At 55.9% G+C, this 56840-nt stretch carries 54 protein-coding genes and 1 riboswitch (1 of these 55 only partly in view); of the genes, 33 read left to right on the top strand and 21 right to left on the bottom strand.

Features of this window, described 5'->3' with window-relative positions:
- Positions 1–1171, top strand: partial view of a methionine synthase gene (gene metH, locus AFL22_RS09175; protein ID WP_050679844.1) — the 3' end only. Its footprint begins 2513 nt before the window's first position; only the last 1171 of its 3684 coding nucleotides appear in the window; its start codon lies beyond the left edge, outside the window; its stop codon occupies positions 1169–1171.
- A gap of 286 nt (positions 1172–1457) precedes the next feature.
- Here the strand turns inward: metH and AFL22_RS09170 are convergent, their stop codons facing one another.
- The 5 genes from AFL22_RS09170 to pgi form a co-directional block, all read right to left on the bottom strand.
- Positions 1458–3548 carry a YjbH domain-containing protein gene (locus AFL22_RS09170; protein WP_052271208.1) on the bottom strand — a complete coding sequence of 697 codons (2091 nt, stop codon included), beginning with the start codon at positions 3546–3548 and terminating at the stop codon, positions 1458–1460.
- The gene (locus AFL22_RS09165; RefSeq protein ID WP_010252675.1) at positions 3548–4291 is read right to left on the bottom strand and encodes a capsule biosynthesis GfcC family protein; all 744 of its coding nucleotides are present in this window, start codon (positions 4289–4291) and stop codon (positions 3548–3550) included. Before AFL22_RS09165 ends, AFL22_RS09170 begins: the two co-directional genes overlap by 1 nt.
- Positions 4288–4935: a YjbF family lipoprotein gene (locus tag AFL22_RS09160; RefSeq protein WP_052271207.1), complete on the bottom strand. Its 648-nt coding sequence runs from the start codon at positions 4933–4935 to the stop codon at positions 4288–4290. The genes AFL22_RS09165 and AFL22_RS09160 overlap by 4 nt, the downstream gene beginning before the upstream one ends.
- A gap of 197 nt (positions 4936–5132) precedes the next feature.
- On the bottom strand, positions 5133–5381 hold the full coding sequence (gene yjbE, locus AFL22_RS09155; protein ID WP_010252668.1) for an exopolysaccharide production protein YjbE: 249 nt from the start codon (positions 5379–5381) through the stop codon (positions 5133–5135).
- 565 nt (positions 5382–5946) lie between these two features.
- Positions 5947–7593 carry a glucose-6-phosphate isomerase gene (pgi, locus tag AFL22_RS09150; RefSeq protein WP_022625205.1) on the bottom strand — a complete coding sequence of 549 codons (1647 nt, stop codon included), beginning with the start codon at positions 7591–7593 and terminating at the stop codon, positions 5947–5949.
- Between the two features lie 391 nt (positions 7594–7984).
- Positions 7985–8177, top strand: a riboswitch (Lysine riboswitch).
- Positions 8178–8290: 113 nt separating this feature from the next.
- Here pgi and lysC point away from each other — a divergent pair.
- From lysC to panS, 3 genes are all read left to right on the top strand, one after another.
- Entirely contained in the window at positions 8291–9643 is a 1353-nt protein-coding gene (gene lysC / locus AFL22_RS09145) for a lysine-sensitive aspartokinase 3 (RefSeq protein ID WP_022625207.1), read from the top strand.
- Between the two features lie 237 nt (positions 9644–9880).
- The gene (gene aqpZ, locus AFL22_RS09140; RefSeq protein ID WP_327203918.1) at positions 9881–10576 is read left to right on the top strand and encodes an aquaporin Z; all 696 of its coding nucleotides are present in this window, start codon (positions 9881–9883) and stop codon (positions 10574–10576) included.
- A gap of 183 nt (positions 10577–10759) precedes the next feature.
- Positions 10760–11677 carry a ketopantoate/pantoate/pantothenate transporter PanS gene (gene panS / locus AFL22_RS09135; protein WP_010252655.1) on the top strand — a complete coding sequence of 306 codons (918 nt, stop codon included), beginning with the start codon at positions 10760–10762 and terminating at the stop codon, positions 11675–11677.
- A 95-nt stretch (positions 11678–11772) separates the two neighbouring features.
- Here panS and AFL22_RS09130 read toward each other — a convergent pair whose 3' ends face one another.
- From AFL22_RS09130 to AFL22_RS09105, 6 genes are all read right to left on the bottom strand, one after another.
- Entirely contained in the window at positions 11773–13398 is a 1626-nt protein-coding gene (locus tag AFL22_RS09130) for a Na/Pi cotransporter family protein (RefSeq protein ID WP_010672204.1), read from the bottom strand.
- A 108-nt stretch (positions 13399–13506) separates the two neighbouring features.
- Positions 13507–14499, bottom strand: coding sequence for an ABC transporter ATP-binding protein (locus AFL22_RS09125; RefSeq protein ID WP_010252646.1), 993 nt, complete (start codon positions 14497–14499; stop codon positions 13507–13509).
- 2 nt (positions 14500–14501) lie between these two features.
- Positions 14502–15287: an ABC transporter permease gene (locus AFL22_RS09120; RefSeq protein WP_052271206.1), complete on the bottom strand. Its 786-nt coding sequence runs from the start codon at positions 15285–15287 to the stop codon at positions 14502–14504.
- 11 nt (positions 15288–15298) lie between these two features.
- The gene (locus AFL22_RS09115; RefSeq protein WP_010252254.1) at positions 15299–16144 is read right to left on the bottom strand and encodes an ABC transporter permease subunit; all 846 of its coding nucleotides are present in this window, start codon (positions 16142–16144) and stop codon (positions 15299–15301) included.
- A complete protein-coding gene (locus tag AFL22_RS09110) occupies positions 16141–16953 on the bottom strand; it encodes an alkaline phosphatase family protein (RefSeq protein ID WP_022625211.1) in 813 nt (270 codons plus the stop codon). The genes AFL22_RS09115 and AFL22_RS09110 overlap by 4 nt, the downstream gene beginning before the upstream one ends.
- Before the next feature lie 20 nt (positions 16954–16973).
- Entirely contained in the window at positions 16974–18035 is a 1062-nt protein-coding gene (locus AFL22_RS09105; protein WP_052271205.1) for an extracellular solute-binding protein, read from the bottom strand.
- Between the two features lie 206 nt (positions 18036–18241).
- Here AFL22_RS09105 and AFL22_RS09100 point away from each other — a divergent pair, with 206 nt between their 5' ends.
- The 4 genes from AFL22_RS09100 (at position 18242) to ubiA (ending at position 20925) form a co-directional block, all read left to right on the top strand.
- On the top strand, positions 18242–18949 hold the full coding sequence (locus tag AFL22_RS09100) for a UTRA domain-containing protein (RefSeq protein WP_033780411.1): 708 nt from the start codon (positions 18242–18244) through the stop codon (positions 18947–18949).
- Between the two features lie 71 nt (positions 18950–19020).
- The gene (gene psiE / locus AFL22_RS09095; RefSeq protein ID WP_010252246.1) at positions 19021–19431 is read left to right on the top strand and encodes a phosphate-starvation-inducible protein PsiE; all 411 of its coding nucleotides are present in this window, start codon (positions 19021–19023) and stop codon (positions 19429–19431) included.
- Between the two features lie 86 nt (positions 19432–19517).
- Positions 19518–20030, top strand: a complete 513-nt coding sequence (gene ubiC, locus AFL22_RS09090; RefSeq protein ID WP_010252243.1) for a chorismate lyase — start codon at positions 19518–19520, stop codon at positions 20028–20030.
- Positions 20031–20040: 10 nt separating this feature from the next.
- Positions 20041–20925, top strand: coding sequence for a 4-hydroxybenzoate octaprenyltransferase (gene ubiA, locus AFL22_RS09085; RefSeq protein WP_022625214.1), 885 nt, complete (start codon positions 20041–20043; stop codon positions 20923–20925).
- A 63-nt stretch (positions 20926–20988) separates the two neighbouring features.
- Here the strand turns inward: ubiA and plsB are convergent, their stop codons facing one another.
- On the bottom strand, positions 20989–23412 hold the full coding sequence (plsB, locus tag AFL22_RS09080) for a glycerol-3-phosphate 1-O-acyltransferase PlsB (RefSeq protein WP_031591803.1): 2424 nt from the start codon (positions 23410–23412) through the stop codon (positions 20989–20991).
- 128 nt (positions 23413–23540) lie between these two features.
- On the opposite strand from plsB, the gene AFL22_RS09075 reads away from it, so the two are divergent.
- From AFL22_RS09075 to AFL22_RS09060, 4 genes are all read left to right on the top strand, one after another.
- Entirely contained in the window at positions 23541–23909 is a 369-nt protein-coding gene (locus tag AFL22_RS09075; RefSeq protein WP_010252234.1) for a diacylglycerol kinase, read from the top strand.
- Positions 23910–24014: 105 nt separating this feature from the next.
- A complete protein-coding gene (gene lexA / locus AFL22_RS09070) occupies positions 24015–24629 on the top strand; it encodes a transcriptional repressor LexA (protein ID WP_010252231.1) in 615 nt (204 codons plus the stop codon).
- Between the two features lie 100 nt (positions 24630–24729).
- On the top strand, positions 24730–26052 hold the full coding sequence (gene dinF, locus AFL22_RS09065) for an MATE family efflux transporter DinF (RefSeq protein ID WP_052271204.1): 1323 nt from the start codon (positions 24730–24732) through the stop codon (positions 26050–26052).
- A 167-nt stretch (positions 26053–26219) separates the two neighbouring features.
- Entirely contained in the window at positions 26220–26432 is a 213-nt protein-coding gene (locus AFL22_RS09060; protein ID WP_033770834.1) for a CsbD family protein, read from the top strand.
- A gap of 73 nt (positions 26433–26505) precedes the next feature.
- On the opposite strand, the gene zur is transcribed toward AFL22_RS09060, so the two are convergent.
- Positions 26506–27027 (bottom strand): zinc uptake transcriptional repressor Zur, encoded by a 522-nt coding sequence (zur, locus tag AFL22_RS09055; protein ID WP_010252202.1) that lies wholly within the window; start codon positions 27025–27027, stop codon positions 26506–26508.
- A 450-nt stretch (positions 27028–27477) separates the two neighbouring features.
- Here zur and AFL22_RS09050 point away from each other — a divergent pair, with 450 nt between their 5' ends.
- The 3 genes from AFL22_RS09050 (at position 27478) to pspG (ending at position 30274) form a co-directional block, all read left to right on the top strand.
- Positions 27478–28728: a conjugal transfer protein TraF gene (locus AFL22_RS09050; protein WP_052271203.1), complete on the top strand. Its 1251-nt coding sequence runs from the start codon at positions 27478–27480 to the stop codon at positions 28726–28728.
- A gap of 107 nt (positions 28729–28835) precedes the next feature.
- The gene (dusA, locus tag AFL22_RS09045; protein WP_033770835.1) at positions 28836–29828 is read left to right on the top strand and encodes a tRNA dihydrouridine(20/20a) synthase DusA; all 993 of its coding nucleotides are present in this window, start codon (positions 28836–28838) and stop codon (positions 29826–29828) included.
- Between the two features lie 179 nt (positions 29829–30007).
- Positions 30008–30274 (top strand): envelope stress response protein PspG, encoded by a 267-nt coding sequence (gene pspG / locus AFL22_RS09040; protein ID WP_010252199.1) that lies wholly within the window; start codon positions 30008–30010, stop codon positions 30272–30274.
- A gap of 210 nt (positions 30275–30484) precedes the next feature.
- Here the strand turns inward: pspG and AFL22_RS09035 are convergent, their stop codons facing one another.
- The gene (locus AFL22_RS09035) at positions 30485–31468 is read right to left on the bottom strand and encodes a quinone oxidoreductase (protein WP_052271202.1); all 984 of its coding nucleotides are present in this window, start codon (positions 31466–31468) and stop codon (positions 30485–30487) included.
- 96 nt (positions 31469–31564) lie between these two features.
- Here AFL22_RS09035 and dnaB point away from each other — a divergent pair, with 96 nt between their 5' ends.
- The 6 genes from dnaB to AFL22_RS09005 all read left to right on the top strand — a co-directional run bounded on the left by dnaB (position 31565) and on the right by AFL22_RS09005 (position 36533).
- Complete coding sequence (dnaB, locus tag AFL22_RS09030) at positions 31565–32971, top strand: replicative DNA helicase (protein ID WP_010252197.1); 1407 nt, start codon at positions 31565–31567, stop codon at positions 32969–32971.
- Positions 32972–33100: 129 nt separating this feature from the next.
- On the top strand, positions 33101–33580 hold the full coding sequence (locus AFL22_RS09025; protein ID WP_010252196.1) for an Lrp/AsnC family transcriptional regulator: 480 nt from the start codon (positions 33101–33103) through the stop codon (positions 33578–33580).
- A 240-nt stretch (positions 33581–33820) separates the two neighbouring features.
- Complete coding sequence (locus AFL22_RS09020; RefSeq protein WP_003855751.1) at positions 33821–34435, top strand: YitT family protein; 615 nt, start codon at positions 33821–33823, stop codon at positions 34433–34435.
- Positions 34436–34475: 40 nt separating this feature from the next.
- The gene (locus AFL22_RS09015) at positions 34476–35669 is read left to right on the top strand and encodes an amino acid aminotransferase (RefSeq protein WP_031292798.1); all 1194 of its coding nucleotides are present in this window, start codon (positions 34476–34478) and stop codon (positions 35667–35669) included.
- Between the two features lie 121 nt (positions 35670–35790).
- Entirely contained in the window at positions 35791–36210 is a 420-nt protein-coding gene (locus tag AFL22_RS09010; RefSeq protein ID WP_010252188.1) for a secondary thiamine-phosphate synthase enzyme YjbQ, read from the top strand.
- A complete protein-coding gene (locus AFL22_RS09005; protein WP_010252186.1) occupies positions 36210–36533 on the top strand; it encodes an MmcQ/YjbR family DNA-binding protein in 324 nt (107 codons plus the stop codon). The genes AFL22_RS09010 and AFL22_RS09005 overlap by 1 nt, the downstream gene beginning before the upstream one ends.
- Positions 36534–36585: 52 nt before the next feature.
- Here the strand turns inward: AFL22_RS09005 and AFL22_RS09000 are convergent, their stop codons facing one another.
- Both AFL22_RS09000 and uvrA read right to left on the bottom strand, forming a co-directional pair.
- Complete coding sequence (locus AFL22_RS09000; protein WP_010252184.1) at positions 36586–37650, bottom strand: NAD(P)-dependent alcohol dehydrogenase; 1065 nt, start codon at positions 37648–37650, stop codon at positions 36586–36588.
- A gap of 233 nt (positions 37651–37883) precedes the next feature.
- On the bottom strand, positions 37884–40712 hold the full coding sequence (gene uvrA, locus AFL22_RS08995) for an excinuclease ABC subunit UvrA (protein WP_052271201.1): 2829 nt from the start codon (positions 40710–40712) through the stop codon (positions 37884–37886).
- Between the two features lie 224 nt (positions 40713–40936).
- On the opposite strand from uvrA, the gene ssb1 reads away from it, so the two are divergent.
- Positions 40937–41500, top strand: a complete 564-nt coding sequence (gene ssb1, locus AFL22_RS08990; RefSeq protein WP_010252180.1) for a single-stranded DNA-binding protein SSB1 — start codon at positions 40937–40939, stop codon at positions 41498–41500.
- Positions 41501–41571: 71 nt separating this feature from the next.
- On the opposite strand, the gene AFL22_RS08985 is transcribed toward ssb1, so the two are convergent.
- Positions 41572–42093, bottom strand: a complete 522-nt coding sequence (locus tag AFL22_RS08985) for an isochorismatase family protein (protein WP_052271218.1) — start codon at positions 42091–42093, stop codon at positions 41572–41574.
- Between the two features lie 120 nt (positions 42094–42213).
- On the opposite strand from AFL22_RS08985, the gene AFL22_RS08980 reads away from it, so the two are divergent.
- Complete coding sequence (locus tag AFL22_RS08980) at positions 42214–43041, top strand: AraC family transcriptional regulator (RefSeq protein ID WP_010252176.1); 828 nt, start codon at positions 42214–42216, stop codon at positions 43039–43041.
- 77 nt (positions 43042–43118) lie between these two features.
- Positions 43119–44078: a DMT family transporter gene (locus AFL22_RS08975; RefSeq protein WP_033770841.1), complete on the top strand. Its 960-nt coding sequence runs from the start codon at positions 43119–43121 to the stop codon at positions 44076–44078.
- Positions 44079–45002: 924 nt separating this feature from the next.
- Here the strand turns inward: AFL22_RS08975 and AFL22_RS08970 are convergent.
- Positions 45003–45398 carry a transposase gene (locus tag AFL22_RS08970; RefSeq protein ID WP_003855733.1) on the bottom strand — a complete coding sequence of 132 codons (396 nt, stop codon included), beginning with the start codon at positions 45396–45398 and terminating at the stop codon, positions 45003–45005.
- 525 nt (positions 45399–45923) lie between these two features.
- Here AFL22_RS08970 and AFL22_RS08965 point away from each other — a divergent pair.
- Together AFL22_RS08965 and AFL22_RS08960 are read left to right on the top strand one after the other, a co-directional pair.
- Complete coding sequence (locus AFL22_RS08965) at positions 45924–47180, top strand: oligosaccharide flippase family protein (RefSeq protein ID WP_031591774.1); 1257 nt, start codon at positions 45924–45926, stop codon at positions 47178–47180.
- Between the two features lie 8 nt (positions 47181–47188).
- Positions 47189–48139, top strand: a complete 951-nt coding sequence (locus AFL22_RS08960) for an ATP-grasp fold amidoligase family protein (RefSeq protein WP_010252168.1) — start codon at positions 47189–47191, stop codon at positions 48137–48139.
- Positions 48140–48193: 54 nt separating this feature from the next.
- Here the strand turns inward: AFL22_RS08960 and AFL22_RS08955 are convergent, their stop codons facing one another.
- Both AFL22_RS08955 and soxS read right to left on the bottom strand, forming a co-directional pair.
- Positions 48194–48475: a YjcB family protein gene (locus AFL22_RS08955; RefSeq protein WP_010252166.1), complete on the bottom strand. Its 282-nt coding sequence runs from the start codon at positions 48473–48475 to the stop codon at positions 48194–48196.
- A gap of 254 nt (positions 48476–48729) precedes the next feature.
- A complete protein-coding gene (soxS, locus tag AFL22_RS08950; protein WP_010252163.1) occupies positions 48730–49155 on the bottom strand; it encodes a superoxide response transcriptional regulator SoxS in 426 nt (141 codons plus the stop codon).
- Positions 49156–49255: 100 nt separating this feature from the next.
- On the opposite strand from soxS, the gene soxR reads away from it, so the two are divergent.
- From soxR to AFL22_RS08930, 4 genes are all read left to right on the top strand, one after another.
- The gene (soxR, locus tag AFL22_RS08945; protein WP_052271200.1) at positions 49256–49741 is read left to right on the top strand and encodes a redox-sensitive transcriptional activator SoxR; all 486 of its coding nucleotides are present in this window, start codon (positions 49256–49258) and stop codon (positions 49739–49741) included.
- 39 nt (positions 49742–49780) lie between these two features.
- Entirely contained in the window at positions 49781–50446 is a 666-nt protein-coding gene (locus tag AFL22_RS08940) for a glutathione S-transferase (RefSeq protein WP_052271199.1), read from the top strand.
- A gap of 357 nt (positions 50447–50803) precedes the next feature.
- Positions 50804–52153, top strand: coding sequence for an NCS2 family permease (locus tag AFL22_RS08935; protein WP_022625223.1), 1350 nt, complete (start codon positions 50804–50806; stop codon positions 52151–52153).
- A 145-nt stretch (positions 52154–52298) separates the two neighbouring features.
- The gene (locus AFL22_RS08930) at positions 52299–53948 is read left to right on the top strand and encodes a Na+/H+ antiporter (protein ID WP_010252155.1); all 1650 of its coding nucleotides are present in this window, start codon (positions 52299–52301) and stop codon (positions 53946–53948) included.
- Between the two features lie 44 nt (positions 53949–53992).
- On the opposite strand, the gene AFL22_RS08925 is transcribed toward AFL22_RS08930, so the two are convergent.
- Positions 53993–54895: a LysR family transcriptional regulator gene (locus AFL22_RS08925; RefSeq protein ID WP_010252153.1), complete on the bottom strand. Its 903-nt coding sequence runs from the start codon at positions 54893–54895 to the stop codon at positions 53993–53995.
- 103 nt (positions 54896–54998) lie between these two features.
- Between AFL22_RS08925 and AFL22_RS08920 the strand changes: the two genes are divergently transcribed.
- The 3 genes from AFL22_RS08920 to AFL22_RS08910 all read left to right on the top strand — a co-directional run bounded on the left by AFL22_RS08920 (position 54999) and on the right by AFL22_RS08910 (position 56794).
- Positions 54999–55424, top strand: coding sequence for a CidA/LrgA family protein (locus AFL22_RS08920; protein WP_010672051.1), 426 nt, complete (start codon positions 54999–55001; stop codon positions 55422–55424).
- On the top strand, positions 55417–56112 hold the full coding sequence (locus AFL22_RS08915) for an LrgB family protein (RefSeq protein WP_010252149.1): 696 nt from the start codon (positions 55417–55419) through the stop codon (positions 56110–56112). Before AFL22_RS08920 ends, AFL22_RS08915 begins: the two co-directional genes overlap by 8 nt.
- Positions 56113–56248: 136 nt before the next feature.
- The gene (locus AFL22_RS08910) at positions 56249–56794 is read left to right on the top strand and encodes a YfaZ family outer membrane protein (protein WP_010252147.1); all 546 of its coding nucleotides are present in this window, start codon (positions 56249–56251) and stop codon (positions 56792–56794) included.
- Positions 56795–56840: the final 46 nt, after the last annotated feature.

Below are 56840 nucleotides of genomic sequence, written 5' to 3'. Positions count from 1 at the left end.
GAAGGCGCATACCGCTGTCAAAATTGAGCAGCATTACAGTGGCCCGACGGTCTACGTGCAGAACGCCTCACGCACCGTTGGCGTGGTGTCGTCGCTGCTTTCCGCCACGTTAAAAGAGGATTTCGTCGCCCGAACCCGCAAAGAGTACGAGACCGTGCGCATTCAGCATGCACGCAAAAAGCCGCGCACACCGCCGGTCTCGCTGCAGGCGGCGCGCGATAACGCCACCTCAATTGATTGGGAGAGTTACACGCCACCCGTGCCGCATCGTCCCGGGGTCAGTCAGGTGGAGGCCAGCATTGAAACGCTGCGCAACTACATCGACTGGACGCCGTTCTTTATGACCTGGTCGCTGGCGGGCAAATATCCCCGCATCATGGAGGATGAGGTGGTGGGTGAAGAGGCGCAGCGTCTGTTTGCCGATGCCAATGCGATGCTCGACAGATTAAGCCAGCAGTCGCTGCTGAAGCCACGTGGCGTGGTCGGTATTTTTCCGGCTAACCGTGTCGGCGATGATATTCATCTCTACAGTGATGAGCGGCGTGATGAGATTTTGTGTGTGAGTCATCACTTACGCCAGCAGACCGAAAAAACCGACTTCGCCAACTACTGTCTGGCGGATTTTGTGGCCCCGAAATCGAGCGGCAAAGCGGATTATCTCGGGGCCTTTGCGGTGACCGGCGGGCTGGAAGAGGATGCGCTGGCGGAGGCGTACGATCGTCAGCATGACGACTACAACAAGATCATGGTGAAAGCGCTGGCTGACCGTCTGGCGGAAGCCTTTGCCGAATACCTGCACGAGCGGGTACGTAAGGTGATCTGGGGCTTCGCGCCTAACGAAAATCTCAGCAATGAAGAGCTGATTCGGGAAAATTATCAGGGGATACGTCCGGCGCCAGGCTATCCGGCCTGCCCGGAGCACACTGAGAAAGCTGCCATCTGGCGTCTGCTGGCGGTGGAAGAACAGACCGGCATGAAGCTCACCGAATCCTTTGCCATGTGGCCGGGCGCGTCAGTCTCTGGCTGGTACTTCAGTCATCCTGACAGCCGCTATTTCGCCGTGGCGCAGATCCAGCGTGACCAGGTGGAAGATTATGCGGCACGCAAAGGGATGTCGGTCATGGAAGTGGAGCGCTGGCTGGCGCCGAATCTCGGCTACGACGCGGACTAAATAAAAAAGCGGCCTGAGGGCCGCTTCAGACTGCTGACAAATCCAGCTCCGGTTAAATCTGGCAGCAATGAAGAAACTCAACGCGCAGGGAACCCGGTCAGAGGAGGAAAGCGTCCCGCGGCAGGGACGGCGCGGGCCGAGCGGCCAGGGATGGCATTAGCGCCTTTCCGATCTGACCGGGTTCCCTGAGCTGGCGTGATCTCATTGCTATGCTTTGTTTCAGGTGTATGCTCCCTGAGCCTGCTTTCTGTTAACCGCATGAAACGGCCCTGAGGCCGCCATCTGCTTAGTTAAAGCGCGCGTCGCGATCGGACGTCAGATCATACAGCTGGTACTTGCGACCCAGCATCTGACCGCCATCACGCGTCAGCGGCACCCAGTTCACCTGCGCGCGACCGCGTGTTGGCGTCACAGTGAACAGATCCATTGGGATGGAGATATAGAAGCCTTTGGTGAAGTCGCCTTCGCCATACTCTTCAGACGAGACGTTGGTTTTGGTGGCATAGACACCCACCATCACGCCGCTGTCGAAGCGCTTCGACACATCGACCGTCACGCCTTTATCTTTCGCCAGATACTGACCGACGCTGGTTTTCACCAATACATCCTGCATGAACCATGGACGCCAGTAACCCGTCAGGTTGCCGGTTGAGGCTTTATAGCGATTGAACTGCATCATGTTGTCCCAGTCACGCTGACGGACATAGTTGGCATCGACGCCCACCGCCCAGTTCGCATCGACCGGACGATAGAGCAGCTCGCCGCCCACGCCGCCATACATCGTCTCCAGGTATCCGCCGTAAACCTGACCATAGAAGCCGTTACCGAGGTGGCCCATATAGTTCGCCTGCAGATCGTTGACGTAGACGTTGTTCTCAACGTAGTCGCGGATATGGGTACGCACGCGCGGCAGTGAAGAGTCCGCCGGTGCGCCGTTGTAGTTGAACTTGTCGTAGTTGTTGGCGAGGTTACCAAACAGACTACCGCCCACCAGCAGGTGATCCGTCAGCCAGTAATCAGCGCTGGCCATCACGCCGACCTGATACATATAGAAGCTTTCCGGGCCGCCCACCGACTGATTCAGCACCGGCGACAGACTGTAGTTCAGGCGATCCTGACGGATAAACATCCCCTGCTCAGTGGTACCCGGATCGACCGGTTCTTTGCGGGTCTGTTGCAGTGGCTGCTCATGGCCCAGCGGATAGCCTTCCAGATTGTTACGCAGGCTGGCGACCTGCGTCTCAGTCGTCACCTGTGGCATGTTAAAGCGCGACTCGGTGACATTGATGGTGTCGATGCCGTCAGGCAGGTGGTTCATGATGATGCGGTTCGCACGATCCACCCCTTCACGGGTATCGCGATACTTCGTCTGCTCGCCTGACACATAGATCGTGTGACCCTGAGTCTGAATACGCGGACCATCAAGACCGGCATTGTATTTCAGATCGGTCAGCTGAGTGCCCACCACCGTCGGCTCCAGCAACTTAGGTTGCGGCTGCGGATTGTAGGAAGGCTTCTCGCTGTCGATGTGCGCCTGACGCAGATCGTTGAAGTTGGTGCGAATGGTGACACCAAACATAAAGGTGTTACCGCGTTCGTAGCTGGCGTTGATGTCAGCCCAGTCGGTTACGCGATAAATCGCGCCGACGTTGAGCTTGCTGCGCTGCTCAAGGCGGCCAGCAAAGTCATTCTGGTAGTCGTTGCCCTCATACTCCATTTTAAGGCGCAGCGGCTGCCAGAGCGTCTGATACTCCACGCCGCCAAACAGCGCCGTCGGACCGTGGAACATCTGCGAGCCGTTGATTGAACCCGCTTCGCCCACCTGCGGACGCTGGCAATAGCTGTCGCTGTATGAGCAGAAGGGGTTCTTCACGGTGCCGCTATTGCCGAGATAGCCCCAGCCAAGCCCCAGGGTAAAGTCGAACGGTCCCCATGCTTTGGTCGCCACCAGGTATTCGCTGTCGAACAGACCGGTACCGCCCAGATCGCGGGTTCCCACCGCCACTTCCGGCAGCCAGAAGCCCTCCTGCCACAGACGGAGTTTCAGGTCGAAGGCTTTATCTTTATAGCTCTGCGTGCCGCTGAATTCTGAGACCGCACTGTACTGACGGGTGCGCACGTCGGTATACCGCACAGTGGTCTCCAGCCAGGGAAAGAGCTGCAGTGACGCGGAGTAGTATCGGTACTGATCGTTGTCGCGCGCGTTGAGGCTGAACTCGCCCTCTTTGGCCATGCGCGCCGTCGGCACCTGCATCAGACCCACGCCGCCGAAATCGGATTGTGAAGGGCCCACCGGCTCGGGCCAGGTGTCAGCCTGCGCCTGACAGGCTGCCGCCACGGAAACAGCCAACAGGCTGAAGAGATAACGTTTTTTCATCAGTCTGGTATCCGGTGAGTCAGTACGGAAAGGATGCGTTCATTAAGGTCTTCATAGCTGCCTGGCAGGCTCCATGACGAAAAGCCGAGCCAGATAATGCTGCCTGGCTCCACTTCCGCGTGGCGATGATTCCAGTAGGCAACCGGCACCTGCTGTGTGGCGCCTGAAGGTGCAATCACGGTGACAAAATTGCGTTCTGCCCCGGAGAGTGCGTCATGACCATCCAGATAGTCGCGTACTGATTTACCCGGCTGCCAGCTCACTTTGCCTGCGCCGCTCAGCGCGCCGAGCAGCAGTACAGAATCTGAGGGGGCCTGCAGATAGAGGTCATAGCTGCCTTCCAGCCGACGGTTGTCAGCCGGATGCAGACGGATCCAGTCCGGGTCGAGCGACGTGAACTGGCGACCTGCCACTTTGATGGCGCTCAGCTGGCGGATCACTTCATCAATGGCCGCCGCCCGATCGCCGCTGCTGTCGGCACGCCAGGCACGTAACGCGCCCAGCGTCTGTTGATAGTGCTGCTGTGCCACTGCGCTGGCGCCGCGCTCGGCAATAAAGGTCGCACGCCAGTCAGTGTTGACCTGCAGTGGAGGCAGAGTCACCAGCTGGGAGAGATCCGCGACCTGGCTCAGCTCAGCCTGACCGCCGTTGTGCGGTGCATGAACGATAACCTGCGCAGTTGCCTGCGCTTCTGCGGCGCTGAACAGGCTCAGCCCGGCCAGCAAAAAAGTGATTTTTTTCATGATTTCGCCGGCTTCAGAATAGTGATATCTACAGGGGAGGCGTCTGCCGCCAGCATCTGATGGGCCTGCACCACATCGCCGCTGCTGTTATCGATCCAGAAGGTGTTTTCCCACTCGCGGTTACTGCTGTCGATGCTCACCTGCTCATGCCAGACGCGGCACGGAATGCGGTTGCCCGCCACGGTCAGGACTTCGTCGGTGCCGCGCTGGAAGGTTGAACGCACAGTCGCGCCGCGAACCTTGCCCTGTTCGGTCCACTGCACGATGCGGGTCCAGCCTGCACCGTTGCTGATATGCAGGCTGTCAGCGAGCGGATCCTGTTGCAGATTGCTGACGCTCAGCAGGTTATCCGGCAAGCCCAGGGTTTTAACCAGGCGGCCATGCTGTGTCACCAGCATCGCCTGATCCTGTGTCACCCATTTCTGCTGACCTTTCTCGTTGTAGCCGAGCACTACAAAAATGCGCGGACCTTCATTCAGGCGAGCATAGAGACTGGCATAGGGAAGATTGTTGACCTGTTGATCGGTAACGGTCACGTCGTCCGGACCGTTAACCGCAAGCAGCAGAGTCTGTTCAAGACCTTTTTGCGTTTGTGTACAGGCCTGCAGCAGCAGGCAAGCGAGCAGCAGAGGAAGTTGGCGCACTGTGTGTCCCTGATAAGTCATGCCAAAGTAAAAAATAACCACACAGGCGTGTGGTTATGTTTAAAGGTGCTCTGCCCGTCCCGTTCCGGCTGCAGAAATACAGGTTACGTGGCTCAGCGTCCTCACTCACCGAAGTCAGTGGTTCAGCCTCTGCCCGTTTGCTGCAGATCAGCAATCAGACGGGGGTCGGGCATCCATCAACGAGTGGTGCTCGTCGTGGTCGTGGTTGTTGTACCGGTATTTGCACCGTCACCACCGCCAGAAGCGGCAATGCCGAGCCCGACCAGCGCGCCAAGTGCACCGATACCCACAGCGGTCGACGTGCCAGCAGAGATTGCTCCCGCCTGCGCGCCAGCTGCGGTACCAGCTTCTTCCGGCGCAGCAAATGCGCTGGAAGAGACGGCAACGAAGATCAAGGCTGCACCGGCAACCATAGTTTTTTTCATAACAGCGTTTCCTGCATTGAGTGAATGAAGGATCTCTGTCCGCTGAGGTTGCAACGCAGTCAGACTGCGGCAAAATCGACAGACAGTCCCATTGCGGGCGCGTTCAGTATAGGGCAACAAAATACCAGAGTTCAGCACCGGAAAAACCAGGGTGAATAGCGGGGTGGGCGCGTGATTTAATTAGCTGGATTGGGGATAACTACTTTTTATATCGGAATATTTCGGGCTGATGCCAGATATTTCGCTGCTGGCGAATCAATTGCAAAGCGTAATGTTCTTTTTTATTAATATCTGGTACGGAATAAGAATAATCAGAATTTACTCAGGATTGCTGAAACTGAATATGATTATGAATCAATAGCTAACAATAGAGATTACCCGATTTCAGGACCATTTTATACTTTATGCTGGCCCGTTCAGCGCATCGATGTTCAGAATTATCTTAGGTTATTTTAAGACTTTTCCCTGACAACCCATGCTCTCCAACGATATAAACAGCCCATTCAGATGTAAAAACAGTCAAAAAAAGGGCGGCAAAGTGGCCGCCCGATGAAATTAACGCCGATTAACGCCAGGATTTATAGCGGTTAATTAAGGCATTAGTGGAGCTGTCGTGAGTGGTAACTTCGTCCTCATTTTCCAGTTCCGGCAGAATACGGTTCGCCAGCTGCTTACCTAATTCCACACCCCACTGATCGAAAGTGAAGATATTCAGGATGGCACCCTGAGTGAAGATTTTGTGCTCATACAGGGCAATCAGTGCGCCCAGGCTGTAAGGGGTAATCTCACGCAGCAGAATGGAGTTAGTCGGGCGGTTACCTTCAAACACCTTGAACGGCACGATATGGGCCACAGACTCTGCAGATTTACCGGCATCGGTAAACTCTTTCTCTACGACGTCCCGTGACTTACCAAACGCCAGCGCTTCAGTCTGGGCAAAGAAGTTAGAGAGCAGCTTCGGATGGTGATCCGCGAGCGCATTATGGGTAATGGCCGGCGCAATAAAGTCGCACGGAACCAGCTTGGTACCCTGGTGGATCAACTGATAAAACGCGTGCTGACCGTTGGTGCCAGGTTCGCCCCAGATGATTGGGCCAGTCTGGTAGTCCACCGGATGACCGTCACGATCCACATACTTGCCGTTTGACTCCATATTGCCCTGCTGGAAATAGGCGGCGAAGCGGTGCATGTACTGGTCGTAAGGCAGAATCGCTTCGGTTTCAGCACCAAAGAAATTGTTGTACCAGATGCCAATCAGCGCCAGCAGTACCGGCAGGTTCTGCTCAGCCGGCGCAGAGGCGAAGTGCTGGTCCATGGCATGTGCGCCGCTCAGCAGCTGCTCGAAGTTATCGAAACCAATCGAGAGAATGATCGACAGGCCGATCGCTGACCACAGAGAATAACGGCCGCCAACCCAGTCCCAGAATTCAAACATGTTGTTAGTGTCGATACCAAATTCGCCCACCGCTTTGGCGTTGGTCGACAGCGCAGCAAAGTGTTTCGCTACGTGCTGCTGGTCGCCTGCCGTTTTCAGGAACCAGTCGCGCGCGCTGTGGGCGTTGGTCATGGTTTCCTGGGTGGTGAAGGTTTTCGATGCCACCAGGAACAGGGTGGTTTCCGGGCTGAGGTCTTTCAGCGTTTCGGCGATGTGGGTGCCGTCAACGTTAGAGACAAAATGCATGTTCAGATGGTTTTTGTACGGGCGCAGCGCCTCAGTCACCATAAACGGGCCGAGGTCAGAGCCGCCGATACCGATATTCACCACGTCGGTGATCGCTTTACCGGTATAGCCTTTCCATTCGCCGCTGATGATGCGCTCAGAGAAGCCTTTCATCTTATCCAGCACCGCGTTGACCTCTGGCATCACATCTTTGCCATCCACCAGAATCGGCGTGTTACTCCGGTTACGCAGCGCGACGTGCAGCACCGCACGATCTTCGGTGCGGTTAATCTTCTCACCCGAGAACATAGACTTAATAGCACCGCTCAGGTCGGTCTCTTTGGCCAGCGCCTGTAACTTATCGAGGGTTTCCTGGGTGATGCGGTTTTTAGAGAAATCCACCAGCATCTGATCATCAAAGGTGGCAGAGAATTTGGCAAAACGATCGGCATCCTGGGCGAACAGATCGGCAATTTCTACCGACTTCATCTGCTCAAAATGCTGTTGCAGCGCTTTCCAGGCTGCGGTTTGTGTCGGATTGATATTTTTCATGGCAACACTCTTGTTGATATTAAGAACCGTCATTCCATCGGAGGCACATCATGCCCGTTTAGCGTTTCAGTATGACCACAGTTGTAACTGAAAGGAAAAATTTTGTCAGCGCGCGCCGGACAGGCGATCTGAACGCCGCTGTTTATCGCCAGCATTCACTGGCGCGAACAGCCAGCGGACCGCAGAGGCAACGCGCGGTAAAGTGTGACGCGAAAGTCTGCGCAAAACGTTGTGCCGTATCAGGGATTGCTGCATGGGCTGAACCCATTAAGCACTGTAGCCGCTGCGACGCAGAGTCATTTGTTTTCTGATGCGGCGCTCCGGGCATCGCTGACATTGACAGCAGGTCCAGAAAAGGCTAGATCTATGCGCCTACTTGCGCACCTGTGCGCAAGCCAGAAGAGGCGCGTCGCCCAGGCAGTGTGTTGGAGGAACCGTATCCGGTGAAAACACATGATGGGGAGCGACGCCGAGGTGGGTCAGCACGCGGTGTGCTGCCTGTCGGCTACAGGGGCTGAATCCTCTGGGTTGTCACCAGAAACGTCTGCAGTCGACGTTTCGCAAGGTGGGGCGCTTCTGGGTGACTCGTCTATCCGATCTTGTCCGCCCGTTTCTGCTCTTTCCTTGTGCCTGGCTGAAAGAATGTTTCTCGACCCTTTCATCGGCGAGAACAAGATAACCTGACACGAGGTCCTACATGTCTCAAACACTGATAGTGGCAAAATTCGGCGGCACCAGCGTAGCCGATTTTGAAGCGATGAACCGCAGCGCCGATGTGGTGTTGCAGGACGCCAGCACGCGTCTGGTGGTGCTCTCTGCTTCGGCGGGCATTACTAATCTGCTGGTTGCGCTGGCTGAAGGCCAGCAGGCTCCCCAGCGCGCTGTGCTGCTTGATGATATCCGCCGTATCCAGTACGCCATTGTTGATCGCCTGCAGCGTCCGGAAGTGATCCGCGATGAAATCGATCGGATGATCGACAATATCAGCATGCTTTCCGAAGCCGCCTCACTGGCCACCTCGAATGCCCTGACCGATGAACTGGTCAGCCACGGTGAGCTGATGTCATCACTGCTGTTTGTGGAAATTCTGCGTGAACGCCAGGTTAATGCGGAGTGGTTCGATGTCCGCAAGGTAATGCGTACCGACGATCATTTTGGCCGGGCAGTACCGGATGTACAGGTGCTGGCGGAGCAGGCGACGGCGCAGTTACAGCCGCGCATTGAGCAGGCATTGGTCATTACTCAGGGGTTCATCGGCAGTGAAAGCGAAGGGCGCACCACCACCCTGGGTCGCGGCGGCAGTGATTACACCGCCGCGCTGCTGGGCGAAGCGCTGAATGCGGCGCGTGTGGATATCTGGACGGATGTGCCGGGCATCTACACCACCGATCCGCGCGTGGTGCCGACGGCGAAGCGTATTGATGAAATTACTTTTGAAGAAGCCGCTGAAATGGCGACGTTCGGCGCGAAAGTGCTGCACCCGGCGACGCTGCTTCCCGCTGTACGCCGGGGTATTCCGGTATTCGTCGGTTCCAGTAAGGATCCGGCAGCCGGTGGGACCCGCGTCTGCAATGAAACCCGCAACCCGCCGCTGTTTCGGGCGCTGGCGCTACGCCGTAAGCAGACGCTGTTAACGCTGCACAGCCTTAACATGCTGCATACGTTTGGTTTCCTTGCCGAACTCTTCAATATTCTGGCGCGTCATAACGTCTCGGTTGACCTGATCACCACCTCCGAAGTGAGCGTGGCACTGACGCTCGACACCACCGGATCGACCTCAACCAGTGCCAGCCTGCTGACCCAGGCTTTACTGACTGAACTCTCGTCGCTGTGCCGGGTTGAAGTGGAAGAAGATCTGGCGCTGGTGGCGATTATCGGTAACCAGCTGTCAAAAGCGTGCGGCGTCGGCAAAGAGGTGTTTGGTGTGCTCGACCCGTTCAACCTGCGGATGATTTGCTACGGTGCCAGCAGCTACAATCTCTGCTTCCTGGTGCCGGGCAACGATGCGGAAAGCGTGGTACGTACGCTGCATCGCAATCTGTTCGAGTAGGCTTCTGTGGCATTCAGGCCGCGTCAGCGCGGCCTGAAAAGCGGCAAAAAAGGTTCATATCTCCCTCATTACTCCCCGGCACGCGACTTCCGATAAATCCCATTAATACAGAAAGTTACAGCCTGTTATTGCCAAATGGCAATCCCTTTCTCTGCGCATTTCGTGCACCTGCATTGCGCTCCCTTTCCGCAGATTTATAATCCCGCCGCTGAATCAATTCACCCAAATTTAGGAAATATCATGAAAAGGTTAGTCGCAGAGGCGCTGGGTACCTTCGTACTGGTGGCCGGCGGTTGTGGTAGTGCCGTGCTGTCAGCTGCGTTCCCGGAGCTGGGCATTGGCTTCATGGGCGTGGCGCTGGCTTTCGGGCTGAGCGTGCTGGTCATGGCGTATGCGGTCGGTCACATCTCAGGCGGGCACTTTAACCCGGCGGTGACCCTGGGATTAGTGGCAGGCGGACGTTTTCCCGCGTCTCAGGCCATTCCTTACATCATCGCGCAACTGGCAGGCGGCATTGCCGCTGGCGCGGTGCTCTATCTGATCGCCAGCGGTAAAGGCGACTTCAGTGCAGCGGCCAGCGGCTTTGCGGCAAATGGCTACGGCGAACACTCGCCGGGCGGCTTCAGCCTGCAGTCAGGTATGATCGCCGAAGGAGTGATGACCGCTATCTTCCTGATTGTGATCATGGGTGCCACCAGCGAACGTGCGCCGAAAGGCTTTGCACCTATTGCGATTGGCCTGGCGTTAACCCTGATTCACCTGATCAGCATTCCGGTGACGAATACCTCAGTTAACCCGGCACGCAGTACCGCGGCAGCCCTGTTCCAGGGGGAGTGGGCGATCTCTCAGCTGTGGATGTTCTGGTTAATGCCGATTATCGGTGCCGTGATTGGTGGTTTGATCTACCGCGGTTTAGAGGAAAAAGCAGCGTAATTTCGTCAATAATCAGCGGATCGGCAGCAGTCGATCCGCATTTTCCCGCCTCGACCCATCTTCGCCTTACGCCATGATAATGAAATGTTATGATCCGGCCTTCGTCACGGCAGTCGTTCCTGCATGATGACTCTCTATGGCAAATCTGCATAAAACATAACATTCTTATAAGGAAGTCTGGCTATGCTCGCCACGTTAACCCGCCTGTTCCCGCTCTGGGCCGTGCTGTTGTCTGTCGCCGCTTATTACTCTCCAGGTACGTTTCTCGGCATCGGACCCTGGGTCACTTATCTGCTGATGCTGATTATGTTCGGCATGGGTGTGACCCTGAATATCGACGATTTTAAACGGGTCCTGACCCGACCTGCGCCGGTGATTGCCGGAACCTTTCTGCACTATCTGGTGATGCCGTTAGCCGCCTGGGGACTGGCAAAACTGTTTCATATGCCGCCCGATCTGGCTGCCGGTATGATTCTGGTCGGCTCAGTTGCCAGCGGCACCGCCAGCAACGTCATGATCTATCTGGCGAAGGGGGATGTGGCGCTGTCGGTGACGATCTCGTCAGTCTCTGCGCTGGTGGGGGTGTTCGCCACGCCGCTATTAACCCGCTTTTATGTTGATACCCACATTCAGGTTGATGTGGCTGGCATGCTGCTGAGCATCGTGAAGATCGTCGTGATCCCAATCTCCCTGGGACTGATCATTCATCACAGCATGAACAGCGTGGTTCGCCGGGTGGAACCCTGGCTGCCTGCGTTTTCGATGGTCTGTATTCTGCTGATCATCAGTGCGGTGGTGGCGGGCAGTCAGGCCTTTATTGGATCGGTGGGTCTGATGGTGATCGCGGCGGTGATCCTGCATAACGCGATTGGCCTGCTTGGCGGCTACTGGGGCGGCAAGCTGTTTGGCTTCGATGAGTCAACCTGCCGTACCCTGGCGCTGGAGGTCGGCATGCAAAACTCCGGTCTGGCGGCGACGCTGGGCAAACTCTACTTCTCACCACTGGCGGCATTGCCAGGCGCGCTGTTCTCGGTGTGGCACAACCTGTCAGGTTCACTGCTGGCGGGTTACTGGTCAGGAAAGCCGATTAAGAAGAAGTAACAGTGGCGGCGCATTATTACACTGCGCCGCATCTCACTGCTGCCGCGCCGGACGATCGCCGCTCCGGCGCGGCAGGTTATTCACTCCACTCAGTTTTATTCATAGTCACGTTCATCGTCGGGCTGTTCCAGCACCGTGTAGGCCACACTACAAAACAGTGAATTCAGGCGCTTCATGTCGCCCAGTAAACCGAGATGCAGCGAACTGGTCTCAATACTCTGCACGTTCTTCTGGTGCAGGCGGTCAACATGCGCATGAGAGTAGCGGCGGATCATCAGACGGAAGCGATGTTTAGCGCGGCGCAGACGTTTAGCACTGGTGATATCGTGTGACAGAAACACCGACAGACTCATTCTGAGGTTAGCGATCAGCAGCTCATGCAGCTCCTGCAGCTCTTTTAATCCCTCGGCAGAGAACGCGCGGCCCGCTGCCAGCGACTTGTCAGCGACATCGCCGCTCATCCGCTCAATGATGTCCCCGGCCTGCTCCAGATTTAGTGACATTTCAATGATTTCGCCCCAGCGACGCGAGTCCTCTTCGGGGAGGTCCTCTTTTGGCATCCGCGCCAGATAGAGTTTGATGGCGGTATAGAGCACATCGACATCATCATCCAGTCTGCGCACCGTGCGTTCCTCGCGGGATTCGCCATGCACCACTTTATTAAACGCCTCCAGCATCTGCTCCAGCACGTCACCCATGCGCAACGCTTCGCGGGCGGCATTCACCAGCGCCAGCGCCGGCGTATCCAGCGCGCTGCGATCGAGGTGCTTCGGCTTGAGGTGCAGCGCGTTATCCACGTCGTCGGCAATCATACGGCGACAGAGGCGCGCCATCAGGTCAGCAAACGGCACCATCGCCACGCAGCGGATCAGGTTGTAAAACACATGGAAGAAAATCACTAACTCTTCATCGTTGACCGGCAGCTTATCCAGCCACTCCGCCACAATATCGACAAACGGCAGGATGAACACGCAGCCGATCAGCTTGAACAGCAGGCTGCCGAGCGCCACGCGCTTGCCCGCGGCATTCGAGCCGCTGGCGTTGATCATCGCCAGCAGGCCGCTACCGAGATTGGCACCAATCACCAGACAGAGCGCCACCTTGAACGAAATCACGCCGGTGGCGGTGAGCGTCGCGGTGATCAGCACCGCGGCCAGGCTGGAGTAACTGATGATGGCGAACACCGCACCCAGCAGCGCATCGAGCATCACGTCGCCGGTCAGGCTGGAGAAAAGCACCTGGACACCGGCGGCCTGGGTAATCGGGCGAGCCGCTTCGACAATCAGCTGCAGCGCCAGCAATATCAGGCCCAGGCCGATACTGGCCCGGCCTAACTGACCCGCACGGGTCTGCTTGCGGCTGAGGAAGAACACCACGCCAAAGAAGATAAACAGCGGTGAGAGCCAGGAGAGATCAAACGTCAGGATACGCGCCATAATCGCGGTGCCGACATCCGCGCCAAGAATCACCACCAGCGCGGGCGTCAGGCTGACCAGATTCTGCGCCACAAAAGAGGTCACCAGCAGCGTGGTGGCGTTGCTGCTCTGCACCAGCGTGGTCACGCCAATGCCCGCCAGAAACGCCATCGGTTTTTTTTCTATGCTGCGACTCAGGACGCGGCGCAGATCGGCACCGTAGACCCGCATGATGCCGGTTCGTACGATATGCGTGCCCCAGACCAGCAGGGCCACCGCAGAGAGTAAATTAAGCAGGGTTAACACGTGGTGTCGCTCCTCGAATGTCAGGCTCAAAACACAGACTGCCAGCCTGACGGAAGAGAGCAATCTGTGAAGGGGATTGCCGTGCTATGCGTGATTTTTTCCTGTGTTTTAAGCCACCTGGCGCAAAGTCGACATCTCCAATTGTAGACCAATCTTCCTGCCAGCGGGATGCAAATCCGCCGCCGATCGGTTAAGCACATCAACCGAAAGTTCCACATCATGCGCCCGGATACGATAGCGGATCACGTTGCCCAGCAGGCTGTGGCTGAGGATTTCCGCAGGAATGCCCTGGCCCGGCGCGGTGAACAGCATTGATTCCGGGCGAATGGCCACCTGGCTGTGGAAAGGCTGACCGGTCAGTCGCGTCGCCTGCTCAGCGCTCAGCAGGTTGTAGTTGCCAATAAATCCGGCGGCGAAGAGATCGACCGGTTGGGTATAGAGCGCTTCGGCATCGCCATTCTGCACGATTTTGCCCCGGTTCATCAGCACGATACGATCGGATAGCGTCAGCGCCTCCTCCTGATCGTGGGTGACGAACAGGGTGGTGAGATTCAGCTCGCGCTGGATGCGCCGGATTTGATCGCGCAGATGGCGGCGAATACGCGCATCCAGCGCCGACAGCGGTTCATCCAGCAGCAGCAGACGCGGACGCGTCACCAGCGAACGAGCCAGTGCCACGCGCTGACACTGCCCGCCTGACAACTGGTGCGGATAACGGCGCGCATAATCATTGAGTTCAACCAGCTCCAGCACCTCCAGCACCCGCTGGCGAATCTGCGCTTCGGGCAGTTTCTGCATCTTCAGGCCAAATGCGACGTTCTTCTCTACCGTCATGTTGGGAAACAGCGCATAGCTCTGGAACACCATACCGATGGCGCGCTTCTGCGGGGCCAGCGGCACGATATCTTTGCCCTCCAGCCTGATTTCACCGCTGTCGACGCCGGTTAATCCCGCCAGACAACGCAGCAACGTCGATTTACCGCAGCCGCTGGGGCCGAGCAGGGTGACAAATTCCCCTTCAGCGGCGCTGAAATCGATCTGCTCAAAAATGGGCGTGGGTCCATAGGACTTGTTCAGCTCTCTGACCTCAAGGTAACTCATATTCAGCCTCGTTCGGGATTCAGGGCGTTGGCCAGCCAGGTAACCAGCAGCACCACTAAGAAGTAGGAGATCACCAGCGCGCTGGTGAAGTGACCGCTGCCGTTACGCATGTTGAAGAGGTAAACCTGCAGGGTTTCATAGCGGTTGCCGACCAGCAGGTTAGCGAAGACAAATTCGCCAATCAGGAAGGAGAAAGAGAGCAGCACGGCAATCAGCATCCCTTTGCGCAGGTTGGGCAGCACGACCCACAGCGCCGCCTGCCAGGTACTGGCACCCAGCAACTGCGCGGCATCAATCAGCTCTTTGAGGTTGATCGCCTGCATATTGTTCGCCAGCGCCCGGTAGATAAAGGGTAACGCGATAGTGAAATAACAGCCGATTAAGATCCACGGCGTGCCGGTCAGCATCAGCGGTGACGAAGAGTAGAGTTGCAGTAATCCCACTGACGACACCACCGGCGGCACGGCGAAAGGCATCAGGATCAGGACGTTCATCACCGCATCCAGTCGAGGAAAATAGTAAGCGATTACAAACATGGCAGGCAGCACCAGCAACAGCGAGAACAGCAGCGCACCCAGGCAAATCAGCAGCGAATGGCCCAGCGCCGTCAGAAATCGCGGGTCGCTCCAGAGCTGGATGAACCACTTCAGGCTATAGCCCTGTGGCAGAATGGTGTTACTCCAGTCGGACGACAGTGCATAAAGCAGTGTGGCCAGTAAAGGCAGTGCCAGCAGGGTAAAGAGTAACCCGACCATTATCCGGTGATAGAGGTGCTCAGCACGTGACATGGCGGCTCCTTTCATGGCTGTTTCGCATTGAGATAGCTACGGCGCACCAGATACTGCTGCACCAGGGTGATCAGCGCCATAATCGCCACCAGCAGCATCGCCAGCGCACTACCGGTGTTGGGATCCAGCGAGATATCGCCGGAGACCAGCGCGGCAATGCGCACCGGCACCACGTTGAAATTACCCGTGGTCAGGGCATAAATCGTGGCGTAAGCGCCCAGCGCATTTGCCAGCAGGATCACAAAGGTCCCGAGCAGCGCCGGAAACAGAATCGGCAGGCCGATATGCCACCAGTAGTGCCAGCGGCTGGCACCCAGCAGCGCAGCGGACTCCTGCCACTCTTTTTTCAGCCCGTCGAACGCCGGGTAGAGCAGCAGCACGCCCAGCGGGATCTGGAACCAGGTGTAGACCAGCACCATGCCGTTGCGCGAGAAGAGTCTGAAGCTTTCAACCAGACCATAATGGCGCAACAGCAATGTCAGGCAGCCGTTCAGCCCCAGCAGAATCACAAAGGCAAACGCCAGCGGGACACCGGCAAAGTTGCTGGTCATATTGGTAAAAGCGATGAGAAAGCGCTGCAGTCGCCCGCCGCCGAGCTGATGCAGTGAATAGCCGGTGACCAGTGCAATCAGTAAGCCGTAGACGCTTGACCAGAGTGAGATATCCAGCGAAAAACGAAACGCCTGCTGGTAGAAGGGCGAGGTGAGAATGTCCTGATAGTTATCCCAGCCCCACTGGCTGTTCATCTCACTCCAGAAGCTGTTAATGGCGATCCACAACAGCGGTGCCAGCTGAAAGGCGACCCAGAACAGGGTGAACGGTAACAGCAGCAGCAGCGCGACTCCTTTTCCTCTCATCTCTTCGACTCCGCCAGCAGGCCGCGACAGACCGGCTTGTCATGCGCCACCTCAAGCAGTTCACACAGCGTGCCGCACAGATCGGTCTGCTGCGGTGCCAGGTCAGGCTGCAGCGAGAAAGCCCGGCCAAAGACAAACAGCGGCACCGTGGTCTCTTCCGGCAGAATGCCGCCGTGGGAGCGATCGTCATTCATGCCGTGATCGGCGGTCACCATCACCTGATAGCCCTCAGCCAGCCACAAGGGCATCCACTGCGACAGCAGGCCGTCGGCGATGCGTGCCCGGTTGCGGTACTGTGGCGAGGAGAGGCCCGATTTATGACCGGCATCGTCGATATTCATCGGGTGGATTAGCAGAAAATCGGGATCGTGACGCAGCCGCAGGCTCTCTGCATCTTCAAACAGATGCGAGTCGGGATAGCTATCATCAGAATAAAAATGGCCATACTGAATGGGCAGGTCCGGCGCGTCAGTGTGACGATCGCGCGCCGGAACGAACGGCGTTCGGTTATAAAGCTCACTCACCCAGTGGTAGGCCGCCGCCGCAGTCGTCAGTCCCGCCGATCGCGCAAAGTGAAAGATGCTACGCTCGCGGCTTAACCGACTGACGCCATTATGAATAATGCCGCTTCTGACCGGCGGAACACCGGTCAGAATGCACTCATAAAGCGGGCGTGACAGCGAGGGTAATTCACAGGTCATACGGTAATAAAACCCGTTGCCCTGCGAACATTCGGCATGCAGGTAACCCATTGCATGTTGTGCGACCTGATTGCTCAGGCCGTCCAGCACTACCAGGATGGTCTTCATTCCGTTCTCCCTGCCGCGAATTACTGCTGCATGTTGATGATGACGTTTTCCTGCCACAGGCGCGGCAGCATTTTCGACGATTTATCCCAGGCAGCCTGATCCTTCACCGGACGGGCATTTTTATATTCAGATTGCGGCAGCAGGCGAGCCTGAACGTCCGCTGGCAGCGTCAGATGTTCAGCACGGATAGGACGGGCATAGCCTTTCGCCAGATTGATCTGTCCCTGGTCTGAGAAGATATATTCGCGCGTCAGTTTTGCGGCGTTAGGGTGTTTCGCATATTTGTTGATGACGGTGGTGTAGCCGGAGGTCACGGAGCCATCAGACGGGATAACCACTTCGTAGCGGTTTTTGTCGATCTGGTCCCGGTAGTTAAGGGCGTTAAAGTCCCACACCACCGCCATCTGCACTTCGCCTTTTTCGATATTGGCAATCACCGGATCGGTAACGCCAAGACGACCCTGTTTAGCCAGATCGGCAAAGAAAGCCAGCGCCGGTTTCAGGTTCTTCTCATCGCCACCTAAGGCGTAGTTTGCCGCCAGTACGCCGTTAGCCGCCTGAGCTGCCACGCCGACGTCACCGATAGTAACCACATACTTACCTTTTTTCAGATCGGCCCAGCTATGGGGGATATCTTTAACCTGCTGCTTGTCGATCAGAAAGGCGATGGTGCCGGTATAGGCCAGCGCCCAGTGGCCATCTTTATCTTTAGCCCAGGCCGGAATCTGATCCCAGTGAGTGGGTTTATAGGGCTGGGTCACACCTTTAGCGACAGCGATCGGGCCAAAGGCGGCACCCACGTCACCGATGTCAGCGCTGGCGTTCTCTTTTTCTGCATCGAATTTCGCCAGCTCCTGCGCCGATGACATATCGGTATCGCTGTGCTTAAGGCCATATTTGCTGCTGATGTCGTTCCAGGTATCTTTCCAGTTAGCCCAGCTATCCGGCATCCCGACGCTGTTGACCTGGCCTTCACTGCGTGCCGCTTTTTCCAGTGCGGCAAGGTCGTTTTCGGCGGCCTGCGCAACGGGCAGGGTGAGCACTACAGCACTGGCTACTACAGAGGCGATAAACGCTTTCATCTCAGTTGCTCCGGGTGTAAGTTGATGGGCCTGGCTGGTCTAGTCCAGCAAGAACCGAGCCAATGTAGCCCCTGTATATGAACGATTTATGACAGGGCGGCGCTGTGCGGGGGATGGGCGATGAAAGATGTGACCCGTTCGCCTGTCACAGGCGCGTTTACCTGAACAGTAAGAGTGCGGAGTCGCACCAAAATGAGGCTACTGTTGTGGAGTCGATAGCACTCAAAACGGCGGATGCGATCGCCAGCGTCCTGCTGACGCGTATTCAGGCCGGAGAGTTCAGCGCCGGGCGACTGCCGGCGGAGCGTGCCTTAAGCGAAGCGTTCAGCACGACCCGGATTACCCTGCGGGAAGCACTGGGCAAGCTGGAAGCCCAGGGAATGATCTACCGGGAACTGCGTCGCGGCTGGTTTATCGCACCGCCGCGGCTGATCTATAACCCGCTGCATCACAGCCACTTTCATGCCATGGCAATGGAGCAGGGACGGCAGGCGGCCACCGAGGTCATCGCCGCCGAACAGGTCGCGGCGCACGAAAGCGTGGCGACGGCGCTGCGGCTGGCATCCGGTTCGGCGGTGTACTGCATCCGCCGTTTGCGGCGCATCGACGGGCGTGCGGTGCTCTATGTTGAACACTACCTCAATCCGCGTTTTTTCCCTGGTCTGCTTGATGAAGATTTGACCCGCTCACTGACCGATCTCTATGACCAGCGCTACGGCATTCGTTACGGCGGCGCGCGCTTCACCATCCTGCCCGGCCCGCTGCCGGAGGTCGCCGCACCCATGCTGAATGTGGCACCGGGCAGCCCCGGTTTGTTGATCACCCGCATCAATCGCAACCAGCAAAAAGAGGTGATTGATTGCGACTGTGAATACTGGCGTTACGATGCGCTCTGTGTTGATGTGGAGGCCTGAGGAGTTATTGTGATTTGCGTCACACTCGCGCATGATACCGCGCGCTAACAACTCCTTTTTTAAGGCGCAACATGAGTGACAAAAATCCTTTGGCCCGCCACCTTGCAACGGTACTGCAATGGGTGCTGAATCTGGGTCTGCTGAGTCTGGCGATCATCCTGATCGTCTTTTTAGGCAAAGAAACTATCCATCTGGCAAACGTGCTGTTTAACACCAGCGAGCAGTCATCCTCCTATCTGTTGATTGAGGGGATTGTCATTTATTTCCTCTACTTCGAATTTATTGCGTTGATTGTTAAGTACTTTCAGTCGGGATATCACTTTCCGCTGCGCTATTTTGTCTATATCGGTATCACGGCAATTATCCGCCTGATTATCGTCGACCATAAAAATCCCTTCGATACGCTCTGTTACTCTGCGGCGATTCTGATTCTGGTAATCACTCTGTGGCTGGCAAACAGCAACCGCCTGAAACGCGAGTAATCTCCCTGCCGTCTGTCATGACGGCAGGTGTTCGCATCGCGTCTCTGCGCTAAACTAGCGTCCTGAAAATTATTGGGAGTGGTGCTATGTCGCAAGACGCGCTCAGCTTATTACGTGCGCTCAACTGGCTTTCTCCGTCGCAGGCAACCCTTGCGCCGCCATTGCTCGACTGGCTGATGGAGGAGGATTCAATGACGCGCCGTTTTGAACAACATTGTCAGCGGGTCACGGTTCAGCCGCTGCGTGAAGGCTTTATCGACGCCAGCGAGTTGGGTGATGAAAAGGGCTTGTTGCCAGACGATCAACGCTTCTGGCTGCGTGAAGTGTTGCTGTTCGGCGACGATCAGCCCTGGCTGGCTGGCCGTACGCTGGTGCCGGAAAGCACCCTTAACGGGCCAGAAGCGATGCTGCAGCAGCTGGGCACCCGGCCGCTGGGTCGCTATCTCTTCTCCTCTTCAACGCTGACCCGCGATTTTATTGAGCCGGGGCAGGTGGAGGGATTGTGGGGACGACGTTCACGCCTGCGTCTCTCCGGCAAACCGCTGCTGCTGACTGAACTATTTTTACCGGCATCGCCGCTCTATCGCGATCTGGTCTGAGGATCCTGTGGTGCAAAATAGCTTAAGTATAAATAAATGGCGGGCCTACACGCGCCTGATGCGTATCGATAAGCCGATCGGTACGCTGCTGCTGATGTGGCCAACGCTCTGGGCATTATGGCTGGCTGACATGGCGATTCCGCCGCTGCCGGTGCTGGCGGTGTTTGTTGCCGGGGTCATCGTGATGCGTGCAGCCGGTTGTGTGATCAATGACTACGCCGATCGCAAAGTAGACGGTCATGTCGAACGTACGAAGCATCGGCCACTGGCCAGCGGCGCGGTGAGTGCAAAAGAGGCTAAGCTGCTGTTCGTGATACTGGCTCTGGCGGCTTTTGCGCTGGTGCTGACCATGAACATGATGACGATTATGCTCTCCGTGGTGGGGCTGGCGCTGGCCTGGGTCTATCCCTTTATGAAGCGTTATACCCACCTGCCGCAGGTAGTGCTGGGTGCCGCCTTTGGCTGGGCCATTCCCATGGCATGGTCCGCAGTTAGTGAGTCCTTACCTCTGGTCTGCTGGCTGGTATTCATCGCCAACATCTGCTGGACGGTCGCCTATGACACTCAGTATGCGATGGTGGATCGGGATGATGACCTGAAAATTGGCGTGAAGTCGACCGCGATTCTCTTTGGCCGTTTCGACAAGCTAATCATTGGTCTGCTGCAACTGGCGACGCTGCTGCTGATGGCGCTGGTTGGCCTCATGCTGCATCTGAACAGCGCCTTCTACTGGACGCTATTACTGGCCGCCGCGCTGTTTGTTTATCAACAGAAGCTGATCGCCGGACGCGAGCGGCAACCCTGTTTCCAGGCTTTTCTCAATAATAACTATGTTGGGATGGTGCTGTTCCTCGGTGTACTGATGAATACCCCGCCGTTCAGCCAGCTGTTCTGACAGGGGATTCAGGCACAAAAAAGGCGACCTCATGAGGTCGCCTTTTTACTATGCGCGCTGCGATCAGTCGTGCGCCACAGCGGTTTCAATCGTCATACGGACATCGCTGGTGACCAGGTCTGCCAGCATATGCCAGGTCGCCAGGGTCTGCGCAACATCGGCATCACCGCTGTCGCTGATATACCCTTCATCGCGCAGGGTCAGGACCAGTGAGGTAAAGACCGCTTTGTCGAAGAATTCCGGGGCATTGATACCGTGCAGCACCGACAGACGCTGTGCCAGCGTCCGGCTCTCTTTCTCCAGCGTGCCGCGGTTAATCGTCGGCTTGGCGCTGAGAATGGAGAACGTAATAGCATAGCGCTGCAGTGTTTCCCGCACACCGGCGGCCAGCAGTTGCAGCGTGCGATAGCGCGCTGAGGAAAAGCGCAATTCGCCAGCTTCGAGCGTAATCAGGCCCTGACGCGCCAGCTCCTGACTCAGTTCGGTCAGCAGTTGCGGCAGCTCATCGGTCTGCCAGCGCAGGAACAGCTCACTCTTCAGCATCGGGTAGATCAGACTCACCTGACGCAGCAGTTCTGCTTCGCTCAGCGTCTGATGCTGCTGAACAATGGCGGCAATCAGCGACGGCATCACCAGCATATGATGAATATTGTTGCGATAGTAGGTCATCAGCACCGCCTGCTCACGCGGCAGAATGATGATGTCGCCAATGCTGTCCTTTTCACTCTCAAACTTATTCATACCCATGGCGTGATCCAGCAGCGCTTCCGCTGAAAGATCGGGTACGGTCGCATTTGGCGAGTAAGGTACGTTGCGCAGCAACTGGGTGTAGCACTCCAGTTGTTCAATCAGCTGTTCACGGGTTAGTGAGCGCTGACGTGACGCCAGCAGGGCGGTGACACAGAGGTTCATGGCGTTAGCCGCGCCCGCTTCATTGATACGCACCATCAGGCTGGCAGCAATATCGTTGACGGTTGGGGTTAACCAGCTGGGACGCTGCGGCTCAATCGGATCGATGGCATCGCGCCATTCCGGCACCCGCTTATTGAGATAGTTGACCAGCGGCAGGGGTTCGCCAAAGTTCACGTAACCCTGACCGAGATTGCGCAGCTTGCGTAAGCCGCGCACCATCTGCATGAAGCCCTCTTTCTCTTTCGCCGCGCCGCGCAGTTCTTTAGCGTAAGTGCCCACTTCCATCACGTGCTCATAGCCGATGTAAATCGGCACCAGCGTGATGGGGCGATTTCCGCCGCGCAGCATCGCCTGCAGCGTCATGGCTAAGGTGCCGGTTTTAGGGTCCAGCAGGCGACCGGTTCGTGAACGGCCTCCTTCGACAAAGTACTCAACCGAATAGCCGCGGGTGAACAGCTCGCCGAGATATTCGCGGAATACCGTGGCGTAGAGCTTATTGCCTTTAAAGGTACGACGAATAAAGAAAGCGCCCAGACGACGGAAAATCGGGCCGGCTGGCCAGAAGTTGAGATTGATACCGGCTGCGATGTGCGGCGGCACCAGACCCTGATGATAGAGCACATAGGAGAGCAGCAGATAATCCATGTGGCTGCGATGGCACGGCACATAGACAATCTCGTGGCCATCCTGCGCCAGCTGGCGGACTTTTTCGCCGCCATTGACGTTGATGCCCTGATAGAGCCGACTCCAGAGCCAGCCCATCACGCGGTCAGTTACGCGGATGGCTTCATAGGAGAAGTTTGCCGCAATCTCCTCCATCATTTCGACGGCGTTCTGCTGCGCTTTCTCATGGGAGATTTTTTTGCTGCGAGCTTCATCTTCTACTGCTTTTTCAATCGCTTTGGATTGCAGCAGACGATTAAACAGATCCTGACGCGCCGGCAAGCGCGGGCCAATCGCCGCCAGCCGCTGGCGGGCAAAATGAATGCGCGCCACGCGAGCCAGCTTCTGGGCGATCGACTGATCCGTACCGTGTTCAGTTGCCATGCGGCGCAGCGACACAGTCGGCGAGAAGCGGACAAAACTGTCGCGCCCGTGCCAGATCACCGCAAAGAACTTCTGCACCCCGTTCAGCACCCGCAGGTGTGGCGTTGCTTCGCCCTGGACTTCACGTCCTGGTGCGCGGCCAAACATCACCGTGACCGGCAGCATCTGAATATCCAGCTTAGGGTTATTGCGATGCAGGTCCAGGTAATCGTGAAAAATTTTCACGGATTCAACGCTGGGCACAAAATAGGGGAAGACGCGAGGGCCATTGTGGATAAAGACGTGGCGCGGCAGCAGAGAACCATCAATCTCCAGCGGAGTGAGCGGGTCGGGCAGATGATGCCGCAGACACTGTGCGCGTAAAGTCAGTAAGTCGGCCTTCGAATCGTAAGGCAAAACATACATAATAGGTCGGGTCGGATCCAGACCATGTTCAGACACGGGATCGGCCGGAATGGCCTTACTTTTTACCAAAAACGACAGTGGTAAATTAAGCAGTTTGTAATAGAGTTTACGCCAACCTGACATAGACAACATGAAGCCTCTTGTTAGCAAAGCGCCGCAAGCATACCAGAAAGCGCAGCGAAGATCTGTGGTGGTGCCAATTGCACGCAGCCCAGACATTGACGTCAATCCGATGAAAGGGTTCCCACATCATGGCAAATAATGCCACCGGACTTATCAGAATAGTAAAAGCTGCAGGTTACTCATGGCAGGGACTGCGTGCCGCCTGGCAACATGAAGCGGCGTTTCGGCAGGAAGCGCTGGCTGCGCTGGCCGCTATTGTTATCGCGTGCTGGCTGGATGTCGATGTGGTCTCCCGCATCCTCATGATTGGTGCGGTGGTGCTGGTGGTCATTGTTGAAATCCTCAATAGCGCCATTGAAGCGGTGGTCGACCGCATCGGTCAGGAGCATCATCCGCTGGCGGGCCGGGCAAAAGACATGGGCTCGGCGGCAGTGCTGATCAGCATCTTACTGGCACTCTTCGTCTGGATCGCGCTGCTCTGGACACATTTGCGATAAGCCTTCCATAACGCGTCTGAGGGCGCGTTTTCCCTGACAATCGGTTTCCATTTCACCAATACCTGTATATACTCACAGCGACTGTATAAACAACCAGGGGGCGGGATGAAAGCATTAACCAGCAGGCAGCAGCAGGTCTATGACCTGATTCGCGACCATATTTCTTCAACGGGCATGCCGCCTACGCGTGCCGAAATCGCCGCGCAGCTGGGCTTCCGTTCGCCGAACGCGGCAGAAGAGCATCTGAAAGCGCTGGCGCGCAAAGGCGTCATCGAGATCGTTTCCGGTGCATCGCGCGGCATTCGACTGTTAATGGAAGAAGAAGCCTCAGAAGGGCTACCGCTGATTGGCCGGGTTGCTGCCGGTGAGCCGATCATGGCGCAGGAACATATCGAAACCCACTACAAGGTCGATCCGGGCCTGTTTAAGCCGTCTGCTGACTTCCTGCTGCGCGTCAGCGGAATGTCGATGAAAGATATCGGGATTATGGATGGCGACCTGCTCGCGGTGCATAAAACCCAGGATGTGCGTAACGGCCAGGTTGTGGTTGCCCGCATTGATGATGAAGTCACCGTTAAGCGCTGGAAAAAGCAGGGTGCTATCGTGCATCTGCTGCCGGAAAACAGCGATTTTGACCCGATTGTCGTCGATACCCGTGCGCAGTCACTGACCATAGAAGGTCTGGCTGTTGGCGTGGTGCGCAACGGCGAGTGGCTCTGATTCTTCTGCCAGCGTGCATTCGCCTTCTCTGATGCTATTCTGTCTGCCCTAATTTTGTCGCTGCCTCTTTTGCGCAGCGACACTGAGCACGGAACGGCGAATGCGCTTTATTACGGCAACCGATAAAAATCTCTGGCGGCTTGCGCTGCCGATGATCCTTTCAAATATCACCGTTCCCTTACTGGGAGTGGTCGATACTGCAGTAATTGGTCATCTCGACAGCCCTGTCTATCTTGGCGGGGTTGCGGTCGGGACTACAGTGACCAGCTTCCTCTTTATGCTGCTGCTTTTCCTTCGAATGAGTACCACTGGCCTTACGGCGCAGGCATTTGGCGCTGGCGATAAAATGGCGCTGGCACGCGCGCTGACTCAGCCGCTGATCATTGCGCTGCTGGCGGGCGTACTGTTCATCGCTTTGCGTTATCCGATTATTCAGCTGTCGACCCATCTGGTTGGCGGCAATCCCGATGTACTCGAACAGGCGGCACTGTTTATTCAGATTCGCTGGCTCAGTGCGCCTGCCACGCTGGCAAACCTGGTCATTCTGGGCTGGCTGCTGGGCGTGCAGTATGCACGCGCGCCGGTGATCCTGCTGGTGGTGGGCAACCTGGTTAACATCGTGCTCGATCTCTGGCTGGTGATGGGGCTGCACTGGGGTGTCGCGGGGGCGGCCACCGCCACGGCGCTGGCGGAATACATTACGCTGGTTGTCGGCAGCATCATGGTCTGGCGGGTGTTAAAACTGCGCGGAATTACGCTTAGCCTGCTGAAGCAGAGCTGGCGCGGTGACAGCGGCCGGCTGCTGCGACTGAACCGGGACATCATGCTGCGCTCTCTGATGCTGCAGCTCTGTTTCGCCTCGCTGACCGTACTGGGTGCCCGGCTGGGTCCGGATGTGGTGGCGGTTAACGCAGTATTACTGATGTTCATCACTTTTACGGCTTACGCGCTGGATGGCTTTGCCTATGCGGTTGAAGCTTTTGCGGGTGAGGCGCATGGTGCAAAAGATGGCAGCAAACTCCTGCTCGTCTGGCACTCTGCCTGTCGGCAGGCGGTGGTGGTGGCGCTATTCTTCTCGCTAATCTATGCCATTTTTGGCCCGCAGATCGTTACCCTGCTGACCTCTCTTCAGTCACTCCAGCAGACAGCGGACCGCTATCTGGTCTGGCAGATGATAATGCCGCTGATCGGCGTCTGGTGTTATCTGCTGGATGGCATGTTCATCGGGGCGACGCGCGGGCGCGAGATGCGTAACAGCATGGTAGTAGCCGCAGCCGGCTATTTTCTGACGCTGCTTAGCGTACCGGTGCTGGGTAACCATGGTCTTTGGCTGGCAGTCACGGTTTTCCTGGCGCTGCGCGGCCTGTCGCTGTGGCTCATCTGGCGTAAGCACTGGCGTCAGAACAGCTGGTTTGATGCCTGAGTCAGCCGTGGCTGCACGCAAGCCGATACGGATTATTCTGTATTATTCCACGGTTAATAAATTGGCTACTACAATTAACTCTATGCAGCGCAGTTAACCAGCGCTTTGTATCGTTATTTTGTTAAGTAGCAAGATAATCATTAAAACCCGAGGATTGGAGGTCTGCCATGAATAAAGACGAAGCAAGCGGCAACTGGAAGCAGTTCAAAGGCAAAATGAAAGAGAAATGGGGCAAGCTGACCGACGATGATATGCAGGTTATCGAAGGTAAACGCGATCAGCTGGTCGGCAAAATCCAGGAGCGTTACGGCTCTACCAAAGATGAAGCCGAGCGCGAAGTAAGCGACTGGGAAGGTCAGAACAAAGATCACCGCTGGTAATCAGACAATAGCTTGATAATCAGCTGAATGCGTTCCGGTGGGCCCTCACCGGAACCGCACAAGGATGTGCCGATTACCCGCGTTTCCCCCGCTTTTTACCCTCATCCTGATGGTCATGCTCGCAGCTTTCATGGTGCGTACAGGCTTCAACCGCAGCACAATTTTCACATAAACCATGCGCTTCAATCACGCTATGGCGTAATGCAAACTGCGCTTCACCTGCCAGACCAGCAATAATCTTCTCTACGCCCTGCGCCTGCTTCTCTGTAACGGCGGCACAGCGGTCACAGACCAGCATCACCGATGTATGTGCTGGTGCCTCAAAATGGTGACACATGACGTAGCTGTTGTTGGATTCCACCCGATGAATGAAACCCTGCTCCAGCAGGAAATCGAGCGCCCGGTAAACCGTGGGTGGCTTGGCCTGCGGCTCGCTGACCCGGAGTTGATCCAGCAGATCGTAGGCGCTGATCGAGCCAGGCTGCTCGGCCATCAGGCGCAACACTTCAGCACGCTGCGAAGTCAGACGCACACCGCGCTGCAGGCACATCTTTTCGGCCTGAATCAAAATTTGCTGCGACGTCATGTTTGTCATGAAAATTCTCCGCTGGATAAGTGATGTTATTTTATCACACATAGTTTCGCGGCGCTGAGGTTGGTTTTCGTCTGAAAAAACAGCATCATTTGCCTGATAAAGCAGCATAATCAGAATTTAAGCCGTCTTCTATCTCAAATCTGACGACAAATCAGATCCATTCCGAATCAACCTGAAGCGGAATTTGTTGGCATTTTGCTTTGCATCTCACTGAGTTAAGAAGTAATGTTCAGAAAGACTTAAGAAAAGTCTGGCATTATTTGAAATATCCCAATGCAGTTTGAACAATTACAACGGTTTTTTGATTGGAAAACGTCCAATCCTTTGAATTAAGACACTGTTTCCTTTGAATTCACAGCAATAACGCGTTAGCCAGGGTTCACAATAGGGCTAACAAACTATTCAGTCATTGAATGTTTCAATGGCAATTTCTCAGGTGATGGCAGGCAAATGGTGAAAAAATCCGCTCAACGTTCAGCGCTAATCTACACAGCTGCAACGACCGCGCTTTTCCTTTCTTCTTCCGCCATGGCGGCAGGGACCTGGTATGATGCACGTAATGACGCCATGGGCGGCACCGGCGTAGCATCTTCTCTTTATGGCTCCGCAGTGCTGGCGAACCCGGCATTAATGACGCGCGCCAAACCCGACGATAGCGTCAGCATTATTTTCCCTTCAGCCGGTATTCAGGTCACCGACAAAGATAAGCTGATCGATAAAGTGGATGATATCACCGATACCGTTGATCGCTACCGCGACGTGCTCAGTAATTTAACCTTCGCTGATTATCTGCGTGGCTATCCTGAAGTGCGCGCCGCCTCAGGCGATGTCGCCAACCAGCTAAATGATTTACGCGGCAACAAAGCGGACGGTAACGCCGGGGTTGCCCTGGCCGTCACTATCCCTGACGAGACGCTGCCTTTCGCCTTTATCACCAAAGCCTATGGCTCAGCACACGTGCGTGCCAATGTGGTCCAGAGCGATATCGACTATCTGCGCGGTGTGGCTAACGGCACAGTGCTTCCTCGTCCTGGCGATCAAAATAACCTGCGCTCCAGCGCGAATGGCTTAGCGGCGCTGGTCACCGATTATGGTGTTGCGGTGGCGCATGAGTTCACCATCGCTGGTCAGCCAGTATCGGTAGGCGTCACACCGAAAGTGCAGAAAACCTGGCTCTATAACTACACCGCCAGCATTTACAACTACGACAAAAGTGACATCAATAACAGCCAGTATCGCAGCACCGACACCGGCTTTAACGTTGATGCCGGTCTGGCGACCACCTTTGCTGAAAACTGGACGCTGGGTGTAACCGGACAGAACCTGGTTTCGCGCGATCTGCAGACCAAAGAGGTCAATGGTTTCCGCGACACCTACCAGATCCGCCCGCTGGTCACCACCGGTCTGGCCTGGGATAAAGGTCCGTTTACCGTGACGGGCGATGTGGATCTGACTGAAACCAAACGCTTCAAAACTCAGGATAACAGCCAGTATGCGGCAGTGGGCGCGGAATACCGCGTACTTGACTGGCTGCAGCTGCGTGCAGGTTATCGTGCGGACATGCGTTCTAACGACGAAAATGTCGCTACGGCCGGTTTTGGTCTGTCACCGTTTAACAAAGCCGTCCATCTGGATCTGGCGGGCTCTGTAGGTGCTAACAACACCTGGGGCGCGATGATGCAGCTGGGCTTTAACTTCTAAGCGCGTTATTCAGACTGTTCGGGGGCGGGCGATGCACTATCGCCCGCCCTTGTGTTATCCTTGCACAGAATTCCATCACCCCTTAATTACCGGATTGCCTGCGCTTCATGCCTAATTTCTCTTCGCAACGTTTCTCTATCGCCCCTATGCTCGACTGGACCGATCGTCACTGTCGCTATTTTCATCGCCAGCTGACCGGTGACACGCTGCTCTACACCGAAATGGTGACCACGGGCGCAATCATTCATGGCAAAGGGGATTACCTGGCTTACAGTGAGGCTGAGCATCCGGTCGCGTTGCAGCTTGGCGGTAGCGATCCGGCGGCACTGGCGCAGTGCGCGAAGCTGGCAGAGCAGCGCGGTTACGATGAAGTGAATCTTAATGTCGGCTGTCCCTCTGATCGGGTGCAGAATGGCCGTTTCGGCGCCTGCCTGATGGCCGAGGCGAATCTGGTCGCAGATGCCGTTAAAGCGATGCGCGACGTAGTTTCAATTCCGGTCACGGTGAAAACCCGCATTGGTATCGATGAGCTGGACAGCTATGAATTCCTGACCGATTTTATCGGCACGGTGGCGGGACGCGGTGAGTGTGAGACATTTATCATTCATGCGCGTAAAGCCTGGCTCTCCGGCCTCAGCCCGAAAGAGAACCGCGAGATTCCACCGCTGGATTATCCCCGCGTCTATCAGCTGAAACGCGATTTTCCGCAACTGACCATTGCCCTCAATGGCGGCGTGAAAACGCTGGAAGAGGTACTGACCCATCTGCAACACCTTGACGGCGTGATGATGGGACGTGAAGCCTACCAAAACCCCGGCATTCTGGCGCAGGTCGATCAGACATTGTTTGGTCGTCAGCATCCGGCGGCGAACCCGGTTGAAGTGGTGCGCGCCATGTATCCCTATATTGAAGCGGAACTGGCAAAGGGGACGTATCTGGGACATGTCACGCGCCATATGCTGGGTCTGTTCCAGGGGATCCCGGGCGCCCGCCAGTGGCGACGCCATCTGAGTGAAAATGCCCACAAACCCGGTGCCGATGTCCGTGTGCTGGAGGCGGCGCTGGCGCTGGTAGCGGATAAAATCCCCCAGGAAGCCTGATCCGCAGTCCAACCCTGAAAAACCAGCCCTCAAGGCTGGTTTTTTTTACGCCAAAATATGGTTTTCCTGACCAGGTGGCGCACTTCTGTTTATCTCTTATCAGCAGAAAATCAATGAGTTAATTGTTGGCACGTTTTTTGTAATAACTATAACAATCGGAATCAAAAAGGAGCGCTGACGTGGAAATTTTATTCGTATTAGGGTTTTTCCTGATGCTGTTGCTGACCGGCGTTTCGCTGTTAGGCGTGCTGGCGGCACTGGTGGTCGCAACCATCGTGATGTTTGTCGGTGGACTGTTTGCAATTGTTATTAAAGTGTTGCCGTGGCTGGTGCTGGCGGTGATTGCGGTCTGGCTGCATCGTGCCTTTTTTGGCGACAGCGATGAGCGAGCACGTCGCAAGCTGCGGCGTAAGATCAACAGGTTAGACCGCAAAGGCTGGCGCTAAATGCGGTGAAGATCACAGTGTGAGAGATTGGTCGGGGCTGATCTGCAATTAAACATATTTTTTACTTATGTTTTCTGGCAGGATGCCTGTCGTCAAATCGATGTGCCATCGACTCGACACGAATTCATCGCCGCTGTCCCTACACCAGCGCGAACAAAAAATAAAAAAAGAGAAGGGCTTCCCGCGGGAGGCCCTTTTTGTTGCTCACTACTATGGAATTAAGAGACAGGATCCCTGCGTGGCGCGGCTCTCCAGCATCTGGTGCGCTTTGCTGGCCTCTTTCAGCGCAAACTTCTGCTGCTCCGGCACATCAACTTTAATTGCGCCACTCGCCAGCAGCGAGAAAAGCTCGGCACTGGCGGTTTCCAGCTCCTGGCGGTTGGTGATATAGCCAAACAGTGAAGGGCGGGTCACAAACAGCGAGCCTTTCTTATTCAGAATGCCGAGATCAATCCCGGTCACCGGACCCGAAGCATTGCCAAAACTGACCATCAGCCCATGACGGCGCAATGAGTCCAGCGATGCTTCCCAGGTATCTTTGCCCACTGAGTCATAAACTACGCCCACTTTTTTCCCGTCGGTCAGTTCGCTGACGCGTTGCGCAATATTCTCTTCGCGGTAGTTAACCGTCGCCCAGGCGCCGGCCTTTTTCGCCATCGCTGCCTTTTCTGCTGACCCGACTGTGCCAATCAAATGGGCACCCAGCGCTTTTGCCCACTGACAGGCAATTAACCCGACGCCGCCCGCTGCGGCATGAAACAGGAAGGTCTCACCGGCGCTGATTTTATAGGTCTGGCGCAGCAGATATTGTGTGGTCAGCCCTTTCAGGTAGCTGGCTGCGCCCTGCTCAAAGCTGATCGCCTCCGGGAGATGCATCAGGCGATCTTCCGCCACGTTGTGCACTTCGCTATAGGCCCCCATCGACGCCAGACAGTAGACCACGCGATCGCCGGGCTTAAATAATGTCACGTCACGTCCAACCCGCGACACCACGCCTGCGGCTTCTGTACCCAGGCCAGAGGGAAAAGCGGCGACCGGATAAAGCCCGCTGCGAACATAGGTATCGATGTAATTAATCCCGATAGCGCGATGTTCTACCTGCACTTCATGTTCGGCCGGGTCAGCAGGTTCAAAATCTGTCCACTCTAAAACGTCCGGGCCGCCATGTGCGCTGAACTGAATACGCTTTGCCATTCTGACTCCTGTGATTGTTTCATCATGAGGGTGAGGCACGCACCCCAACTAAGGTATACTTGCGCGTCCCCACAGAAGATCGGTAATGCATTCACTATGGCAGGAAATAAACCCACCAACAAATCGAACGAAACGCAGGATCGCCAGCTCGCAGGCGTGAAAATGCCCCCGCATTCGCTGGAAGCGGAGCAGTCGGTGCTCGGTGGGTTAATGCTGGATAACGAGCGCTGGGACAATGTCTCTGAGCGCGTCGTCGCGAATGATTTTTTCAACCGCTCGCATCGGCTGATTTTTTCAGAGATGCAGCGGCTGCTGGAAAACAGCAAACCTATTGACCTGATTACGCTCTCCGAATCGCTGGAAACCCGTGGCGAGCTGGAGATGGCGGGCGGCTTCGCCTATCTGGCGGAACTGGCGAAAAACACCCCGAGCGCGGCGAACATCGGCGCCTATGCTGACATCGTGCGCGAACGTGCGGTGGTGCGTGAGATGATCGCCGTCGCTAACCAGATTGCCGATGCCGGTTATGATCCGCAGGGGCGTAACAGCGAAGAGCTGCTCGACTTCGCGGAGTCGAACGTCTTTAAAATTGCGGAAGCCCGCGCGGATAAGGATGCTGGCCCGAAAAACATCGAGCAAATTCTGGAATCGACCGTTTCCCGTATCGAATCGCTCTATCAGACACCGCACGATGGCGTCACCGGCGTCGATACCGGCTATCAGGATCTGAATAAAAAGACCGCGGGCCTGCAGGGTTCTGATCTGATTATTGTCGCAGCACGTCCTTCGATGGGTAAAACCACCTTTGCGATGAACCTGTGCGAAAACGCCGCCATGCTGCAGGAAAAACCGGTGCTGATCTTCAGTCTGGAGATGCCCAGCGAGCAGATCATGATGCGTATGCTGGCGTCACTCTCCCGCGTCGATCAGACCCGCATCCGTACCGGGCAGCTGGATGATGAGGACTGGGCGCGTATTTCCGGCACCATGGGCATCCTGCTGGAGAAGAAGAACATGTACATTGATGACTCTTCCGGCCTGACGCCCACCGAAGTGCGTTCGCGCGCCCGACGCATCTATCGTGAAAACGGTGGATTAAGCATGATCATGATCGACTATCTGCAGCTGATGCGCGTGCCGTCGCTGTCGGACAACCGTACGCTGGAAATTGCTGAGATCTCCCGCTCGCTGAAAGCGCTGGCCAAAGAGCTGAACGTGCCGGTTGTGGCGCTGTCGCAGCTTAACCGCTCGCTGGAGCAGCGAGCCGATAAGCGTCCGGTCAACTCGGATCTGCGTGAATCGGGCTCGATCGAGCAGGATGCCGACTTGATCATGTTTATCTATCGCGATGAGGTTTACCACGAAAACAGCGATCTTAAAGGGATCGCGGAGATCATTCTGGGTAAACAGCGTAACGGCCCGATCGGTACAGTACGCCTGACCTTTAACGGTCAGTGGTCACGCTTCGACAACTACGCTGGCCCGCAATACGACGACGAATAATCCCCGGTTTGTGCTGTCATGCACGATCTGTGCATGACAGCCCCCATCATCACAAAATAGTGTTGGACAACCTCTCGGGTTATCGGGTTATCTGTAACAAAGCGACGCCCATCACGCTGTGGAAACGGAATGACTCACGTAGACGATTACGACCTTAAAATCCTGACTTTATTACAATCCAACGGCCGTCTGACCAATCAGGAACTCAGCGATCTGGTCGGCCTTTCTGCCTCACAATGTTCCCGCCGACGTATCAATCTGGAACAGGCTAATCTGATCCTGGGTTATCATGCCCGGCTGTCGCCCGATGCCATCGGGCTTGGTATGGTGGGATTGATTGAGGTGCGCTTAATTAACCACACCGCAGAATATGTCGAGAGCTTTCACCGGATGGTGGAGCAGGAGCAGGCGATCGTGGATGCCTATAAAACCACCGGCGATGCGGACTATCTGCTTAAAGTGGCGGTGGCCGATCTCAATTCCCTTAGTGCGTTAATCAGCCAGTTAGTCGCGGGCCACCAGAGCGTTTCCCATGTGAAAACGTCGGTAGTGCTGGGACGCATGAAAGAGAACGGGCTGATGATGCTGCCTGAGCAGAAGACGCGCTAAAAAGGTGCGCGCTGTGCGCTTTTGGTGCACACTTGCGGCAATTAATGCGAAGAGCGCGCATAGAGTCGGACTTTAACGCATAGGTTGACGGTATCAGCCGGCATTTATGCACAAAGTTCTTTTTTAAAGCGCCTTAGATATCAATGGGATATCGCTGGCACCCGGTTTACAGCAGTTCAGTGCTGTGGCGATGGTGCGTTTTTTGCATCGAAACCGCATCCTTTGCACTGAGAAAACCCCATGGATAACATCGCAGAACCCTCCCGCGTCCCGCATTCGCGCATTGAAGATGCGCTGGCGATGGTGCTTGGCACCCTGATGGTCTCGTTCGGCGTCATTATGCTGAAACAGGCGGGAGCGCTGACCGGCAGCACCGCAGGCATCGCCTTTCTGATCAGCTACCTGTCGCCGCTTTCGTTCGGCAGCGCGTTTTTCCTGATCAACATCCCTTTTTACTGGCTGGCGGTAAAACGCATGGGCTGGGAATTTACGCTGAAAACCTTCTGCGCCGTCGGTCTGGTGTCGCTGTTCACCCAGCTGCACCCCCTGTTCGTCCACTTTTCTGACCTTAACCCCTTCTATGCGACACTGTTCGGTAACGTCATCATGGGAATCGGGTTTATAGTGTTATTTCGTCATAAGGCGAGCCTGGGCGGCATCAATATTCTGGCGCTGTGGCTACAGGATCGCTTTGGGATCCGCGCGGGGAAACTGCAAATGGCCGTCGATACCTGCGTCGTGCTGGCGTCACTGTTTGTGGTGAGCGGCCCCATCCTGCTCGCGTCGATTGCGGGTGCGGTGATCCTGAATCTGATTATTGCAATGAACCACCGTCCGGGACGCTATCGGGTTTAATCCGCCTCTTCCCTCTGGACCAATCATGGAGACCTACACCGTGTTTCAAAACGTTGATGCCTATGCTGGCGATCCGATTCTGTCGTTGATGGAAGCCTTCAAACAAGACCCACGCGAACACAAAGTTAACCTGAGTATCGGCCTCTATTACGACGAAAAGGGCATCATCCCGCAGCTGAAGGCTGTAGCCGCTGCCGAAGAGCAGATCTATGCTGAGCCGCATCAGGCATCGCTCTATCTGCCAATGGAAGGGCTGAACAGCTACCGTAGTGCGATTGCACCGCTGCTGTTTGGTGCCGATCATCCGGTGTTAAACGCGGGCCGTATCGCCTCTATTCAGACGCTGGGCGGTTCTGGCGCGCTGAAAGTGGGCGCGGATTTCCTTAAGCGCTACTTCCCGCAGTCTGCGGTCTGGGTGAGCGATCCGACCTGGGAAAACCACGTCGCGATTTTTAATGGTGCAGGTTTTGAGGTAAATACCTATCCCTGGTATGACGCAGAGACCCACGGCGTGCGGTTTGATGCCTTTATCAGCACCCTGAAGACCCTGCCAGCGCAAAGCGTCGTGCTGCTGCATCCCTGCTGTCATAACCCGACCGGTGCTGACCTGACCGATGCGCAGTGGGATCAGACCGTTGAGGTGCTGAAAGCACAGCAGCTGATTCCTTTCCTGGATATCGCCTATCAGGGCTTTGGTGCTGGCATACAGCAGGATGCCTATGCGTTGCGTGCAGTCGCGGCGGCGGGTCTGCCAGCCCTGGTGAGCAACTCCTTCTCCAAAATTTTCTCGCTCTATGGCGAGCGCGTAGGCGGTCTCTCTATCGTCTGTGACAGCGCCGAAGAGTCAGCGCGTGTGCTGGGCCAGTTAAAAGCCACGGTTCGCCGCAACTACTCCAGCCCGCCGAATTTCGGTGCGCAGGTTGTCGCGCGCGTACTCAACGATGACGAGTTGAAAGCCAGCTGGCTGGCTGAAGTGGAAGCGATGCGCTTACGCATTCTGGACATGCGTCAGTCGCTGGTGGACGTGCTGAGCACTGCACTGCCAGGTAAAAACTTCGACTACCTGCTGAAGCAGCGTGGCATGTTCAGCTACACCGGCCTGAGTGCGCAGCAGGTCGATCGTCTGCGCAACGAATTTGGCATCTATCTGGTGGGCAGCGGCCGCATGTGTGTGGCCGGTCTGAACAGCAAAAATGTGCATCAGGTGGCTGAAGCGTTTGCCGCCGTGATGTAACGGCCGCCAGGCTGTAAAAAAAACCGTCAGGGTGCTCTCTGGCGGTTTTTTTATGGGTCAGGGTTTACCTTTCGGCGACATGCTGCACACTTAAACGGGGTAACCGTTTCAGGAATAAGCTATGTGGCATCAACAAACTATTACGCTGAGCGCGAAGCCGCGCGGGTTTCATCTGGTCACCGATGAGATCGTGAACTCGCTCTCCGGACTGCGTGATATCAAAACCGGTCTGCTGCATCTGCTGTTGCAGCACACTTCGGCGTCGTTAACCTTAAATGAGAATTGCGACCCGACGGTGCGCAGCGACATGGAGCAGCATTTCATGCGGCACGTGCCGGAGAATGCGCCTTATCAGCACGATTACGAAGGGCGTGATGATATGCCGGCGCACATCAAATCGTCGATCTTAGGGGTTTCGTTGTTATTACCGGTTCAGCGGGGACGTCTGGTGCTGGGCACCTGGCAGGGTATCTGGCTGGGCGAGCATCGCATTGAGGGCGGTGCCAGGCGGATTGTCGCCACTTTACAAGGGGAATCGTAATGAATAACTCAGACTTACTGACCTATTGCATGAGCAAGCCGGGCGCGGAGCAGAGCGTCCACAGTGACTGGAAAGCCACGCAGATTAAAAGCAACGGCGTGCTGTTTGCGATGGTACATGAGGCGAAAGGGCGGCCAGCGGTCTCGCTGAAATCGACGCCTGCGCTGGCCGAATTACTGCGCGAAGAGCATAGCGATATTATTCCCAGCGAGCATCTGAACAAGTCACACTGGAGCACGCTGTTCCTGGACGGTTCGCTGAAAGATTCGCAGATCTACTATCTGGTCGATGCCTCATTCCAGCAGGTTGCAACGGCCCGCTAAACGGCAATAAAAAACCCTCTTACCTGAGCAAGAGGGTTTCAGAGGCAGCGGGTTACGCGGCAGGTTGCTCGCGCAGGGTATTGATGTCGATAACGAAGCGGTATTTCACATCGCTTTTCAGCATGCGCTCATAGGCTTCATTGATCTGGTCCATCGCGATCAGTTCAATGTCTGACGTAATGCCGTGCTCACCACAGAAATCGAGCATCTCCTGGGTCTCTGCGATGCCGCCAATCAGTGAACCGGCGATGCTGCGACGCTTGAAGATCAGGTTAAATACCTGCGGTGCCGGGTGATCGTGCTCCGGTGCACCCACCAGCGTCATGTTGCCATCCAGCTTCAGCAGGGTGATGAAGGGGTTGAGATCGTGCTGAGCCGCCACGGTATTCAGAATGAAGTCGAAGCTGTTGGCGTGCTGCGCCATCTGCTCCGCATCTTTAGAGATCACGACTTCATCGGCACCCAGACGTTTGCCATCTTCAATTTTGGAAGGCGAGGTGGTGAACAGCACCACATGTGCGCCCATGGCATGGGCAATTTTCACGCCCATATGGCCCAGGCCGCCTAAGCCTACGATACCCACTTTCTTGCCCGGGCCGACATTCCAGTGGCGCAGCGGCGAGTAAGTGGTGATACCGGCACACAGCAGCGGTGCCACGCCCGCCAGCTCCAGGTTCTCGGGAATGCGCAGCACAAAGCTCTCATCAACCACCATCGACGTTGAGTAACCGCCGTAGGTAATGGCGCCGGTTTCACGATCTTCACCGTTATAGGTGCCAACAAAGCCGTTTTCACAATACTGCTCCAGACCCTGCTGACAGCTCGGACAGCTGCGGCACGAATCGACCATGCAGCCTACGCCGACCAGATCGCCGACTTTGTATTTCTGAGTCTGCGGGCCAACGGCCGTGACGCGACCGACAATTTCATGGCCCGGAACCACGGGAAAAATGGTGTTTTTCCACTCATTACGGGCCTGATGCAGGTCTGAGTGGCAAACGCCACAGAACAGCACCTCAAGCTGAACGTCATGGGCGCGCAGCTCACGCGGCTTAAAATCGAACGGTGCCAGTTTGGATTTTGCATCCTGAGCAGCATACGCATGCGTAATATTCATGGTGTCTCCAGTTTCGATGTGTCGTGAGTGTTATTCGATGAAGTGCAGCAGCGTTGATGTGCTGCGAAAACAGGGCGACGCCAGGGGCGTGCCAAAGAGGAACCGCTTAAGGATAGTCAGCGTGGGGAAAAGCGTATATGCCTATACATGTCTGAATCTTGCCTGATTCTGCAATTTTCTGGCTGAATCGACAGGGGAGAGTAAAAGGCCCGCACGCGGCGGGCCTGACAGAATTACTTCTGTAACAGTGGCTTCAGGAAGCGCGCGGTATGTGATTTCTCACACTCCGCCACGGTTTCTGGCGTACCAGCCACCAGGATTTCACCGCCGCCGCTGCCGCCTTCCGGACCCAGGTCGACAATCCAGTCTGCAGTTTTAACCACATCGAGGTTGTGCTCAATCACCACGATGGTGTTGCCCTGATCGCGCAGCTTATGCAGCACTTCCAGCAACTGCTGGATATCGGCAAAGTGCAGGCCGGTGGTCGGTTCATCCAGAATGTAGAGCGTCTGACCCGTGCCACGCTTCGACAGCTCACGCGCCAGCTTCACGCGCTGGGCTTCACCGCCGGAAAGGGTGGTCGCGGACTGACCGAGGCGGATGTAGGTGAGGCCCACATCGATCAGCGTCTGCAACTTACGCGCCAGCGCCGGCACCGCATCGAAGAACTCACGTGCCTCTTCGATGGTCATTTCCAGCACTTCGTGAATGCTCTTGCCTTTGTACTTCACTTCCAGCGTTTCACGGTTATAGCGTTTGCCTTTGCACTGATCGCACGGCACATAAATGTCCGGCAGGAAGTGCATTTCGACTTTCAGCACGCCATCGCCCTGACAGGCTTCACAGCGTCCGCCACGCACGTTAAAGCTGAAGCGGCCCGGATTATAGCCGCGCGAACGCGCTTCCGGCACGCCCGCAAACAGTTCACGCACCGGGGTGAAGATGCCGGTGTAGGTGGCCGGGTTGGAGCGCGGTGTACGACCAATCGGGCTCTGGTCGATGTCGATTACTTTGTCGAAGTGCTCCAGTCCCGCCACGTCACGGTAAGGTGCCGGTTCGGCGATGGTCGCGCCGTTCAGCGCCCGTTGGGCAATCGGGAAGAGCGTATCGTTGATCAGGGTCGATTTACCCGAGCCGGAAACACCGGTAATACAGGTGAACAGTCCGACCGGCAGCGTCAGCGTGACATCCTTGAGGTTGTTGCCGCGTGCGCCAGTAATCTTCAGGACTTTGGCCGGGTCGCCTTTGACGCGCTCCTCTGGCACTGCAATGCCACGCTTGCCGCTCAGGAACTGGCCGGTCAGTGACGCTTCCTGCGCCATGATCTGATCAACCGTGCCTTCAGCCACCACCTGGCCGCCATGTACGCCCGCACCCGGACCGATATCGATCACATGGTCAGCGGCACGAATCGCATCTTCATCATGCTCAACCACGATCACCGTGTTACCGAGGTCGCGCAGATGAATCAGGGTGCCGAGCAGGCGTTCGTTGTCGCGCTGGTGCAGGCCGATTGAAGGCTCATCCAGCACATACATCACGCCGACCAGACCGGCACCGATCTGGCTGGCCAGACGGATACGCTGTGCTTCACCACCGGACAGGGTCTCGGCGGAACGCGACATCGAAAGATAGTTCAGGCCGACGTTGACCAGGAAGCTCAGGCGATCGCCAATCTCTTTCAAAATTTTCTCGGCGATCTGCGCACGCTGGCCGCTGAGTTTCATGTTTTCAAAGAAGGACATCGCATGGCCGATGCTCATCTCAGAGATGGTCGGCAGCGTGGTGTTCTCCACGAAGACATGACGCGCTTCACGACGCAGACGGGTTCCTTCACAGCTGGCACAGGCGCGGTTGCTGATAAATTTCGCCAGCTCTTCGCGTACCGCTGAGGACTCTGTCTCTTTGTAGCGGCGCTCCATGTTATTGAGCACCCCTTCAAACGGATGACGGCGCACCGAGGTGTCGCCGCGATCGTTGATGTACTTGAATTCGATGCTCTCTTTGCCTGATCCGTACAGAATCACTTTCTGTACGTTTTCTGGCAGGCTGCCGAACGACGCTTCGATATCAAAATCGAGGTGTTCCGCCAGCGAACGCAGCATCTGGAAGTAGTAGAAATTGCGGCGATCCCAGCCGCGGATTGCACCGCCCGCCAGCGAGAGTTCAGGATTCTGCACCACGCGGTCAGGGTCAAAATATTGCTGTACGCCAAGGCCGTCACAGGTCGGACAGGCGCCCGCCGGGTTGTTAAACGAGAACAGGCGCGGCTCCAGCTCGCTCATGCTGTAACCACAGATCGGGCAGGCGAAGTTAGCCGAGAAGAGCAGCTCTTCTGCGGCGCTGTCATCCATGTCCGCCACGATGGCCGTCCCGCCGGAGAGCTCCAGCGTGGTCTCAAACGATTCCGCCAGGCGGGTTGCGAGATCTTCACGTACTTTAAAGCGGTCAATCACCACTTCAATGGTGTGCTTCTTCTGCAGCTCGAGTTTTGGCGGATCGGAGAGGTCACACACTTCGCCATCAATACGCGCACGGATATAGCCCTGGGTCGCCAGATTCTCCAGCGTTTTGGTGTGCTCACCCTTACGATCTTTCACCACCGGCGCCAGCAGCATCAGGCGACGGCCTTCCGGCAGGGAGAGCACCTGATCGACCATCTGGCTGACGGTCTGCGCCGCCAGCGGCACATCATGATCCGGGCAGCGCGGTTCGCCAACGCGGGCAAACAGCAGACGCAGGTAATCATGGATCTCGGTGATGGTTCCCACGGTCGAGCGTGGGTTGTGTGAGGTGGATTTCTGTTCAATGGAAATGGCGGGCGACAAACCTTCGATATGATCGACGTCCGGCTTCTCCATTAACGAAAGAAACTGGCGCGCATACGCAGAGAGCGACTCCACATAGCGGCGCTGACCTTCCGCATACAGCGTATCAAACGCCAGTGAGGATTTACCGGAACCTGACAGGCCGGTTACCACAATGAGTTTGTCGCGTGGGATGGTCAGGTTGATGTTTTTCAAATTATGGGTGCGGGCACCACGAACTTCGATCTTATCCATTCACCTTTCCCGGATTAGCAGCACTCACCGCGCCTTGCCGACACGGCCAGAATAAACGTGTCATTATGGCACAAAAAATAGACTGAATAAATATCCAGTACTCTCAGCCTCCGGCGCGCAGCGGATTAAAACTGGAACCCCGCTCGAAAGTGGGAAACAGACCGCAGGACGTGTTAGAATTGATAGATTAGACTGTATGCATTAACTCATCGGGAGACAGCAACATGGCCAGTCGTGGCGTTAACAAAGTGATTCTTGTCGGGAATCTGGGTCAGGATCCGGAAGTACGTTATATGCCAAATGGTGGCGCTGTTGCCAACATTACGCTGGCTACGTCGGAAAGCTGGCGCGACAAGCAGACCGGTGAAAACAAAGAGATCACTGAGTGGCACCGTGTGGTGCTGTTTGGCAAACTGGCTGAAGTCGCGGGTGAATACCTGAAAAAAGGGTCGCAGGTCTATATCGAAGGCCAGCTGCGCACCCGTAAATGGCAGGATCAGGGTGGCCAGGAGCGTTACACCACCGAAGTCGTGGTTAACGTTGGTGGTACCATGCAGATGCTGGGTGGCCGTCAGCAGGGCGGTAATGCCGGTGCAGGCGCTCCAGCCGGTGGTGGCGCGCAGGGCGGTGGCAACAACAATGGCTGGGGTCAGCCGCAGCAGCCGCAGGGCAACAATAACCAGTTCAGTGGTGGCGCGCAGTCCCGTCCGCAGCCGCAGCCACAGAGCGCGCCGGCCAGCAACAACAACGAACCACCAATGGATTTCGACGACGATATTCCGTTCTGATTCCGTTGGCCAGAGAGTACAAAAAAAGCCCGCTTTGCGGGCTTTTTTTATGCGCGGCGTCTGGCGGCCAGCTACGACCATTCCGCCAGAATCGCCTCCGTGCTCAGCACACGCGGCACGTTGCCGGGGATCAGCAGTGAGGCCCACACGTCATTGTGCTGGTTAATCAGTGCTTCGGCGCTGACCCAGCGGCGATCTGCCGTGGTGTGCGCATCGGCGGCAACGGTAATCGCATAGCCCGCACTGGCACCGACTTTTATCGTGGTATCCAGGCAGTAGTCAGTGGCACAACCGCACACCACTAATTCCTCTACCGCCAGCCTCTTTAACAGCGCGGCCAGGTCGGTGTGCCAGAAGCTGTCGCAGGCAGTTTTGGTCACATAGTGTGCGCCAGCAGGCTGAGCGATTTCCGGCAGCAGCTCGAAAGCCGCATTACCCTCGCACATCTCGCCTTCGCGGTGCTGGATAAATATTGTGATATCGGCGCGTTCGGTCAGCCGGTTAATCTGTGCAATCCTTCCCGCTGTGTCGAAGCGTGGCGTGCTGAAGACGCCATTCTGCATATCAATGACCACGACTACCCGCTGTGCCATGCTTAATCCCATCTGGTTTGAAAAAAGCAGTGTTACCTGAGGCATTGCGGAAAGCAATCTTTTGCATTTTCCCCCCTGTCACAGGCATGCTAAACCGACTGGTTAAATAAGGAGAGAGAAGTGGAAGGTGTTCCGGCGAGTTTTCCCTGTGAGAAAGACCGCGCCCGGTTTCAGCAACTCGCCGAGCTGCCCGGTGTGGAACTCTATCAGGCCCACATCTCCCGCTACGCATTTGAACCCCATACCCATGAAGCCTTTGGTATCGGCACCATTGAAGCGGGCGCGCAACGCTTTCGCTACCGCGGCACCGAATATACTGCGCCGGAGAACTCGCTGGTCATGATGAATCCGGATGAGCTGCATACCGGTGAGTCAGCGTGTGAAGAGGGCTGGCGCTACCAGATGATCTACATTCAGCCGCAGCTGATGGATGAACTGACCGGCGATCGCGGCTGGTGGTTCAACGAGGCGCTGTTGACCGATCCGCGCGTGGCGCGGCCGCTCTCCCGCACGCTGGCGACACTCTGGCAGGCGGAATCACCACTGGCGCGCCAGAGCCTGCTGGCTGAACTGCTGTTGCAGATTCGTCCGCTGGCACGCATGTCCTCACAGGGCAGACCGGATGCACGGCATCGTTTTGATCAGGTAAGAGATTTTCTGCGCGCAAACCTCGCAGAACCGGTGCGGCTGGATGAGCTGGCGGCGCTGGCCTCGCTTTCGCCGTGGCACTTCTTACGCGCCTTTCGTCAGCACTATCACGTTACGCCGCATCAGATGCTGATGGCTTTCCGGCTTTACGACGCCAAGCAAAGGCTGGCACAGGGTGAAGCGGCTGCCAGCGTTGCGGCGGCGGTGGGATTAACCGATCAGGCCCATCTGACCCGCGCCTTTGCAAACCGTTATGGCATCACGCCGGGCCGCTATCAAAAGCAGGTGCGCCAGCCCTGATACCACCGCAATCTGCTACAAGCATTCCCCGCCCGAACCCGCCACACTGAACGAAAAAGCTATATAAGGAAGAAATTATGTTTGCTGGTGTCATGTTTGCCGTCACCGCCGGACTGCTGTGGGGGCTGATCTTTGTCGGGCCGCTGCTGGTGCCTGACTATCCTGGCGCGCTGCAATCGGCGGGACGTTATGTGGCGTTTGGGCTGATTGCGCTGCCGCTGGCCTGGCACGGTCGTCATCGCCTGCGCAAGCTGGCCCGGGCTGACTGGCGTGAAGCGGTAAAGCTCTCGCTGGTGGGAAACCTCTTCTACTATGCGTTTCTGGCGAACGCCATTCAGCGCACTGGCGGGCCGGTCTCCACCATGATTATCGGCACGCTGCCGGTGGTGATCGCTGTGACGGCCAATCTCTGTTACGGCCATCTTGAAGGACGCCTGCCGTGGCGGCGGCTGTTTCCGGCACTGGTCATGATGGCGGCCGGATTACTCTGCGTGAATGCGGCGGAGCTACAGAGTCAGGGCCACACGCTTGATCTCAGCCGTTATCTGACCGGTATCGCGCTGGCGCTGCTGGCTGTGGTCTGCTGGACCTGGTATCCGCTGCGCAATGCCCGCTGGCTGCGTACACATCCCGAACTGCGGCCCTCGACCTGGGCAACAGCGCAGGGAGTCGTGACGCTGCCGATGGCGCTAATCATGTACGCGCTGGTCAGCGCGCAGCTCGCCTGGCAACAGCCGGCTTTTTCGCTGCCGTTTGGGCCGCGTCCTGCAGTGTTTATCTCCCTGATGCTGGCGATTGGTCTGCTCTGTTCCTGGCTCGGGACCTTATGCTGGAACGCTGCCAGCCAGCGTCTTCCCACCGTACTGATGGGGCCACTGATTGTTTTTGAGATCCTTTTCGGCCTGTTGTGGACTTTTCTCTGGTATCAAAGCTGGCCACCCCTGCTCACCGTGACGGGGATTATTTGTCTGATGGCTGGTGTCCTGTGGGCAATGCGCATCAAACCGCAGCCTCTCGTCGTCGCGATTAAAGAGTAAACCGCGAAGATCGCCAAAAGACCTCTGCCGCGCGGATAACACGCCGCGCGGCTTTTTAAGATTAAACCCTACCCCGATTTGCCCGCTCTGCGACAGATTTGTGCCGCGAAATCGATTTCATGCCTCTGCGTAATCGTACCTTAACCCCCGAAAGCCTCTCTCATCCCCTGTTTGTCAGTGAAAAAACGGGACTGATGGTCTCCTGAACATAGCCATGTTCAGCGCTGGCAGCGGGTAACTGTTCAGATATCGGTCGTTAATCAGGAAAAATAGCGCAGCATTATGGACGTTATGCTTTTATCAGCGGCTTTTTATTGCGGTATGGTCCTGAGAAAGGGAGGCAGAAAACCACTATTAACTTCACTCAGTGATGAATGAGTAAGAAAACTCCGCCGCTGCGTTAATAATTAAAGATTAATCTCTGGCATCAATGATGCGCAATGAAGAGAGCGAAAAGATAGACACATAACGTTAGTGATAAGGAGCAATAAACTATTTATCCTGGATTAATCCTGGAGAAAGTATATGCCATTAACCCATTCCCCGGAATTAAACGCAGCCGCAAAAATTTGAGTCAGGTCCAGCATTAACTCAAATGTACGGTGATTATTTTTTGCGCGATGTTTAAATTGGCTTAATGATATTGAGACGATTTAGTTCCGACGATTAGCTGGGCTTACGTAAGAAAGGGAGGGCCCAATCCCGCGTAAACGAGATTGGGAAGGGAAGAGTAGCCGTAGAATGCGAGACGTTTGCTGTTGTGAATCAATTTTACCGCAAAAAAAGAAGCTTAGCCGTGAAGCCATTCATTAGTTATAAATGGAGCGGAAAAGGGTGCCGCAATTGTCCTGTTAAATGATCTTCATCTCTTCTGGTAAGAACAAATCTCAGCGTTAAGTCTAAAAAGCGCGGTAGCATTGGGGTTTAGCGGTTCTCCGTGCCTGACGGATAATGGTATACGCTGCGACTGATATCTAATAAGCGGCAGCTGCGACGGGTGCCAATGTCAAAGGTGGCCTGCAGGAAATCCACAGCCTGACGTTTTTCATTAGTGGTAAAGAAGTGCTTCAGAACGCTCTGCAGCATCTCTTTGTCCGAGTTGAGCGTCTGCAGTTCACGCGTGATGTTCTGCAGTTTTTCTTCCAGCTCTTTGATTTTTCTGCCTTCTTCCGAAGACAACCCAGAAAACTTCTTCTTCCAGCTGTAGAACGTGGCTTCAGAGATGCCTAACTCTTCACAAATCTCTCTGACTTTCACGCCCGATTCAGAAGCTTTAATGGCATTTGTGATTTGATCTTCGCTGTATCGTGACTTTCTCATAAATGCTCTTACCTTTCTTATCGATTAATGGATGAGAATGACTTTAATAATTTCTGGCACTGTAAGATTCTATTAAGGCAGTATTAAAGTGCGCGAATTGAATTGCGAAGCCTAAATTAAGATATTTAGAATAAATATCATCATGGGATAAATCTTATTTTATTCTTATCCGGTGGGCGTGCCTTCCTGGAGGGGGATTTTTGTTATAAATTCATCGCATCCAAAATACGAAAAAATTCTACGTACATTGGATATTTAGCCTGACCGACTTGATTAATATGGCGGGAAGGGCTCTTAAAGGTTGTTTTATTTTCAGCCTGAAATCGTTTCCATCTGAAGTGATTCGCGCCATTTATAATAAGAATTATCCTGAATTAACACTCCGGATCATGATTTACATCTCAATTTTCGGACCAGCTTGGTCTGAAGTCTTACATTTTCGCCAGGCCCACTGAGCGCTTATTAATTCGTTACAGGGATGTTGTACCGAAGCGGTTGTAGTTGAGTAATACTAAGGAAGAGTCGATGAAATTGAGCGTAATGTCTAATGCCGCCTGGATGATGTCTGAGAAGATCATCTCCGTTTTTGGCGTCATTTTTGTGACGTCTTACGTGGCGAAATCCTTTGGCCCAACGGTGTTTGGCCAGATGGCGTTTTCTACTTCACTATTTGCGATGGTGCAAACCGTTGCAATCTTTGGCACCGAAACCATTCTGTTTAAACGCGTCAGCAAAAATGCGTCAAAAGGCCTGCGCCTGATGACCATCGCCCGCACGATGAGAATGGTGCTGTTGCTGGTCACTTCGGTGCCAGTCTTAATCTGGGTCTGGTACAACATGCAGGAAAATTTCCTGGCGTTTGCACTGGCCTCATTTGTTGCCTCGGTTTTTGTCACCCAGGACACCTTCAGCGTTTATAACAACGCGCGTCTTGCCTCGCGTCTTAACACCATCGCCAACGCCGTGGGCATGCTGCTGAGTTTCGGCATCAGCTTCACCGTCGCCTGGCTGCGTCTTAATCCGCTCTGGCTGACGCTGTCGATTGTCGCAGTGACACTGGTGCCTTACCTGATTAAGCGTCACAACTTCTATCAGGACCATCAGGATCAGATGCCACCACGCGAAAAGCGCACGGCCTATCTGCGTTATCTGATGTATGCCGGTCTGCCGCTGGCGATCTCCAGCATCTTTATCTCTGTGCAGGTAAAAGCGGCGCAGATGTTCCTGGCAGGCACGGCACCCGCGCGCGACCTCGGGCTGTTTGCGGCGGCGAATACCATTTCCGCCTCATGGATTTTTATCCCGGTGGCGCTCATCACCTCCTGCTTCACTGAAATCTTCAGGGAGCGGGGCGAGGTCGCCATTAAGCTGGCTGCGCGGCTCAATGGCTATGTTATGGCGGTTTCATTGCTGATGCTGCTGGTCATTTCGCTTTATGGCGAGCGGATCATCATTGCGTTGTACGGCCCGGAATTCACTCAGTCAGGAAGTCTCATTACGTTGCTGTCGATAGCGACCAGCTTTTCGGCAATGGGGACCGTAGCGTATCGCTACATGGTCAAAGAGGGAGGATTTAACTACTTGCTGAGGAAAATCATCTGCCTGATGGTCATCAGTTTGCCGCTCTCCTGGTGGTTGATCCAGGGGCACGGCATCATGGGGGCCGCGTGGAGCGTTTTCCTTTCAGAACTTTTGTCCCTGACCGTAATGAATTACTTCTTTAAAAACGGCGTCATTCAAAAGATTCAGGTTTCCTCACTCAACTACAAAACATACAAATGAGGTCAGATATGCTCAAGTTGAAAGAAGAACTCAGAAGAAGTGTGCAGTATTTTATTAAGAAGATGCCCTGGGCTTATCAGGACCGCATCTACTACTTCCATAAGTTCAGAAAGCTGCCCAATCTGCGTCAGCCAAAAGTGTTCAACGAGAAGGTGTTGTACCGTAAGTTTATCTTCGGCGATTACCAAAGCTATGGTCGTCTGTCAGATAAGTACTCGGTGCGCGAATTCATTGCTGAAAAAATCGGTAATGAATACCTGATCCCGCTGGTACACGAAACGACTGACCCGACCACGCTGAACAGCTTACCCTGCTGGAAGGGGACGGTGATCAAGCCGAACCACGCCTCCAACATGGTAGAGATTCTGCTGGAGGAGCCAGACGCACTGCGCAAGCAGCAGATCATTCATGACTGCTATCGCTGGCTGAAGACCGACTTCGCCAACGAAGCGCGTGAGATTCACTATCGCTACATCAAGCCACGTATCCTGGTTGAGAAGTACATTGGTGATGGCAAAAGCGCGCCGATTGATTACAAGTTTCATATGTTCAACAAGCGTGATGGCAAGTTCGAATATGTGCTGCAGGTGATCTACAACCGCTGCCAGCCGCTGCTGTCGATGAATTTCTACGTGAATAACCTCAATGAGGCCTATCACAAGATTCGCGATACCGGTCTGGATGTCTCACCGATTATGCCGTCACTGGAACATGCGCTCGAACTGAGCAAGAAGCTGGCCAGTGATTTCGACTACGTGCGTGTGGACTGGTATATCCATGACGAGCGGATCTACTTTGGCGAACTGACCTTCACCCCAGGTGCAGGACTGGTCACCGGATTAGATCGTGGTTTAAATCAGATGATGGGAGATATGTGGATTCAGGACCGCCGCGGAACGCAGAGCCCGGGCGTTACAGTGCAGGATGTTAATATCCCTGCCATGTTGAAGAAAATTTAAGCACACACAGCAATATAAAAAACCCCGCTAAGCGGGGTTTTTTATGCGCAAAAATCAGGGCATCGGCCAGTCAGCAGGCGCCTGGCTCATCACATCGATAAAGGCATGCTTTGAGATTTCCAGAAAGTTATGCACGTTATCCATGCTCAGGGTAATGCCCATCAGACCGGTAACAAACCAGCAGGTCATGCCTAAACCAATCCCGCCACACATAAATGCCATCACGTGACGGCTATCCTGACGAAGTTTGGTTTTCAGGGTGCTGGCAAAAAACATCATGATTGCGCTCAGCAATTCCCAACGCATAACAAGTAAACTGGCGGTTAACGTAGCCATCGGCCGGACCTCAATATCAGTAAGTATTCCTGACAATCTGCGGACATCACCGGCGGCGGAAAAGTGTGTCAGGGGGTGCTTTTTCGCCGTCAACCCAGGTTCAAAGTGTGACTTGGGTCACATTATATCACCCGATTTTAAATTTTGAACAAAATTTGACTCTGGTATGGTAGCGGCGTGAGGGAATAGTGAGCAGTAGAAGAAGAACGGCGGGGAAATCAGTCAGATGCGCCCGGGCGGGCGCATCTGAGGGGTCAACGAACCGGACAGCACTCGCCGGTCGTGCGCTGGGTGAAGCTACTGATACCGTCATTGCAGCCAAAACTCAGCAGGCGAGGGCGCTGAATCGCCTGGCGGCGCATGGTATGGCGGTAAGCGGTAGGCGTCTGTGAAAACTGACGACGAAACACGCGGGAGAAGGTCTGCTGCGAGTCATAGCCATACTGCATCGCAATATCAAAAACCGGCCGCTGTGTCTGTGACAGCGCTTCCGCTGCCAGCGTCAGACGGCGCTCGCGAATATAGCCACCCAGCGTCTGTTTCGTTACCGAACGGAACATACGCTGCAGATGCCATTTCGAATAGCCCGATTTTGCGGCAACCTCATCGATCGACAGGCTCTTATCCAGGTTCTGGTCAATCCAGTGCGTCAGGGAATGAATGATCTCTTCTTGCATCATGGTCTCATCCTTCTGGTGCTTAATAAGCGGTAATGGGAGTTTAGTGGTTTTGATGGAGAGCGAGTATAATTCCTCAAGTTAACTTGAGGTAAAGAGCCTGATGAAAAAAGAACGCAACTATCCGAAACCGGTCTTAACACCGGGTGAAGTGGCGCGCCGCAGCGGTGTGGCGGTTTCGGCGCTGCACTTTTATGAGACAAAAAGACTTATTTTCAGCACCCGCAACAGCGGCAATCAGCGGCGATATAGCCGTGACGTGCTGCGACGCGTCGCGATTATCAAGATTGCGCAGCGTATCGGCATTCCGCTGGCAACGGTCAGTGACAGCCTGGATCACATTCCGCCTGACAAGCGCATGTCGACACCGGAGTGGGATGCGCTGACGCAGCACTGGCGCGAAGAGCTGGATAAGCGCATTGAAACCCTGACCCGCCTGCGTAATGACCTGGATGGCTGTATCGGCTGCGGCTGTTTGTCGATGCGCGACTGCCCGCTGCGCAATCCCGGCGACCGGCTGGGTCAGCAGGGCTCGGGTGCGGTGCTGCTTGACCCGGAACAGGATGATAAACATCCGGATGTGGAGTGACGTCTATACTTGGTGAAGGTCAAAACACAGGGAATCATGATGATCACCGTTCACCATCTTGAGAAATCGCGCTCGCATCGGGTGCTGTGGCTGCTGGAAGAGCTGGAAGTGCCGTACCAGATTAAACGCTATCAACGCGAACCGACCATGCTGGCCCCGGAGGCGCTGAAAAAAGTGCATCCGCTGGGAAAATCACCGGTGATTACCGACGGGAACCAGGTAGTGGCAGAGTCAGGTGCCATTCTCGAATATCTTGAAGAGAAATATGATCACGAGTTCCGGCTCAAAGTGAGTGATGAGGCGTCGCGGCTGCAGTGCCGCTACTGGCTGCACTATGCCGAAGGCTCGCTGATGCCGCTGCTGGTGATGAAGCTGATCTTCGGTCAGATGGGTAAAGCACCGGTGCCGTGGCTGCTGCGCCCGGTCGGGGCGGCATTCGGTAAAGGCGTGCAGAAGGCGTTTCTGGATAAACAGTTTAAGCCACACATGCAGATGATCGAACAGCATCTGGCTGCAAATCCCTGGTTCGCCGGTCAGCGCTTCAGTATCGCTGATATCCAGATGAGCTTTCCGCTGCTGGCGCTTGCGCGACGTGCCGGACTGGAGCAGATGCCCGCCAGCCAGAAATGGCTGCAGACTGTGCAACAGCGTGCCGCCTGGCAGCGCGCGATCGATCAGGGCGGCGAGCTTTCGCTGCCAGGTTAATTCCCCTCTTCCACTGGCGGGTCGTGTCTCATCACGGCTGCGCCAGTGCGCATCCCCCTGAAAATCGCGTTAACTTCAGGGCGTCAGCGTTTGACGTCGGCCTGGGCCACGTGGCTGCTGGCGACTTAAGCCTGATCTTTATGCTGAAGAATCTCCCTCTGACAGTTGAAAATGTGCCGCTAAACGCCGGATAATCGCATGCCTTTTTATCTGGCCGCTTCTGGCGGCCAACTATCTGCGGCAAGGTAAACGTTTGCCTGCCGGGTAAACCCGACAGTGACGCCGTCTACCCGCTTATTCCAGGGACAGCGATGGTCGCAGAGCGATCCACACAACAAAAATTTTTGAGGCTCAACTATGTCAACTGAATCACGCCCGGCCAGTGGAAAACTGGACGCCTGGTTCTCGATCTCGGCGCGCGGCAGCAGCGTGCGCCAGGAAATTCTGGCCGGACTTACCACCTTCCTGGCGATGGTCTACTCCGTCATCGTGGTGCCGGGGATGCTGGGCAAGGCCGGTTTTCCCCCCACTGCCGTGTTTGTCGCCACCTGCCTGGTTGCCAGCTTTGGTTCCATCATCATGGGACTGTGGGCCAATCTGCCGATGGCGATTGGCTGTGCAATCTCCTTAACCGCCTTTACCGCTTTCAGCCTCGTGCTGGGCCAGCACATCAGCGTGCCGGTAGCGCTGGGCGCGGTGTTCCTGATGGGCCTGCTGTTTACCCTGATCTCAGTGACCGGCATTCGAGCCTGGATCCTGCGTAACCTGCCGATGGGCGTGGCGCACGGCACTGGCGTCGGAATTGGCCTGTTTTTGCTGCTGATTGCGGCTGACGGTGTAGGCCTGGTAGTGAAAAACCCGGCACCGGGCCTGCCGGTGGCGCTGGGCCACTTCACCACCTTTCCGGTAATGATGACGCTGCTGGGACTGGCAGCGATTATTGGACTGGAGAAGCGCCGGATGCCCGGCGGTATTCTCATGACAATTATCGCCATTTCGCTGCTGGGGCTGATTTTCGATCCGGCGGTGAGCTACAAAGGATTGTTTGCGCTGCCGAGCCTGCGTGATGCCAGCGGTGAGTCGCTGCTGTTCAGCCTCGACATTATGGGTGCGATGCAGCCGGTCGTGCTGCCAAGCGTGCTGGCACTGGTGATGACGGCGGTCTTTGACGCGACCGGCACCATTCGCGCGGTCGCGGGTCAGGCAAATCTGCTGGATAAACAGGGCCAGATTATCAATGGTGGCCGTGCGCTGACTAGCGACTCCGTCAGCAGCCTGTTCGCGGGTCTGGTGGGCGCGTCACCGGCTGCGGTTTATATCGAATCGGCGGCAGGAACGGCAGCGGGAGGTAAAACCGGTCTTACCGCGATTGTGGTCGGCCTGCTGTTCCTTGCCATTCTGTTTATGTCACCGCTGGCGTATCTGGTGCCGGCTTACGCCACCGCGCCTGCATTAATGTATGTGGGTCTGCTGATGCTCAGTAATGTGGCGAAAGTCGACTTTAATGATTTTGTCGATGCGATGTCGGGCCTGTTAACGGCGGTGATTATCGTGCTCACCTGTAACATCGTCACCGGCATTATGATCGGTTTCGCCAGCCTGGTCGTGGGGCGTCTCTTCGCGGGGGAATGGCGTAAGCTCAACGTCGGCACCGTCATTATTGCTATCGCGCTGGTGGCGTTTTACGCCGGTGGCTGGGCGATCTGACTGTACAACCGGGCGTGCGGCTGCACGTCCGGAATTTTCCACTATTTTCCCGCCCGGCGCACGCGTAGCTGACAATCTTCACCGCAGTTTGTTTTACACTTTAGCGCTTAACCAATGATTGAAAGAAACGACGCCTAAGGAAAGCATGGAAATCTTTTTTACAATTCTCATCATGACGCTGGTCGTGTCGCTCTCTGGCGTCGCGGCCCGCATTCTCCCTTTTCAGATCCCGTTGCCGCTGGTTCAGATCGCCGTGGGTGCGATGCTGGCCTGGCCAACTTTTGGTCTGCATGTCGACTTTGATCCGGAGCTGTTTCTGGTGCTCTTCATTCCGCCGCTGCTGTTCGCGGATGGCTGGAAGACGCCGATCAGTGAGTTCCTGCATCATGGTCGCGAGATAATTGGCTTAGCACTGGCGCTGGTCCTGATTACCGTGATCGGCATCGGCTATCTGATTTACTGGCTGGTACCAGGGATCCCGCTGATCCCTGCCTTTGCGCTGGCGGCGGTGCTGTCACCGACCGATGCCGTGGCGCTTTCCGGCATTGTTGGCGAGGGCCGCATTCCCAAAAAGATTATGTCGATCGTGCAGGGCGAAGCCCTGATGAATGACGCATCGGGCCTGGTATCGCTGAAATTTGCCGTGGCAGTCGCCATGGGTACCATGGTGTTTACCTGGGGCGGTGCCAGCGTTGAGTTCCTGAAAGTGGCGGTGGGTGGTCTGATTGCGGGTGTCGCGATTTGCTGGCTCTACGGTAAGTCACTGCGCCTGCTCAGCCGCTGGAGCGGTGACGATCCGGCTACCCAGACCGTACTGCTGCTGCTGCTGCCGTTCGCCTCTTACCTGATTGCTGAACATCTGGGTGTCTCAGGCATCCTGGCGGCCGTGGCTGCCGGTATGACCATCACCCGTTCCGGTATTATTCGTCAGGCACCGCTGGCGATGCGCCTGCGTGCCAACAGCGTCTGGCAGATGCTGGAGTTCGTCTTTAACGGCATGGTCTTCCTGATGCTGGGCCTGCAGTTGCCGGATATTCTGCAGACCTCTGTTGATCAGGCGCAGGCCGATCCGAACGTCGAGCTCTGGATGCTGTTTGCCGATATTGGGCTGGTCTATGCCGCGCTGATGATCGTGCGTTTTGGCTGGCTGTGGATTATGCAGCGCTTCAGCAAACGCCTGCTGAAGAAGAAGCCGCTGGAGTTCTCCAACTACTCGTTGCGTGAACTGCTGATCGCCTCCTTTGCGGGTGTGCGCGGCGCGATTACCCTGGCCGGTGTCCTGTCGATTCCGCTGTTCCTGACCAACGGCGAGCCTTTCCCGGCGCGTTATGAACTGGTCTTTATCGCCACCGGCGTGATTCTCTTCTCGCTGCTGGTGGGAGTGGTGATTCTGCCGATTCTGCTGCGCGGCATTGATACCATTGATAAAGGCGCACACCGTCGCGAGTTGCAGAATGCGCGAGCGGTAATGGCAGGCGCAGCCATTGAGAGCCTGCACAAGATGGAAGAGCGGCTGGAGAATGAGTCGGAAGAGAACATCGACCCGGAGCTGCTTAAAGAGGTGAGTCTGCGGGTGATTGGCAACTTACGTCGTCGCGCTGAAGGGAAGAATGACCTTGAACACGCGCTGTTCGCCGAGAACCTGGAGCGTCGCTTCCGCCTGACCGGACTGCGTGCCGAACGTGCTGAGGTCTATCATCTGCGCGCCACCCAGCAAATCTCCAATGAGACGATGCAGAAGTTACTGCACGACCTGGATCTGCTGGAAGCGCTGCTGATCGAAAAAGAGGAGTAAGTCCTGACTGGCACGCCTGCGCGTTAATGCGGCGTGCCAGCCTTTCACACCGACAGGCGCGGCGGCTCATCCGGCCAATGCTCGCGACAACAGGCTATCCACGCCTGCGCACTGCGCGACAGATAACTCCCTTCCCGCCAGATCAATCCCAGACTCCACTTCAGCTCCGATTCCAGCGGCAGCCACAGCAGCGACTGCTTATCCAGCCGCTGACAGATCGGCTCCGGCAGAATCGCCAGCCCCATCTCCGCCTGCACCATCGCCGCCAGAAAATCCCACTGTCCGCTGCGAACCGCCACCGTTGGCGTCAGGTTGAGCCGCTGAAACGCCTGCATCAGCTGACGATTCAGCGAGAACTCCTCATTAAAAATCAGCAGTGGATGCTCTGCCAGTTCTGCCAGTCCAATCTGCTGGCGGCTGAGCCACTCCGGGCGACGCGGCAGCAGTACGCAGAGCGGATGATGCATCAGGGGCAGGGTGTTCAGCGGCAGCTCGGCATCGACCGGTAGCGCGGTCAGGGCGATATCCAGACTGCCCGCCAGCACCGCCTGCTGGACGGTCAGACCGCCGAATTCAGAGATTTTCAGCTTCACACCGGGATAGCGGCGGCGAAACGCGGAAATCGAACCGGCGATCTGCATACCGACCATCGGCGGAATACCCAGTCGCAGCTCACCGGTTTTAAGCTGGTTGATGTCACCAATCTCCGCTTCCAGCTGATGAAACTCCTGCAGGATCGCCAGGCCGCGCTGATAGACCGCCTGGCCGCTGTCGGTGAGGTGCAGACGACGACCATCGCGCAGGATCAGCGTGCAGCCCAGCTCCTCCTCCAGCTGGCGCAGCATTTTGCTGATGGTCGGTTGTGTCACAAACAGCTTCTGCGCCGCACGGGTAAAGCTTTGCTGGCGTACGACTTCAGTAAAGTAACGCAGGGCGCGGACATCCATAACTATTCCTTTCAGGCATGATTTCGGTAATTTTAATTCATTTTTTTCACCTTCTGTTGACGATTTATACTGGTGACATCAATTTAATCGGGGAGACAAGGTGATGGCGTTAGCGCTCACTTTACGCAGCAACCGCGCAGTGCAATGGCTCAGCCTGCCGCTCCAGCTGGGTTTCTATATCGGCCTGTTTATCGCCTGCGACCGGCTGGTGAGCTGGCTGCATCTGCCGCTGCCCGCCAATATCGTCGGGATGCTGCTGCTGCTGGCGTTAATCGTGACGCGGATTGTGCCGCTGAACTGGGTGAAAGCCGGGTCACGCTGGCTGCTGGCCGAGATGCTGCTGTTCTTTATTCCGGCGGTGGTAGCGGTGGTGAACTATGGCGATCTGCTGCGGGTTGATGGCTGGCGCATCTGTGTGGTGATTGGCGTCAGTACGCTGCTGGTGCTGGCCTCGACTGCCTGGGTGGTGGACCGGCTTTATCAGTATGAAGTCGCGCGCGCCGCGCGTAAGCAGGATCCGCATGCGTGATTTTCTTCTCAGCCTGCTGTGTGTAGCCGTTACGCTGCTGGTTTATGCGCTGAATAAACGGCTTTATCGCCGCTGGCGGACGCTGCTGCTGATGCCACTGGTGATGACGCCGCTGGTGCTGGTGGCATTGCTGCTGCTGACGCATATCAGCTGGCAGGATTACATCGCCGAAAACCACTGGCTGCTCTGGCTGCTGGGGCCGGCGACGCTGGCGTTTGCGGTGCCGGTCTATGAGAACGTGGAAATTATTAAGCGCCACTGGCTGTCGCTGAGCGCGGGCGTAGTGACCGCGACGCTGGTCGCCGTCTGCAGTTCCGTCTGGCTGGCGCGGCTGTTAACCCTGCCGGAGTCGATTCAGCGCAGCCTGGCCGTGCGCTCTATCACCACGCCGTTTGCGCTGGCTGCGGCGGGTCCGATTGGCGGGCAGCCCGATCTGGTGGCGCTGTTCGTGGTGATTACAGGCGTGTTTGGCATGGCAATCGGCGACGTGCTGTTTCTGCGGCTCGCCATTAAGCAGGGCGTGGCGAAAGGCGCGGGATTCGGTGCGGCGTCACACGGTGCCGGCACGGCACGCGCCTATCAGATTGGCGAGCAGGAGGGCGTGGTCGCCAGCCTGGTGATGATGCTCTCTGGCGTGGTGACCGTGGTGCTGGCCCCGCTGATTGGGCACCTGATGTGGACAATATAGGCTACACTCCGTCGCACAGGGACTGGTCTGCGCTGAGACACGTATTTTTACGTAAAGTTTTCCAGATTTTGTTGTCTCCCCATTTCAGGCTGTTAACCTTGCGGCCGAATTAATTGTCCTTTCACGGAGTGGAATCATGTTTAAGCAACTTGTTGCCGGGAGCGCCCTCGGGCTGGTTTTAATGAGCGGTGCCGCTCAGGCGATTGAAGGCAGTGTTGATGTCAGCGAACATAACACCAACCTGAATGTGGGTCTGGGCACCACAACACCCGGTCTGTTTCTGAAAGGTAACTGGCTGCGTAGCGACCATGACGGCAGCACCTACGGTGCCGGTCTGGGTTACAACGTTGATTTCGGACCGCTGCGTCTGGCGCCGACCGCAAAAGCGATCTTCACCCATCCTGAAGATGGAAAAGATGGATTTGCGGTGGCGCTGGGTGGTGCAGCACACTACAGCTTCAACAGCATGTGGGGCCTGTATGGCGAATATTATTACGCGCCAGAGTCTTTCACCGATCAGCTCGACAGCTATCAGGAAGCCGGTGGCGGCCTGAGCTTCACGCCGGTTTCACTGCTTAACCTGCGTGTGGGTTATCAGTACATCGAACTGAACAACAAAGATGGACGCAAAGATAACGTGCTGGTCGATGGCCCGTACGTGGGTGCATCGCTGCGCTTCTGATTCTGCTGCGCAAAAGAAGAGGGCGACTACTTCGGTAGCCGCCCTT

Origin of the sequence: Pantoea sp. CFSAN033090 (genome assembly GCF_001264395.1) — a bacterium.
Lineage (GTDB): Bacteria > Pseudomonadota > Gammaproteobacteria > Enterobacterales > Enterobacteriaceae > Pantoea > Pantoea agglomerans.
This window is presented reverse-complemented; position numbering and strand designations above follow the sequence as displayed.

What these genes read in the sequence shown, in the direction of transcription:
- lysC (WP_022625207.1), top strand. Translation starts at nt 8,291, where the DNA reads ATGTCTCAAACACTGATAGTGGCAAAATTCGGCGGCACCAGCGTAGCC.
- AFL22_RS08910 (WP_010252147.1), top strand. Translation starts at nt 56,249, where the DNA reads ATGTTTAAGCAACTTGTTGCCGGGAGCGCCCTCGGGCTGGTTTTAATG.
- AFL22_RS09020 (WP_003855751.1), top strand. Translation starts at nt 33,821, where the DNA reads ATGGATAACATCGCAGAACCCTCCCGCGTCCCGCATTCGCGCATTGAA.
- lexA (WP_010252231.1), top strand. Translation starts at nt 24,015, where the DNA reads ATGAAAGCATTAACCAGCAGGCAGCAGCAGGTCTATGACCTGATTCGC.
- yjbE (WP_010252668.1), bottom strand. Translation starts at nt 5,381, where the DNA reads ATGAAAAAAACTATGGTTGCCGGTGCAGCCTTGATCTTCGTTGCCGTC.
- AFL22_RS08955 (WP_010252166.1), bottom strand. Translation starts at nt 48,475, where the DNA reads ATGGCTACGTTAACCGCCAGTTTACTTGTTATGCGTTGGGAATTGCTG.
- AFL22_RS09050 (WP_052271203.1), top strand. Translation starts at nt 27,478, where the DNA reads ATGGTGAAAAAATCCGCTCAACGTTCAGCGCTAATCTACACAGCTGCA.
- ssb1 (WP_010252180.1), top strand. Translation starts at nt 40,937, where the DNA reads ATGGCCAGTCGTGGCGTTAACAAAGTGATTCTTGTCGGGAATCTGGGT.
- dinF (WP_052271204.1), top strand. Translation starts at nt 24,730, where the DNA reads ATGCGCTTTATTACGGCAACCGATAAAAATCTCTGGCGGCTTGCGCTG.
- AFL22_RS09120 (WP_052271206.1), bottom strand. Translation starts at nt 15,287, where the DNA reads ATGTCACGTGCTGAGCACCTCTATCACCGGATAATGGTCGGGTTACTC.
- AFL22_RS09165 (WP_010252675.1), bottom strand. Translation starts at nt 4,291, where the DNA reads ATGAAAAAAATCACTTTTTTGCTGGCCGGGCTGAGCCTGTTCAGCGCC.
- dnaB (WP_010252197.1), top strand. Translation starts at nt 31,565, where the DNA reads ATGGCAGGAAATAAACCCACCAACAAATCGAACGAAACGCAGGATCGC.
- AFL22_RS09125 (WP_010252646.1), bottom strand. Translation starts at nt 14,499, where the DNA reads ATGAGTTACCTTGAGGTCAGAGAGCTGAACAAGTCCTATGGACCCACG.
- psiE (WP_010252246.1), top strand. Translation starts at nt 19,021, where the DNA reads ATGAGTGACAAAAATCCTTTGGCCCGCCACCTTGCAACGGTACTGCAA.
- AFL22_RS09110 (WP_022625211.1), bottom strand. Translation starts at nt 16,953, where the DNA reads ATGAAGACCATCCTGGTAGTGCTGGACGGCCTGAGCAATCAGGTCGCA.
- AFL22_RS08920 (WP_010672051.1), top strand. Translation starts at nt 54,999, where the DNA reads ATGGCGTTAGCGCTCACTTTACGCAGCAACCGCGCAGTGCAATGGCTC.
- soxR (WP_052271200.1), top strand. Translation starts at nt 49,256, where the DNA reads ATGAAAAAAGAACGCAACTATCCGAAACCGGTCTTAACACCGGGTGAA.
- AFL22_RS09075 (WP_010252234.1), top strand. Translation starts at nt 23,541, where the DNA reads ATGGCAAATAATGCCACCGGACTTATCAGAATAGTAAAAGCTGCAGGT.
- AFL22_RS08985 (WP_052271218.1), bottom strand. Translation starts at nt 42,093, where the DNA reads ATGGCACAGCGGGTAGTCGTGGTCATTGATATGCAGAATGGCGTCTTC.
- AFL22_RS09035 (WP_052271202.1), bottom strand. Translation starts at nt 31,468, where the DNA reads ATGGCAAAGCGTATTCAGTTCAGCGCACATGGCGGCCCGGACGTTTTA.
- AFL22_RS08940 (WP_052271199.1), top strand. Translation starts at nt 49,781, where the DNA reads ATGATCACCGTTCACCATCTTGAGAAATCGCGCTCGCATCGGGTGCTG.
- soxS (WP_010252163.1), bottom strand. Translation starts at nt 49,155, where the DNA reads ATGATGCAAGAAGAGATCATTCATTCCCTGACGCACTGGATTGACCAG.
- AFL22_RS09115 (WP_010252254.1), bottom strand. Translation starts at nt 16,144, where the DNA reads ATGAGAGGAAAAGGAGTCGCGCTGCTGCTGCTGTTACCGTTCACCCTG.
- AFL22_RS09025 (WP_010252196.1), top strand. Translation starts at nt 33,101, where the DNA reads ATGACTCACGTAGACGATTACGACCTTAAAATCCTGACTTTATTACAA.
- AFL22_RS08935 (WP_022625223.1), top strand. Translation starts at nt 50,804, where the DNA reads ATGTCAACTGAATCACGCCCGGCCAGTGGAAAACTGGACGCCTGGTTC.
- AFL22_RS09060 (WP_033770834.1), top strand. Translation starts at nt 26,220, where the DNA reads ATGAATAAAGACGAAGCAAGCGGCAACTGGAAGCAGTTCAAAGGCAAA.
- panS (WP_010252655.1), top strand. Translation starts at nt 10,760, where the DNA reads ATGCTCGCCACGTTAACCCGCCTGTTCCCGCTCTGGGCCGTGCTGTTG.
- ubiC (WP_010252243.1), top strand. Translation starts at nt 19,518, where the DNA reads ATGTCGCAAGACGCGCTCAGCTTATTACGTGCGCTCAACTGGCTTTCT.
- AFL22_RS09010 (WP_010252188.1), top strand. Translation starts at nt 35,791, where the DNA reads ATGTGGCATCAACAAACTATTACGCTGAGCGCGAAGCCGCGCGGGTTT.
- AFL22_RS08965 (WP_031591774.1), top strand. Translation starts at nt 45,924, where the DNA reads ATGAAATTGAGCGTAATGTCTAATGCCGCCTGGATGATGTCTGAGAAG.
- dusA (WP_033770835.1), top strand. Translation starts at nt 28,836, where the DNA reads ATGCCTAATTTCTCTTCGCAACGTTTCTCTATCGCCCCTATGCTCGAC.
- plsB (WP_031591803.1), bottom strand. Translation starts at nt 23,412, where the DNA reads ATGTCAGGTTGGCGTAAACTCTATTACAAACTGCTTAATTTACCACTG.
- AFL22_RS09000 (WP_010252184.1), bottom strand. Translation starts at nt 37,650, where the DNA reads ATGAATATTACGCATGCGTATGCTGCTCAGGATGCAAAATCCAAACTG.
- AFL22_RS09170 (WP_052271208.1), bottom strand. Translation starts at nt 3,548, where the DNA reads ATGAAAAAACGTTATCTCTTCAGCCTGTTGGCTGTTTCCGTGGCGGCA.
- zur (WP_010252202.1), bottom strand. Translation starts at nt 27,027, where the DNA reads ATGACAAACATGACGTCGCAGCAAATTTTGATTCAGGCCGAAAAGATG.
- pgi (WP_022625205.1), bottom strand. Translation starts at nt 7,593, where the DNA reads ATGAAAAATATCAATCCGACACAAACCGCAGCCTGGAAAGCGCTGCAA.
- AFL22_RS08960 (WP_010252168.1), top strand. Translation starts at nt 47,189, where the DNA reads ATGCTCAAGTTGAAAGAAGAACTCAGAAGAAGTGTGCAGTATTTTATT.
- AFL22_RS09105 (WP_052271205.1), bottom strand. Translation starts at nt 18,035, where the DNA reads ATGAAAGCGTTTATCGCCTCTGTAGTAGCCAGTGCTGTAGTGCTCACC.
- AFL22_RS08975 (WP_033770841.1), top strand. Translation starts at nt 43,119, where the DNA reads ATGTTTGCTGGTGTCATGTTTGCCGTCACCGCCGGACTGCTGTGGGGG.
- AFL22_RS09005 (WP_010252186.1), top strand. Translation starts at nt 36,210, where the DNA reads ATGAATAACTCAGACTTACTGACCTATTGCATGAGCAAGCCGGGCGCG.
- AFL22_RS08970 (WP_003855733.1), bottom strand. Translation starts at nt 45,398, where the DNA reads ATGAGAAAGTCACGATACAGCGAAGATCAAATCACAAATGCCATTAAA.
- AFL22_RS08930 (WP_010252155.1), top strand. Translation starts at nt 52,299, where the DNA reads ATGGAAATCTTTTTTACAATTCTCATCATGACGCTGGTCGTGTCGCTC.
- AFL22_RS08915 (WP_010252149.1), top strand. Translation starts at nt 55,417, where the DNA reads ATGCGTGATTTTCTTCTCAGCCTGCTGTGTGTAGCCGTTACGCTGCTG.
- uvrA (WP_052271201.1), bottom strand. Translation starts at nt 40,712, where the DNA reads ATGGATAAGATCGAAGTTCGTGGTGCCCGCACCCATAATTTGAAAAAC.
- AFL22_RS08925 (WP_010252153.1), bottom strand. Translation starts at nt 54,895, where the DNA reads ATGGATGTCCGCGCCCTGCGTTACTTTACTGAAGTCGTACGCCAGCAA.